Origin of the sequence: Saccharopolyspora halophila (assembly GCF_039531955.1) — a bacterium.
Lineage (GTDB): Bacteria > Actinomycetota > Actinomycetes > Mycobacteriales > Pseudonocardiaceae > Saccharopolyspora > Saccharopolyspora halophila.
In genome coordinates this window covers 57672-115342 of sequence record NZ_BAAARA010000003.1, presented here as the reverse complement: position 1 = coordinate 115342, position 57671 = coordinate 57672, and the positions used below count along the sequence as shown (strand labels likewise).

At 70.2% G+C, this 57671-nt stretch carries 49 protein-coding genes and 1 tRNA gene (1 of these 50 only partly in view); 18 read left to right on the top strand and 32 right to left on the bottom strand.

The genetic code is table 11. From position 1 onward, the window contains the following. The 8 genes from ABD289_RS05800 to ABD289_RS05765 all read right to left on the bottom strand — a co-directional run. Positions 1–479, bottom strand: the 5' portion of a protein-coding gene (locus tag ABD289_RS05800) for a polyamine aminopropyltransferase (protein WP_344127373.1). Its footprint begins 1153 nt before the window's first position; 479 of the gene's 1632 nt are visible here — the first part of the coding sequence; its start codon is at positions 477–479; its stop codon lies off the left edge, out of view. 7 nt (positions 480–486) lie between these two features. After that, entirely contained in the window at positions 487–912 is a 426-nt protein-coding gene (locus ABD289_RS05795; protein WP_344127371.1) for a DUF350 domain-containing protein, read from the bottom strand. A gap of 28 nt (positions 913–940) precedes the next feature. After that, on the bottom strand, positions 941–1879 hold the full coding sequence (locus tag ABD289_RS05790; protein WP_344127368.1) for a hypothetical protein: 939 nt from the start codon (positions 1877–1879) through the stop codon (positions 941–943). Beyond that, on the bottom strand, positions 1876–2313 hold the full coding sequence (locus ABD289_RS05785) for a DUF4247 domain-containing protein (protein WP_344127366.1): 438 nt from the start codon (positions 2311–2313) through the stop codon (positions 1876–1878). Before ABD289_RS05785 ends, ABD289_RS05790 begins: the two co-directional genes overlap by 4 nt. Positions 2314–2316: 3 nt before the next feature. Further along, positions 2317–2931, bottom strand: a complete 615-nt coding sequence (locus ABD289_RS05780; protein ID WP_425564576.1) for a DUF4178 domain-containing protein — start codon at positions 2929–2931, stop codon at positions 2317–2319. Between the two features lie 336 nt (positions 2932–3267). After that, positions 3268–5817 carry a trehalose-phosphatase gene (otsB, locus tag ABD289_RS05775; protein WP_344127360.1) on the bottom strand — a complete coding sequence of 850 codons (2550 nt, stop codon included), beginning with the start codon at positions 5815–5817 and terminating at the stop codon, positions 3268–3270. 136 nt (positions 5818–5953) lie between these two features. Next, positions 5954–7384 carry an alpha,alpha-trehalose-phosphate synthase (UDP-forming) gene (locus ABD289_RS05770; RefSeq protein ID WP_344127357.1) on the bottom strand — a complete coding sequence of 477 codons (1431 nt, stop codon included), beginning with the start codon at positions 7382–7384 and terminating at the stop codon, positions 5954–5956. A gap of 147 nt (positions 7385–7531) precedes the next feature. Further along, positions 7532–8974 carry a threonine/serine exporter family protein gene (locus tag ABD289_RS05765; protein ID WP_344127355.1) on the bottom strand — a complete coding sequence of 481 codons (1443 nt, stop codon included), beginning with the start codon at positions 8972–8974 and terminating at the stop codon, positions 7532–7534. A 295-nt stretch (positions 8975–9269) separates the two neighbouring features. On the opposite strand from ABD289_RS05765, the gene ABD289_RS05760 reads away from it, so the two are divergent. Beyond that, a tRNA-Thr gene (locus ABD289_RS05760) sits at positions 9270–9342 on the top strand. Positions 9343–9747: 405 nt separating this feature from the next. Here ABD289_RS05760 and ABD289_RS05755 read toward each other — a convergent pair. The 3 genes from ABD289_RS05755 to ABD289_RS05745 form a co-directional block, all read right to left on the bottom strand. After that, on the bottom strand, positions 9748–10317 hold the full coding sequence (locus ABD289_RS05755; protein WP_344127353.1) for a DUF421 domain-containing protein: 570 nt from the start codon (positions 10315–10317) through the stop codon (positions 9748–9750). 164 nt (positions 10318–10481) lie between these two features. Then, positions 10482–11492, bottom strand: coding sequence for a baeRF2 domain-containing protein (locus ABD289_RS05750; RefSeq protein ID WP_344127351.1), 1011 nt, complete (start codon positions 11490–11492; stop codon positions 10482–10484). Between the two features lie 356 nt (positions 11493–11848). Further along, positions 11849–14659 carry a PQQ-dependent sugar dehydrogenase gene (locus ABD289_RS05745; RefSeq protein ID WP_344127349.1) on the bottom strand — a complete coding sequence of 937 codons (2811 nt, stop codon included), beginning with the start codon at positions 14657–14659 and terminating at the stop codon, positions 11849–11851. Positions 14660–15061: 402 nt separating this feature from the next. Between ABD289_RS05745 and ABD289_RS05740 the strand changes: the two genes are divergently transcribed. The 7 genes from ABD289_RS05740 (at position 15062) to thpD (ending at position 21170) form a co-directional block, all read left to right on the top strand. Further along, the gene (locus tag ABD289_RS05740; protein ID WP_344127347.1) at positions 15062–15517 is read left to right on the top strand and encodes a GNAT family N-acetyltransferase; all 456 of its coding nucleotides are present in this window, start codon (positions 15062–15064) and stop codon (positions 15515–15517) included. A 125-nt stretch (positions 15518–15642) separates the two neighbouring features. Further along, entirely contained in the window at positions 15643–15942 is a 300-nt protein-coding gene (locus tag ABD289_RS05735; protein ID WP_344127345.1) for a DUF3099 domain-containing protein, read from the top strand. A 189-nt stretch (positions 15943–16131) separates the two neighbouring features. After that, positions 16132–16908, top strand: coding sequence for a S1 family peptidase (locus ABD289_RS05730; protein ID WP_344127343.1), 777 nt, complete (start codon positions 16132–16134; stop codon positions 16906–16908). Positions 16909–17495: 587 nt separating this feature from the next. Further along, positions 17496–18002 carry a diaminobutyrate acetyltransferase gene (gene ectA, locus ABD289_RS05725; protein WP_344128072.1) on the top strand — a complete coding sequence of 169 codons (507 nt, stop codon included), beginning with the start codon at positions 17496–17498 and terminating at the stop codon, positions 18000–18002. A gap of 84 nt (positions 18003–18086) precedes the next feature. Further along, positions 18087–19334: a diaminobutyrate--2-oxoglutarate transaminase gene (gene ectB / locus ABD289_RS05720; protein WP_344127341.1), complete on the top strand. Its 1248-nt coding sequence runs from the start codon at positions 18087–18089 to the stop codon at positions 19332–19334. Between the two features lie 346 nt (positions 19335–19680). Then, the gene (locus ABD289_RS05715; RefSeq protein WP_344127339.1) at positions 19681–20070 is read left to right on the top strand and encodes an ectoine synthase; all 390 of its coding nucleotides are present in this window, start codon (positions 19681–19683) and stop codon (positions 20068–20070) included. Positions 20071–20270: 200 nt separating this feature from the next. Beyond that, positions 20271–21170 carry an ectoine hydroxylase gene (gene thpD, locus ABD289_RS05710; protein WP_344127337.1) on the top strand — a complete coding sequence of 300 codons (900 nt, stop codon included), beginning with the start codon at positions 20271–20273 and terminating at the stop codon, positions 21168–21170. A 60-nt stretch (positions 21171–21230) separates the two neighbouring features. Here the strand turns inward: thpD and ABD289_RS05705 are convergent, their stop codons facing one another. The 10 genes from ABD289_RS05705 to ABD289_RS05660 all read right to left on the bottom strand — a co-directional run bounded on the left by ABD289_RS05705 (position 21231) and on the right by ABD289_RS05660 (position 29872). Further along, a complete protein-coding gene (locus ABD289_RS05705) occupies positions 21231–22502 on the bottom strand; it encodes an alginate O-acetyltransferase AlgX-related protein (RefSeq protein ID WP_344127333.1) in 1272 nt (423 codons plus the stop codon). 67 nt (positions 22503–22569) lie between these two features. Further along, positions 22570–23019, bottom strand: coding sequence for a GtrA family protein (locus ABD289_RS05700; RefSeq protein WP_344127331.1), 450 nt, complete (start codon positions 23017–23019; stop codon positions 22570–22572). 68 nt (positions 23020–23087) lie between these two features. Further along, positions 23088–24521 carry an MBOAT family O-acyltransferase gene (locus ABD289_RS05695; protein ID WP_344128069.1) on the bottom strand — a complete coding sequence of 478 codons (1434 nt, stop codon included), beginning with the start codon at positions 24519–24521 and terminating at the stop codon, positions 23088–23090. A 147-nt stretch (positions 24522–24668) separates the two neighbouring features. Beyond that, on the bottom strand, positions 24669–25625 hold the full coding sequence (gene rlmB / locus ABD289_RS05690) for a 23S rRNA (guanosine(2251)-2'-O)-methyltransferase RlmB (RefSeq protein WP_344127329.1): 957 nt from the start codon (positions 25623–25625) through the stop codon (positions 24669–24671). 3 nt (positions 25626–25628) lie between these two features. Next, entirely contained in the window at positions 25629–27017 is a 1389-nt protein-coding gene (gene cysS, locus ABD289_RS05685) for a cysteine--tRNA ligase (RefSeq protein ID WP_344127327.1), read from the bottom strand. Between the two features lie 60 nt (positions 27018–27077). After that, positions 27078–27758: an HAD family hydrolase gene (locus ABD289_RS05680; RefSeq protein ID WP_344127324.1), complete on the bottom strand. Its 681-nt coding sequence runs from the start codon at positions 27756–27758 to the stop codon at positions 27078–27080. A 111-nt stretch (positions 27759–27869) separates the two neighbouring features. Continuing rightward, on the bottom strand, positions 27870–28097 hold the full coding sequence (locus tag ABD289_RS05675) for a hypothetical protein (RefSeq protein WP_344127321.1): 228 nt from the start codon (positions 28095–28097) through the stop codon (positions 27870–27872). 100 nt (positions 28098–28197) lie between these two features. Beyond that, positions 28198–28674, bottom strand: a complete 477-nt coding sequence (gene ispF / locus ABD289_RS05670; RefSeq protein WP_344127318.1) for a 2-C-methyl-D-erythritol 2,4-cyclodiphosphate synthase — start codon at positions 28672–28674, stop codon at positions 28198–28200. A gap of 16 nt (positions 28675–28690) precedes the next feature. Beyond that, the gene (ispD, locus tag ABD289_RS05665) at positions 28691–29368 is read right to left on the bottom strand and encodes a 2-C-methyl-D-erythritol 4-phosphate cytidylyltransferase (RefSeq protein ID WP_344127316.1); all 678 of its coding nucleotides are present in this window, start codon (positions 29366–29368) and stop codon (positions 28691–28693) included. Between the two features lie 15 nt (positions 29369–29383). Then, positions 29384–29872, bottom strand: a complete 489-nt coding sequence (locus ABD289_RS05660; protein ID WP_344127314.1) for a CarD family transcriptional regulator — start codon at positions 29870–29872, stop codon at positions 29384–29386. 290 nt (positions 29873–30162) lie between these two features. On the opposite strand from ABD289_RS05660, the gene ABD289_RS05655 reads away from it, so the two are divergent. Then, positions 30163–30747, top strand: a complete 585-nt coding sequence (locus ABD289_RS05655) for a copper chaperone PCu(A)C domain-containing protein (protein WP_344127312.1) — start codon at positions 30163–30165, stop codon at positions 30745–30747. 101 nt (positions 30748–30848) lie between these two features. After that, positions 30849–32231, top strand: a complete 1383-nt coding sequence (gene radA, locus ABD289_RS05650) for a DNA repair protein RadA (protein ID WP_344127310.1) — start codon at positions 30849–30851, stop codon at positions 32229–32231. A gap of 21 nt (positions 32232–32252) precedes the next feature. On the opposite strand, the gene ABD289_RS05645 is transcribed toward radA, so the two are convergent. Beyond that, positions 32253–32867, bottom strand: a complete 615-nt coding sequence (locus ABD289_RS05645) for a hypothetical protein (RefSeq protein WP_344127308.1) — start codon at positions 32865–32867, stop codon at positions 32253–32255. A 333-nt stretch (positions 32868–33200) separates the two neighbouring features. Here ABD289_RS05645 and ABD289_RS05640 point away from each other — a divergent pair, with 333 nt between their 5' ends. The 5 genes from ABD289_RS05640 to ABD289_RS05620 all read left to right on the top strand — a co-directional run bounded on the left by ABD289_RS05640 (position 33201) and on the right by ABD289_RS05620 (position 37763). Beyond that, on the top strand, positions 33201–34103 hold the full coding sequence (locus ABD289_RS05640) for an HhH-GPD family protein (protein WP_344127305.1): 903 nt from the start codon (positions 33201–33203) through the stop codon (positions 34101–34103). Further along, entirely contained in the window at positions 34103–34606 is a 504-nt protein-coding gene (locus tag ABD289_RS05635) for a 2'-5' RNA ligase family protein (protein ID WP_344127303.1), read from the top strand. Before ABD289_RS05640 ends, ABD289_RS05635 begins: the two co-directional genes overlap by 1 nt. A gap of 92 nt (positions 34607–34698) precedes the next feature. Then, a complete protein-coding gene (locus ABD289_RS05630) occupies positions 34699–35328 on the top strand; it encodes an ATP-binding cassette domain-containing protein (protein WP_344127300.1) in 630 nt (209 codons plus the stop codon). Further along, complete coding sequence (locus tag ABD289_RS05625) at positions 35325–37268, top strand: YhgE/Pip family protein (RefSeq protein ID WP_344127298.1); 1944 nt, start codon at positions 35325–35327, stop codon at positions 37266–37268. Before ABD289_RS05630 ends, ABD289_RS05625 begins: the two co-directional genes overlap by 4 nt. Before the next feature lie 186 nt (positions 37269–37454). Then, entirely contained in the window at positions 37455–37763 is a 309-nt protein-coding gene (locus tag ABD289_RS05620) for an antibiotic biosynthesis monooxygenase family protein (RefSeq protein ID WP_344127296.1), read from the top strand. 66 nt (positions 37764–37829) lie between these two features. Here ABD289_RS05620 and ABD289_RS05615 read toward each other — a convergent pair whose 3' ends face one another. Together ABD289_RS05615 and ABD289_RS05610 are read right to left on the bottom strand one after the other, a co-directional pair. Continuing rightward, positions 37830–38816 carry an endonuclease/exonuclease/phosphatase family protein gene (locus tag ABD289_RS05615; protein ID WP_344127294.1) on the bottom strand — a complete coding sequence of 329 codons (987 nt, stop codon included), beginning with the start codon at positions 38814–38816 and terminating at the stop codon, positions 37830–37832. A 528-nt stretch (positions 38817–39344) separates the two neighbouring features. Beyond that, positions 39345–39995: a TetR/AcrR family transcriptional regulator gene (locus ABD289_RS05610; RefSeq protein WP_344127292.1), complete on the bottom strand. Its 651-nt coding sequence runs from the start codon at positions 39993–39995 to the stop codon at positions 39345–39347. A 128-nt stretch (positions 39996–40123) separates the two neighbouring features. On the opposite strand from ABD289_RS05610, the gene ABD289_RS05605 reads away from it, so the two are divergent. From ABD289_RS05605 to ABD289_RS05595, 3 genes are all read left to right on the top strand, one after another. Further along, positions 40124–42820 (top strand): MMPL family transporter, encoded by a 2697-nt coding sequence (locus tag ABD289_RS05605; protein ID WP_344127289.1) that lies wholly within the window; start codon positions 40124–40126, stop codon positions 42818–42820. Between the two features lie 5 nt (positions 42821–42825). Beyond that, positions 42826–44841, top strand: coding sequence for an ABC transporter permease (locus ABD289_RS05600; RefSeq protein WP_344127287.1), 2016 nt, complete (start codon positions 42826–42828; stop codon positions 44839–44841). Between the two features lie 207 nt (positions 44842–45048). Next, complete coding sequence (locus ABD289_RS05595; protein WP_344127285.1) at positions 45049–45777, top strand: DedA family protein; 729 nt, start codon at positions 45049–45051, stop codon at positions 45775–45777. 1 nt (position 45778) lies between these two features. On the opposite strand, the gene ABD289_RS05590 is transcribed toward ABD289_RS05595, so the two are convergent. The 8 genes from ABD289_RS05590 to ABD289_RS05555 form a co-directional block, all read right to left on the bottom strand. Then, a complete protein-coding gene (locus ABD289_RS05590) occupies positions 45779–48247 on the bottom strand; it encodes a PEP/pyruvate-binding domain-containing protein (protein WP_344127283.1) in 2469 nt (822 codons plus the stop codon). A gap of 160 nt (positions 48248–48407) precedes the next feature. Then, positions 48408–50963 carry an ATP-dependent Clp protease ATP-binding subunit gene (locus ABD289_RS05585; RefSeq protein ID WP_344127281.1) on the bottom strand — a complete coding sequence of 852 codons (2556 nt, stop codon included), beginning with the start codon at positions 50961–50963 and terminating at the stop codon, positions 48408–48410. 344 nt (positions 50964–51307) lie between these two features. Beyond that, positions 51308–52132 (bottom strand): ABC transporter ATP-binding protein, encoded by an 825-nt coding sequence (locus tag ABD289_RS05580; RefSeq protein ID WP_344127279.1) that lies wholly within the window; start codon positions 52130–52132, stop codon positions 51308–51310. Continuing rightward, positions 52129–53211, bottom strand: coding sequence for a FecCD family ABC transporter permease (locus tag ABD289_RS05575; protein ID WP_344127277.1), 1083 nt, complete (start codon positions 53209–53211; stop codon positions 52129–52131). Before ABD289_RS05575 ends, ABD289_RS05580 begins: the two co-directional genes overlap by 4 nt. Then, positions 53208–54269, bottom strand: coding sequence for a FecCD family ABC transporter permease (locus tag ABD289_RS05570; RefSeq protein WP_344128067.1), 1062 nt, complete (start codon positions 54267–54269; stop codon positions 53208–53210). Before ABD289_RS05570 ends, ABD289_RS05575 begins: the two co-directional genes overlap by 4 nt. A 317-nt stretch (positions 54270–54586) precedes the next feature. Next, positions 54587–54943 (bottom strand): histone-like nucleoid-structuring protein Lsr2, encoded by a 357-nt coding sequence (locus ABD289_RS05565; protein ID WP_344127275.1) that lies wholly within the window; start codon positions 54941–54943, stop codon positions 54587–54589. A 186-nt stretch (positions 54944–55129) separates the two neighbouring features. Further along, positions 55130–56584, bottom strand: a complete 1455-nt coding sequence (gene lysS / locus ABD289_RS05560) for a lysine--tRNA ligase (protein WP_344128065.1) — start codon at positions 56582–56584, stop codon at positions 55130–55132. A gap of 277 nt (positions 56585–56861) precedes the next feature. Then, on the bottom strand, positions 56862–57659 hold the full coding sequence (locus ABD289_RS05555) for a type III pantothenate kinase (protein ID WP_344127273.1): 798 nt from the start codon (positions 57657–57659) through the stop codon (positions 56862–56864). Between the last annotated feature and the right edge of the window lie 12 nt (positions 57660–57671).

Here is a 57671-nt window from a genome sequence, read left to right as displayed (position 1 = left end):
CGGATGCGCTGCAGCAGCACCATCAGCAGCGGGATCTCCGCCCCGATCAGCAGGCCCAGCACCAGCGCCGTCGCGATCAACGCGGGCAGGTACAGGCTCAGCCACGCGAACGCCGCGTACAGCAGCAGCACGCTGAGCCCGCCGATCAGCGCCAGCAGCAGCTCGATCCCCGCGAATCCCGCGGCGGCCCAGGGCTGCAGCGGTTTCGCGACCAGCGCCCCGACGCCCATCGCGAAGACCATCAGGGACAGCACGATCGAGGCCTGGCCGATGGTGTCGCCGACCAGGTAGCTGCCGAGGGCGACCAGCGCCAGCTCGTAGACGAGCCCGCAGGCCGCGCAGACGAACACCGCCACGAGCACGGCGAAGCGGGCGATCCGCGCCCGCCGAGCACCGCCGCCCGATCCCGCGTCCGTCCCGGCGTCCGCCTCCGAGTCCGATGTGGACTCCGGTGCGGCGGTCTCGGAGCTCACCGCCATCGGCCGATCACCAGATCGCAGCGGCGATCACGACCGCGATCACCACGTGCGCGCTCGCCGACACCCAGGTGGCCGGGTGCAGGTTCTGCGCGGCGAGCTCCTCGCCCAGGCGACCCGGCGTGATCGCGTCGATCAGCAGGAACGACAGGCTCATCATCACCAGACCGAGGATGCCGTAGGCGAGCGTGCCGATGAGCCCGGCGACCAGGTCGTCAGCGCTGGCGGCGATCGCCGTGGTCAGGATGATCCCGACGCCCAGCAGGCCGGAGACTAGCAGCAGTGCGGCGTTCGGGTTGCGGTTGACCCAGATCAGGTCGCGCAGCTTGCCGGGGGTGGCCACGTCGACGAGGCCGTATCCCAGCCCCATCATCGCCACGCCGATCACCCCGTAGGCGACCGCGGCGAGCAGCCCGGTGAGCAGTTCCTGGAACAAGGTGTTGCCCTTCTCGTGTCGTGGTCGGTCAGCGGGTGGGACCGGCAGGCGGCGGTCCCTGCGGCGGGTAACCGGGAGGTGGCCCCTGCGGCGGGTAGCCCGGAGGCGGTCCTTGCTGCGGGTGACCGGGCGGTGGTGGTCCCTGCTGCGGGTACCCCGGAGGCGGTGGTCCCTGCGACGGCGGTCCCTGCGACGGCGGTCCCTGCGACGGCGGTCCCTGCGACGGCGGTCCCTGCGGCGGGCCGTCGTTCTTGGCCTTCGCGAGCGACCGGAAGCCCAGCACCGCGGCCAGCACCGTCACGATCCCCAGCAGGACCAGCCAGATCCACACCGCGACGCTCGCGCCCGAGCCGTCGCCGGACGGCAGCGGCTGCGACGGCCTGCCCGCCGGCTCGCCGGCCTGCGCGGGCGGAGCGGGCAGCACACCCGCCTCCACCAGCAGCAGCGGCGTGGCCATCACCGCCTGACCGGTCGCGGTGGCCGGGTCGGCGACCAGCGCGTCCGCGTTGATCCCCAGGGCCGCGTAGTCCCCCGCGCTCGGCAACCGCGAGGAGGACGCCGCCAGGTCCGGGGAAGCCTTCACCTCGATGTCGGCCGCGTCGAGATCCGTGTCGTAGGCCACGAAGGTCTGCGTCTCGACCCAGCGCGCGCAGGTGTCGGCGGGGATGCCGGGGCCGCGGCTGGAGCCGCGCTGCACCTCGCCGTCGCCGCCGTCGGTGAGCTTCCATCCGAAGCACACGCCGTCGTTGCGCTGCTCGGCCTCGGCCAGCCGGTCGGCGAGCTGTTGCGCCTCGTTGGGGGTGAACCCGGGGATCGACGCGCCGATGTAGGTGCCGCTCTCCCGGTAGTAGGTGGTGTCCTCGGTGGTGAATCCGGTCGATCCGGAGTCGCCGAACAGGCTCAGCGGGACGAGCACGAGTACCAGAACGGCGAATATGCCGCCGACGACGATGCCCTTGGTCTTCATTTGCCCGCCCCCGGTCCTCGTCCGCGGAAGCTCTCGCCGTGCGTTCCGATCCAGCCCCAGTAGTGACCCACGTGGCTGTGGTAGTGCCGGTACGCCTCGTCGGCGTCCATCACGTGGATCACCGAGCCGGGCTGCCGGGGCTGCACGATCACGGCGTCGTCCGAGTAGCGCAGGTAGACGCCGGAGGCGTCGGTGGTCTGCGACTGCGGGCGCCACTTCGCGGTGATCTCGCGGACCACCGCGGTCACCGGCTTGGCGCTGGTGTAAGCGCGGTTGTCGTCGTCGCCGCGGATGTCCAGCTCGGCGGCGCGCGTGTAGTGGTTGGCCACGTAGCCGCGCGGTCCGGTCCCGGTCGACAGAATCGTGATCAGCGCGATGATCAGCGCGAGCGCGGCGGCCAGCCCGGCCACCAGGAACCAGTGCTTGGGCTTCATCGATCAGTCCGCCGTCGGGTAGATGAGCACGTCGTAGCGGCCGAGCTCGGTGCCGGTACTGGCCTCCCACCCGGCGTCCCCGTAGGCCTCGAAGCTGAGCATCGAGCCGTCCGGCGCCTCGTAGTCGTGGTACCGCACGGAGCCGGCCTCATCGAGACCGGTGGTGGCCTCGCTGCGGAATTTCGCGGTACCGGACTCGTCGGAGCGGTAGGTGCGGCCCTCGAACTCGAGCGACTTCGGGCCGGGCTCGGGGGCGCCGGTCACAGGTGTCCAGGCCGCCATCTCGAGATCGGGGTCCTCCTCGACGCTGAGCCAGAGCTGATCGCCCTTGGAGTCGTCGAGCAGGTGCTCGTCCCACTTCCAGCCGCCCTCGTCGAGCCGCAGGCTCCCCCGGACCGTGTAGGTGATGCCGCGGATCTCGACGATGTCGCCCGCCTTCAGCTCGCGCGGATCACCGCGCAGCGAGTCCTGATCGCCGGTGTTGAAGGGATCCTTCGGCGCGTCGCCCCGCGACGGGCTCGAGGCCTTGCGGGCCCGCATCCCCATGACCACGGCGACCACCACGGCGATGATCAGCAGGACGACCACGAGGATCAGCAACCCGGTCAATACGTTCACCCCAATTACGCCCGTTGCGTCCGATTCGGCATGGAGCGTATCTGCCGGGGGTCACCCATGTGGCCGAAACGCCGAAAACCGTGATCTGCCGTCCACCGACGATCAACCTGCGGCGTGAAGCGCGAACGGCGGGCCGGAACGTGTCCGGCCCGCCGTTCGCGGTGCTCGCCACCGGAGGTTCCTGCAGGGCGTTTCAGCACGCGGTGGAGCCGTTCTCCGCCTCGCGGGGCGAGGCGAGCCACAGCGCCGCGGAGATCGCTGAGTCAGGGTCCGAGCCCGACCGGGTCCGAGGTTCCGCTCCCCGCACCGCCAACGCGCACCGCGCCTGGAAAGCGGCTACGCCGAGAGCAGCTGGGAGCAGCGGATCAGGCTCAGGTGGGAGTAGGCCTGCGGGTGGTTGCCCAGGGAGCGCTCCGCGATGGGGTCGTACTCCTCGGAGAGCAGGCCCGTCGGCCCCGCGGTGTCCACGATCTGCTGGAAGAGCTCCTCGGCCTCGGTACGGCGGCCGATGAGCAGGTACGCCTCGATCAGCCACGCCGCGCAGAGGTGGAAACCGCCCTCCTCGCCGGGGAGACCGTCGTCGCGGCGGTAGCGGTACACAGTGGACCCGCTGCGCAGCTCGGCCTCAATGGCGGTGACGGTGGCCCGGAACCGCTCGTCGGACGGATCGATCAGCCCGGACAACCCCACGTGCAGCGAGGCGGCGTCCAGATCGGACCCCTCGTAGGCCGTGGTGAACGCCTGCACGTCCGGGTGCCAGCCGTTCTTGATCACGTCCTCGGAGATCTGGTCGCGCAGCGTCACCCAGCCTTCCTCGACGTCGAGACCGTAGGCGTCGGCGATCTTGACCGCGCGGTCCAGCGTCACCCAGCACATCACCTTGGAGTAGACGTGGTGCCGCGGCACGTCGCGCTCCTCCCAGATGCCGTGATCGGGCTCGAACCAGCGCTGCGCGACGGCATCGGCCATCGCCTTGACAAGTTCCCAGTCGTGCTCGCGGACGGTGCCGGTGGCCTGGCCCAGGTGCGCGATCAGCTCCACGACCGGGCCGAACACGTCCAGCTGAACCTGCTGGTCGGCGAGGTTGCCGACGCGCACCGGCCGGGACCCGGCGTAACCGGGCAGGCTGTCGATCACGGCCTCCGGGCCGAGCCCGGTGCCCTGCAGCGAGTACAGCGGGTGCAGCCGCTCCGGGCCGGGGATGGACTCCAGCACCCGGTGCAGCCAGTCCAGGAACGCCTCCGCCTCGGCGGTGGATCCGAGGGTGACCAGCGCCTGCGCGGTCATCGCGCCGTCGCGCAGCCAGCAGTAGCGGTAGTCCCAGTTGCGGACGCCGCCGATCTCCTCGGGCAGCGAGGTGGTGGCTGCGGCCATGATGCCGCCGGTGTCGGAGTGGCACAGCCCGCGCAGCGTCAGCGCGGAGCGCGCCACCAGGTCCCGCTCGACGTCCGGCAGCGCGAGCTGCTCGGCCCAGTCAGACCAGTACGACTCGGCGGCCGCGCGGCGAGCGGGTTCGTCGGAGGCCGTCAGGTCCTCGGTGCCCGCGCGCAGCTCCAGCACGACCGGCTGGCCCTCGATCAGCTCGAGCACGGCGGTGGCCGACTCGTGCATCCCGTCGGAGCTGATCTCCCAGCTCACGCCGGGCGAGTACAGCACCATCGGCTCCGAGGTTCCCTGCACCCGCAGCCCGTCGGCCTCCGGGGTCAACCGCACCGGGACCTGGCCGAACTCCGGCCGCGGCGCGAACTCGATCTCCACGTCGGTGCCGCCGTTGATGGTGCGCACCAGGTCGGTGCGGTGGCTGTCGGTGTCGTGCGCCAGGTAGTCGGTGACCAGCAGCCGCGACCAGCGGGTCTCGACCGTCATCGTGTTGGGCACGTAGCGCTGGCCCAGCGGCAGCGGGGTGCGCTTGGCGCCGTTGGTGCCGCTGTGCGGGCGGATGCTGAAGTGCCCGGCACCGGTGCCACCGAGCAGGTCCGCGAACACGGCGGCCGAGTCCGGTCCCGGGTGGCACATCCAGGTCAGCCGGGCGTCCGGGGTCAGCAGCGCGATGTTGCGCTCGTTGGACAGCATGGTCAGCCGCTCGATGGGCGGGGCCTGCTCGCCGTAGAGCCAGGTGCGCCGCTCCTCCATCAGGAACGCCAGCACGGTGGCGACGTCGGCGGTGCTGGGCAGGCGGTGGTCGGCCAGCGTCTCGCCCTCGCCCACCTTGATGCCCAGGTCGGGGCCCGTCAGCCGGGCGAAGGCCTTCTCGTCGGTGACGTCGTCCCCGACGAAGATCGCGGCGGTGGCGCTGACCTGGTGCCGCAGCGCGTCGAGCGCGTTGCCCTTGTCGGTCTGCACCACGGCCAGCTCGATCACCGACTTACCCTCGGTGACCTGCACGCCATCCCACTGCGCGGGGCCGCTGCGCACCTCCGCGAAGAGCTGCTCGGCGACCTCGGGCTCGGCGCGCCGCACGTGGACGGCGACGCTGGCGGGCTTGTTCTCCAGCGTCACGCCGTCCTTGCCGTGCGCGATGTCCCGCAGCGAGACCTGCAGCTCGGTCCGGAGCTGGGTGGCCTCCGGATCCAGTTCGTGCACGAACCCGACGTCGAACTCGGAGCCGTGACTGCCGATCAGATGCACCTCGGCGGGCAGGCGGGAGAGGGTCGCCAGGTCGCGCAGCGCGCGGCCGGAGATGACCGCGGTGGCGGTGGCGGACAGGTCGGCCAGCGATCGCAGTGCGTGCACCGATTCGGGCAACGGTTTGGCCTGGGTCGGATCAGCCACGATCGGCGCGAGAGTGCCGTCGTAGTCGCAGGCGACCAGAAGTCGAGGTGTCCGCGCGAGCTGCACGATCAGGCGGCGCAGCTCGGCAGGCAGGGCTTCGGCGGTCAACGCCATACTCCTTGGAAGAGCGGGTCGGGTCTCATCAGAATCCGGTCCACCTCCGGCGTTGCGGTGAGTTCAGAAGGCGACCGGTGTTGCTTCAGTATCACCGACGCGGTTGCCGTCCGTGTTGCGGACCGGTTACTGCCGGCTACTGCGCGGGGGGCGTGCCCAATGCCTCGAGGAACGACCGCGCCCAGCGGTCGACATCGTGCGTGAGCACTTGCCTGCGTAGCGCGCGCATCCTACGGCGGCCCTCGGCCTCGTCGATCTCCAGGGCCGACAGGAGCGCGTCCTTCACTCCGTCGAGGTTATGCGGGTTGACCAGGAACGCGCTCGTCAGCTCGGCGGCCGCGCCGGCGAACTCGCTGAGCACGAGAGCCCCGCCCAGGTCGAAGCGGCAGGCGACGTACTCCTTGCAGACCAAATTCATCCCATCGCGTACCGGTGTCACGACCATGACGTCGGCGGCGGCGTAATAGGCGATCAGGTCCTTCTTGTCCACCGACGTGTGCAGGTAGTGCACGGCGGGACGGCCGACCCGGCCGAACTCGCCGTTGATCCGGCCGACCTGGCGCTCGATGCCCTCGCGCATCTGCTTGTAGTGCTCGACGCGTTCCCGGCTCGGCGTGGCGACCTGGATCATCGTCACGTCCTCGGGCTTGATCTGGCCCTCGTCGAAGAGCTCGTGCATGGCCTGCAGCCGGACGTCGATGCCCTTGGTGTAGTCCAGCCGGTCCACCCCGAGCAGGATCTTGCGCGGGTTCCCCAGCTGTTCGCGCACGCGCTTGACCCGCTGCTGGATGTCCTTGGTGCGGGCCATCTTGTCCAGGTCGGCCGAAGCGATCGAGATCGGGAACGCGCCTACCCGCACGGTGCGGTCGCCGACCTGCACCACGCCGGGCCTGGAGCGCACGCCGACCTGGCCGCGGCTGGGCTCGAAACCGGCCAGCCTGCGGGCCAGCCACAGGAAGTTCTGCGCGCCACCGGGCCGGTGGAAGCCGACCAGGTCCGCACCCAGCAGCCCGCGCACGATCTCGGTCCGCCACGGCAGCTGCATGAACAGCTCCACCGGCGGGAACGGGATGTGCAGGAAGAAGCCGATGCGCAGATCGGGTCGCAGCTCGCGCAGCATCGCCGGGACGAGCTGCAGCTGGTAGTCCTGCACCCACACCGTCGCGCCCTCGGCGCTGACCTCGGCGGCTGCCTCGGCGAACCGGCGGTTGACCCGCTGGTAGGCGTTCCACCAGGAGCGGTCGAAGACCGGCGAGACCACCACGTCGTGGTACAGCGGCCACAGCGTCGCGTTGGAGAAGCCCTCGTAGTACTCCGCGAACTCGGCTGCGGACAGCCGCACCGGGTGCAACGTCAGGTCCTCGTCGGCGAACGGATCGACATCGACGTCGGCGACTCCCGGCCAGCCGACCCAGGCGCCGCGCCGGGCGCGCAGGAACGGTTCGAGCGCGGTGACCAGCCCGCCCGGGCTGTGCTTCCAGCGCTCGGTGCCGTCCTCGAGTCGTTCCAGATCCACCGGTAGCCGATTGGCGACCACGACGAAATCCGCTCGGCTGGGCACGCTCACCGGTAATCCTCCCGACGGGTATCCACCTGTGGTTGCGAGACTACTGAAACGAACCGCCGCCCGCGCCCCGCACGGGCGTGCGATTTCGGCGAAGAGCTCAACCCTCCGCCGTCAATCGAACCGGCGCCGCCGAGCGGCGTGGACCGTTCAGTCCAATCGCCGCCTGCTCGGTCTGACCGGCCCGGACATGCGCGGTCCCGACATCCGGCGCTCGAGGCGGCCCAGGCGGGTCCGCACGGGCGAGGCCAAGTACTCGCCGAGGACCACGCCGGCGCCCAGCGCCAGCCCGGTCGCGATCGCGAGCATCATCGTCGCCAGGCCCTTCGGGTCGCCCAGCACCGAGAGCTCGAACAGGCCCTGGTAGGTCGCCAGGCCGGGAAGCAGCGGCGCGACGCCGGAGACCGCGACGACCAGACCCGGGATCCGCAGCCGCCGGGCGATGATGCCGCCCGCGAAACCGACCACCGCAGTGGCCACCGCGCCCGCCAGGACCGTGTGCACGCTCAAGCTCACGCTCAGCACGGAGTGCACGCCCGCGGCCACCGCGCCACCGATGCCCGCGACCATCAGCGGGCGCGGCGGGGCGTAGCTGGCCAGCGCGAAGCAGGCCGAGGTGGACGCACCGGCCAAGCACTGCACGAGCAGCGTCAGACCGGGCGCCACGATCTGCGCGCGGCCGAGGTCCTGCACCTCGAGCCCGCTGACCGTGTCCCCGCCGAGCCGCAGCGAGACGTAGAGCGCCAGCACAACACCGGCGATCAAGCCCGCCGACATCACCGCGAGCTCGGCTATCCGGCCCGCCGCCGTGACGTTGTACCCGGTGATCGCGTCCTGCATGGAACCGACCACGGTCATCCCGGAAAGCAGAACGATGATGCTGGTCGCCACCGCCAGCGACGGGCTGGTCAGCCAGCCGAGGGCGTACACGCCGATGGCCACCGAGGTCGCGATCGCGCCCCCGACGGCCTGCTGGAAGAAGAACGGCAGCGCGCGCTTGTTGAGCAATCGGCCGACCCGGTCGACCACCGCGGTGCTGACCGCGGCGAAAACCGGGAGCTGCCACTCCTCGCCACCGCCGAGCAGCACCGCCAGCGAAGCGGCCATGCCCGCCCAGGCCAGGGTGGCCACCCACCGCGGGAACGGGTGCGCGGCGGTGGTGATCCGGTCCAGCTCGGCGTAGGCCTCGGCGGCGGTGATCTCGCCCCCGGTGATCCGCCGCAGCAGTTCCTCCACGTCCGCGAGCCGGGTGTAGTCCACCGAGCGGTTGCGCACCACGCGCAGCGAGGTGACCGGTGGCAGCTCGGTCCCCCGGTAGCACGACACCGTGATCGACGTGTAGATGACGTCGACCTCGCAGTGCGGCAGACCGTAGGCGTTGACCACGCCGGTGATCGTGGCGGTCACATCGGAGGCGCCGGCACCGCTGGCCATCTGCACCTCGCCGATGCGCAACCCCAGGTCGAGCACGAGGTGCACGGTCGACTCTTCGGGCAGCGCGGGCCCGAAGACGGCGTTGCGCGAGCCGGGGACGATCGTCTCGTCCTGATCACGGCGCCGCAGCACACCGCGAGCGCGCCGGGTGATTCCCACCGCGGTCTTTCCTTCCTGCCGCAACCCGCGAACGGGCCGCCGCCGTGGCTGATCTTCCCCTCGGGCATCGCCTGTCATGAGCCTGCCGTTGCACTCGACGCGTGTGGCTTCCATCACTGGTCAGCGCGCTCTTCGCGAGCGCGCGCACGACCCACCGCCGACGGCGGCCGGTGCGCTGCTCCGACCGCCGCCACGCCGACCCCATCGTCGACCAGATCACTTTGTCCGCGCGGACCATCGGCCGCTTGTCGCCCGCCGCGGGACGCCGCTTACGATGTCCTCGCACGACGTGCAGGCCGCTGTAGCTCAGATGGCAGAGCACCCGCCTTGTAAGCGGACGGTCAGGGGTTCGAGTCCCCTCAGCGGCTCCGAGTCTACCGAGCGTGAACGCGGCACCGGGCGGCGAAGGTGGCCGCCTCGCACGGGCTCGTACCCCGGCTGTCCCGCCAGGAGTCCCGGTCGAGGAGACCTGCTGGCGACGTGCCGCGTCGTCGTCCCGGTGACGTGCACCTGGTGTCGCTTCACAGCCGCGATGGATGCTTCAGCTCCGCGGCGACGTGGTCGGGAACTCCGAGGACGAGCAGTGCGGTGGCCGCGATGTGGCGTGCAATTCGGTCGTGCTCGACAGCTGTGCCGCTGCGGGCAGCCCGCACCTCCCTTTTAGCTCGGTCGGGCGAAAAAAGCACCCCGTTCGTGTCAACCGAGCGCGTTCGCCGGCGCCCCGCGGGGACTCTCCAGGCATGTGCGGCCCGGGGCACCAGCGGACCGATCTCCTACGAACCGGACGAGTTCCCCTCCGCGGATGCCGCCCGAAGGCGGTCGGCCCCGTTGACCGACTGCAGGAGTGCCGGGTCGAGCGACCGGCCCTGCCCGTCGACCGCGATCACCGACACCATTCCCGTGGTCTCCAGCACCACCGCGGCCACTTGCTCGACCCGGGCCACTCCCGCCAGCCGCAGCTTCGAGCGCAAGTCGTCGTCGGTCATGCGGGCGCGCGCCAGATTCTCGGTGAGCACCTCCGGGCCATCCATCAGCAACAGCGGTCGGCTGTCCATCGCCCGCTCGACGCGTTTCCGCCGGCGCAAGTAGGCGATCAAGGCCTGGACGACGAACAGCACCGCGAGCGCCACCACACCTTGCACCAACGACGTCGAGGTGCTCACCGCCGTCGTCGCGGCCATCGACCCGAAGATGACCGTGGCTGCCAGATCGAAGTTCGTCATCTCGGCGAACGAACGCAACCCGGCGATCCGCGAGAACAGGATCAACGCCAGGTACACGCTGACGGTGCTGACCACGACCACTGAGATCGTGTTCCACGAACTTCCCAACTGAGCCCACACGGCTCATCACCTCCTTGCCTTCCACCCGGGTCCGGCTACCGGATGCGGCTCGACGATCGGCGAGGACCCGTGAGGAGATGCTCACCGCACGGACGAGAGCTGCGGCTCGTCTTCGCGGGAAATGCTCCGTCAGCCCCGGTGGCGCGGGACTCGGTCAACCTCGGTCAGCCTTGCACCGGGAAGCGCAAGAGCGCCCCCACGCCGTCGGCCAGCCCCGTCCCATCGGGGACCAGGTCGGCATGCGCGCTGGTCTCGGCGCAGGTCTTGATCAACATCGCTTCGCGGGAACCCGCGGACTCGTGTTCGAACAGCAACGTCTCGACCGCGCCCATCTCCGCGGCCTTCGCGACCGCGTCGGCACCGTGCACGGCCTGCCCATGAGCCAACCCCGCGTTGAGCTGCTCGGCTCGGGACTCGGCGGTGCGGGTGCTCTCCCGCTCCGCGATCTCGCGCAGCTGCTCGGCCAGCGCGGCCTCGCCGCCCTCGTCCTGGGCATCGCCCCGCTCCGCATCGGCGACCATTCCCGCGAAGTTCTCGGGCAGCGCGTCGCGGAGCGCCGTGCGTCCCTGCGCCTCACCGGCCAGCACGAGCAGCCGCGGACGGAACGAGTTCTCGACGCTCTGCACGTGCGCCACGACGTCCTCGGCATTGCGCTGCAGCGTCTGCTCGGCGCGGCGCTGGATCTTCTTGTGGGACAACGCCCCACCGCGCGGCTTGTGCGTCCCGGAGTCGTCGCCGCCGGTGACGCTCTCGGTCTCGACCTCGCGGGCGACGTGCTGCTCGGCCACCACTTCGTGGCGCAGCTGCGCGCCCTGGTGCTCGGCGATCACCACCAGCATCCGCACCGAACGGCATTCCTCGCGCACCAGCGCACCGAGCTCCGGCACGACGCTCCAATGCGCCTCATCGCCCGCGCCGAGCGCCGCGTCCCACGGCTCGTCCAGAGCCATCCCGGACGCCGAGGCGACCAGCACGCGCCCGTCGGCCTGCTCCTCACCTGGCTCCTCGCGCTCGAGCGCGGAATCGATCGCCTCCAGCGCCCCGCTCGTGGCGCCGGCTTTGACCAACCGCTCCCGCAACGCCTTCCACCGCAGCCGCATCTGCGACCCGGCGTCCTCACCGGGCGCACGTCCTTCCAGATAGACCGTGGCGAACGGCCCTTCGTGCTCGTACACGGGTTTCAGCCGAGACAGATCCATTCTCGTTCCCTTCACCGACAAGCGGGGGTCGAACATCGACTCCTCCGCCACGATGCCACGAGCCAGGCCGATGCGACGTGGAGCGAGCCGCAGCGTGGGGCGCATTCCAACCGGATAGGGGTCCTCGCGCCGGCGTTCCCGGAGTCGGTGCGCTGCGCTGAGCCGCAAGGCGAGCAGCGCGATGGGCGGCGCGCGGTCAAGCGTCTTGCGGGCGCGCTCCCGGCGAGTTGCCAGCTCGTCCACTGCGGCCGGGGATCGCCGTCCACCAGCAGGAATGCCAACCGGGCCGGGAATGATCCGCCGCTGCGCGACCTGAGCCGCGCTGTCGAGCGTCAGTACCGGCGGTCGATCACCGTGTTGTTGGCCGCGAACCAGCGGACGTAGCCGTGCTGGAAGTTGCTCTGCCTGCCTCCCGAGACCGCGAACTCCCCGGTCGTCGGGTAGCCCAGGTACGAACGCTCCCAGCCCAGCGCCACCCACCGCTCGCGGATCCGGCCGTGCACCTCGTGCGCTCCGGTGCCCGGCGTCCAGTAGATCGACGCTGCCTTGCTGAAGTGGTTGAACCGGCCGACGCCGTCCGGTGTCCTCGTCTCGTCGGTGGTCGGATAACCCATCGGACCGGTCTCCCAACCAACCCGCCGCCATTCCACGCGGATCGCGCCCGCGACGCCGTGCGCTCCGGTGCCGGGAGTCCAGTAGATCGACGCTGCCTTGCTGAAGTGGTTGAACCGGCCGACCCCGTCGGGCGTCCTCGTCTCGTCGGTGGTCGGATAACCCATCGGACCGCGCTCCCAGCCGAGGTCCGCCCACTTCACCCGGATGTCGCCCCAGACGGCGTGCGATCCGGTGTCCGGCGTCCAGTAGATCGACGCGTCCTCGCTGAAGTGGTTGTAGCGCCCGACGCCGTCGGGCGTCGCCCGCTCGTCGGTGGTCGGCACGCCGAGAGCGGCGTGCCCGCCGAGATCCAGGAACTTGGCGAGGTTTCCGCCGCGCAGCGCGTGCACCCCGGTCTCGGCGGTCCAGTACAGCCTGCCGTTCTCGTAGGACCGGTGGTGCACGGGCCCGTCGACCACCTCAGGACCGGTCGGCGCGCCCAGTGCGTCGCGCAGTCCGGGCTCGGCGTTGTACCGCTGCGCGATCGGCGAGAGGTACTCGGCGTTCAGCGTCCGGTCACCGGAGCCCATCGTGATCACCCTGGACCGCGAGGTCGGGCCGTCGGACCACTTCTGGAAGGTCGAGCCGCCGTCGGTGGCCGTCTGCGCGGCGAGCACGTCCAGCTCGGCGCCCTCGGTGACCATCGCCGAGCTCCCGCCGCCCTCGACCGGGATCTGCAGCACCGCGGGGACGTTGCTGGTCAGCTTCAGCAGGTGCTCCCGCGGCCGGGCCACGTAGGTCCTGGTGACCGCGACGCCCTCGGAGTCGGTCGCCTCGGCGGTGAACTCCATCCTGGAGTCCGGGTGCGCGGTGAACGCGGAGTTCAGTTCACCGCCCTCGCCCCCGGGGCCGGGATGGTTGTGGCAGGTCGTCTCCTCACCGCAGTGCACCACCGAGCTGCTCCACGTCACGGCGAGCGGGCCGTCCTCGGCGTCGGTGGCCGCCGCGGAGAGCGCGATCTCCTCGCCGACCGCGAAGTCCTCCTGGGCCGGCGGGGTCAGCGTCAGCTCCGGCGAGTTGTTCGACGGGACCACGACGATGTCGACGCTGTCCGCGGCACCGAGCGAGTCGCGCACGGTCAGCCGAGCCGTGAAGCGCTCGGTTCCGGGCTCGTAGGTGTGCGTCGCCCGCACGCCGGTCGCGGTGCCGCCGTCGCCGAAGTCCCACTCGTAGCTGAGGGCGTCGCCGTCGAAGTCGATCGAGCCCGACCCGTCGAAGGTGACCGTGCGGGTGGCCGGGTCGGTGCTCGTGGTGGCCTCGGCGGTGGGCGGGTTGTTCGCCGCGGAGTAGCTCAGCCTGCGCAGCGAACCGCTGTTGATGTCCGCGTAGACGATGTCACCGTTCGGTGCCGCCTCGAACTTCACCGGCCCGCCGATGTCGGTGCCCAGCGGCGGGCTCTGCGGTTCCTGGACCAGATTTCCCTCGGCGTCCAGCCGCAGGCTCCAGAGCTTGTTCTGCGTGTAGTCGCCGAAGAAGTACGCACCGCGGTAGGTCTCCGGGTAGCTCTCGCCCTGGTAGACGATACCGCCGGTCACGCTGTTTCCCTGGTCGACCCCGCTGCCGTGCTGGTACTCCCACACCGGCGGCGTGTTGGCGACGTTGTCGCACTCGGGACGATCGGTGTAGCCGGGCGTCCGGTGCTCGCCCTCCCAGCACGGCCACTTGTAGTTCTGGCCGGGCCGCACGACGTCGATCTCCTCCCAGGAGCCGTAGCCGACGTCGCCGACGATCGGCGTCCCGGTGGCCGGATCGAGGGCGAACCGGAACGGGCTGCGGAATCCCCGCGCGTAGACCCGGCTTCGCCACGAGGACGGCGCGGAGGCCTGGTAGTGCGGGTTGCTCGCCACGCCGGTGCCGTCCGGGTTGATGTGCATGATCTTGCCCTGGGGCCTGTCCAGGTCGAAGGTCCGGAACGCGGCGGGGTCCGTCCGCCAGTAGTCGGACATGTCCCCCGTGGACACCCACAGCGTGCCGTCGGGGGCCGCGATGATGCCGGTGAGCCCGTGCACGTCGGAGAAGCTCCGGATCTCGAAGATCACCTGCTCGTCGGTGATCCCGGTGGGCTCCGGGCTCCCCTGCACCGTCCAGCGCGCCAGCCGCAACAGGTGGCCGTCGGCGCCGTCCGGGACGGCGCGCGCCAGGTAGATGTGCCGCGAGGTCTCGTAGTCGTGGGCGGCGGCGATGCCGACCAGCCCGAGGTCCTGCGAGGTGTCCGCGGGCAACGTGGCCAGCGTGTTGACCTTCCCGCCGGGCGAGACCCAGGCGACCTCGCCCTGCTTGCCGGTGCTGATCGTGCTGTCGTCCGGCAGGTAGGTGAAGTCGGTGAGGTCGTAGGCGTCCTGCCCGCTGGGCTGGTCCCGCAGCACGAACCCGGGCGGCAGCGACGGGGCCGCCGTCGCCGCGGGCGCAGCCGCCGTCAGGGCGCCGGCTGCCAGCAGCAGGCACAGCACCGCGCTCACCAGCGGACGGACGCCGTTGACGACCAACATCGCGATTACCCCCAGTCGAACGCCTCCGAGCTCATCCCGGCCGAGCGCTGTGGCGCAGCATGACGCCTACCCGCCGCGAAAGCCAGCGAATTCCCCAATTCGCACCAAACGGGACAAGCGGGCGGTTCGCGAGCCGAGCCCTCGCCACGATGCGCTCGCGAGCGCGAGAACTGCGCGGAGACACCTGACCAGTGCCTTCTCACCGCGGGCGGCGGGCGCATCCGCTGCGCCTCATCGGGACGCACCGGAATTTGGTGCCGAGACCAGCGAAAATACAACGAACATTGCGAAACTCCGCTATTCGGGGAGTCTTCGACCACGCGGCACATCGACGGTGGACCGCCCCCGGACGAACGCTATAGGGTCGAGCGACAAACTGATCGTGAATTTGCTGGGGGGCTCGTGCGAATCTCCGTCGATGATCTGTCCAGCCCGGACATCGTCGCGTTCCTGCACGGGCACATCGCGCAGATGCAGTCGGTGTCCCCACCCGGCAGCACGCACGCCCTCGAGCTCAGCGCCCTGCGCCGAACTGGGGTTACGTTCTGGGTCGCGCGCGAGGACGAGACGGTGCTCGGCTGCGGCGCGATCAAGGAAATCGATCTCGAGCACGCGGAGATCAAATCGATGCGCACCGCCCCGTCCCACCAGAACCGGGGAATCGCCTCCCGGCTGCTGCAGCACATCATGGGCGAATCGAAACTCATGGGTTATTCCAGGCTGAGCTTGGAAACCGGTTCCAGCGATTTCTTCGACGCGGCCCGGCGGCTCTATCTCAAGCACGGCTTCTCGTTCTGCGAACCTTTCGCGGACTACCGGAAAGACCCCAACAGCGTCTTCATGACCCTCCAGCTCTGAACTCGCTCCGGGAGCCCACCGCACCGATTCGAGCGAGACAGCGCTCCCACGAGCCGCGCTGACCCGTTCGCGCTAGTGCTCCCGCGCCCGCGCAGGAGGACCCTGGGGTCGGCGCGGAGGTGGCCATGCGACGCAGGCGGCGCGAGCGGAACCCGGTGGTGATCACCGACGCGGCTCCGTCGTTCGAGGAAGAGCAGCGGCGCCGCAAGCGGACGTACGCGGTGCTGATGGTGGTGCACCTGGTCGGTTTCACCGCCGCCGGCCTGCTCGCGCACCACTGGGTGCTGGCGCTGATGATCATCGCGGTCACCGGCGCGCTGCCGTGGTTCGCGGTGGTGCTGGCCAACGACCGCTCCGGGGAGCGGGAACCGCGCCGTCCGGTCGGGCGCGGGCGACGCGCCCTCGGGCGCAGCGACGACGAGTGATTTCCCGGTCGACCCGCGGAATTCCGCGAACTTCCACAGGGCGGGCGCGCGAACGGCCCCGCCATCGGCGGAAATCCGTGTTCTGGCAATTCCCGGGGGACTGGCGAGTTGTGCCCAGCCGATGGACTCCCGCCCCTCGGCCGGTGAGTCTCGGTCTCGGTTTTCGCTAGCCAACCGAAGGAGAATCACGTGTCGCTCGCACGCAATCTCACCGGCCTGGCCGCCGGCCTCCTCGTGACCGGGGCCGTCGCGGCGACTCCGGCGCTGGCCGACCCGGTGGACACGGCGCAGGCAAGCAGCACCCCGTCCGAGGTGTCCGCGCAGGACGTCTCCCCGACGATCATCGACGGCCGCGAGGTGGACAGCGCACCGTGGGCGGCCCGGTTATTCGTCGACGACCAGCAGACCTGCAGCGCGTCGATCATCGCGCCGGAGTGGATCCTCACCGCGCAGCACTGCGTGGCCGACGCCACCGACGGCAACGGGCTGAGCTTCAACATCGGCGATGTGGACCAGTCGAAGGGCGAGCACGCCGACGCCGTGCCCGGTGAGGTGCACATCCACGACGCCGCCGACGTCGCGGTGGTCAAGATCGACCACGCGGTGCAGACCGACTACGCCCCGCTCGGAGACCCGGGCACGGTCGGCACCGGGGACACCGTGCAGACCTACGGCTGGGGCGCGACCTGCACCGACCGGCCCGAGATCGAATGCCAGTCGCAGATCCTCAAGGTCGCCGACGTCAACGTGACCGCTGTGAACGGCGACTGCACCGACTACCGCGGCGGCAAGGCCATCTGCGCGCAGTACGGCGACGGCATCCCCGCGGGCGGCGACTCCGGCGGTCCGATGTTCGCCGGCGACACGCAGGTGGGCGTGGCCTCCACCAGCGACCGCGCCAGCAACACCGCCTACGTCAACATCACCCAGTACCGCGACTGGATCTCCTCGATCGCGGGCGTGTGAGGCGATGTCCCAGTTCTCGGCGTGCGTGACTGGGCTCCGGGTGTTCCGCGACGCGAGCTCGGCCGGCACGCGCCGCCGCGGCTGCCCTCGCCCGACGCGTGAGGCCCCGCTGCGGTGCCGGCCGAGCCCCGCACCGCAGCACGGACCCGCCGCCGCACGCCGGAACGGCCCGTAGGGCCGCACGCGACACGCGCGGGCGCATTCGGATTCGGGGCGACGTTCCGAACCGGGTGCGCCCGCTCGCTGCGCTCCGCCGCGCAGCGCTGCTGCAACGTGGGTCACACCGGAAATTTTCCTGCCGCCCCCGCCGCTGAGCGGCAAATCTTTGGGGTTTGCGCAGGTCAGAATGTGCCGGAAATTGTCCGGCAATTGCGCACACCTGCTTGGTAACACCGCGCTGGATGGCAAATCAACGCTTCTGTAGTGCTTCTCACGTGTAATATCGAGAATTGCCTGGTAGATGAAGCGTGAAACGCATCAGAACCTGACGCGTTACGGATGTTCTGTTAAGTTGGCAAAGCATGACCGGCGACAAACCGAGCCATAACAGCGAAGATCGAAATGGCAAGAGCGGTTCAGCCGGACGGTTGGAGATCGACGCTCCGGTCGTCGCGGACGGCCCAGAGCTCTACCGAATCACCCGTGATTCGGGAGTGCTCGATGTGAACTCGTCCTACGCATATTTGCTGTGGTGCCGCGACTTCGCGCAGACCTCCGCGGTAGCGCGTGTCGACGGCGCGGTCGTGGGGTTCGTGACCGGGTTCATCCGGCCCGACGCCCCGGACACCCTGGTGGTGTGGCAGATCGCCGTCGATGCCTCCCAGCGCGGTGGTGGCGTGGCAGGCCGCCTGCTCGACCACCTCGTCGACCGGGTGCGGCCTCGCGGTGTTCGCTACCTGGAGACGACCATCACCCCGGACAACTCAGCCTCGATCAAGCTGTTCACCGCACTGGCGCGCGAGCGCGCGGCGAACATCGAGAGCAGCGAGCTGTTCACCGCCGACCTCTTCCCGGACGCGCACGTCGGGGAAGACCTGTACCGCATCGGGCCGTTCGAGCCGGCGGCCGCCGCCGCAGAGGCCGGAGCCCGATAGCCACCGCACGTGCGCACGAACGCACCAAGCTTTCACCACCTGCGCCGGGTCACCCCTGTGTCCGCCGGCCGAACGGAGGATTTCGTGAACGACGTCTTCGCCACCTACGAGTCGGAAGTCCGCAGCTACAGCCGAACTTGGCCCGCGGTCTTCGACCGCGCCCTCGGCAGCTACCTCTACGACGAGGACGGAACGCCCTACCTGGACTTCTTCGCGGGCGCGGGTGCCCTCAACTACGGGCACAACAACCCGCTGCTGAAGAAGAAGCTCATCGAGTACATCGAGCGCGACGGCGTCACGCACGGTCTGGACCAGGCCACCGTCGCCAAGCGCGAGTTCCTGTCCACCTTCAACGAGAAGGTGCTGCAGCCGCGCGGTCTGAACTACAAGGCGCAGTTCCCCGGCCCGACGGGCACCAACACCGTCGAGTCGGCGCTCAAGCTGGCCCGCAAGATCACCGGCCGCGAGTCGATGATCAGCTTCACCAACGCGTTCCACGGCATGACGCTGGGCTCCCTGTCGGTGACCGGTAACTCGATGAAGCGCGGCGGCGCGGGCATCCCGCTGGTGCACGCCACCCCGATGCCCTACGACGACTACTTCGACGGCCAGGTGCCCGACTTCCTGTACTTCGAGCGGATGCTCGAGGACAGCGGCTCCGGCCTGAACGAGCCCGCCGCGGTCATCGTGGAGACGCTGCAGGGCGAGGGCGGCATCAACTCCTCGCGCCCCGAGTGGCTGCGCGGCCTCTACGAGCTGTGCCAGAAGCACGGCATCCTGTTCATCGTCGACGACGTGCAGATGGGCGTGGGCCGCACCGGTCCGTTCTTCTCCTTCGAGGAAGCCGGCATCCAGCCCGACATCGTCTGCCTGTCGAAGTCCATCGGCGGCTACGGCATGCCGCTGGCCACGACGCTGATCAAGCCGGAGCACGACGTCTGGGAGCCGGGCGAGCACAACGGCACCTTCCGCGGCAACAGCCCGGCGTTCATCACCGCCTCCGAGGCCTTCCGCCAGTACTGGAGCGACGACCAGCTCGAGCGCTCCACCATCGCCAAGGGCGAGCGGGTCGGCGAGGTGCTGACCGAGATCGCCGAGGAGCACGGCGGTGCGCTGGCCAAGGGACGCGGCCTGGCCCGCGGCCTGGGCTTCGAGGACAGCGACGTGGCGGGCAAGGTCTCCAAGGCGGCCTTCGACCGCAAGATGCTGCTGGAGACCTCGGGACCGTCCAGCGAGGTCGTCAAGATCATGCCGCCGCTGACCATCTCCGAGGACGAGCTGGAGCAGGGACTGCAGATCATCCGCGACTCCGTCAAGGAAGTGCTGGCCTGACACGGCCGCCGCGCGCGGGTCGGGAGCGAAGAGGGCTTTTCAGAATGCGGTGGAACCGCATGCGGTGCGGGACTCAGCCCGCACCGCTGCGGGTTCTCGGACGTCGTCGGGCGAGGACAGCCGCGACGCCGCGTAGGTGGCTACTCAAGGAGCGGATCCCGGAGCCCGTCGGCGTCCGAGGTTCCGCTACCCGCGCCGTCACGCAAACCGCAAGCCGAAACCCCTCCTAAAACCACGCAACACCGTGGCCGGTGCTCCCGGCCCGTGCTGCTTTTGCGGCAAGCTGTAGCCGGGACGTCGTCCCGGGTTGCAGTGCACAACGAGAAAGACTCTCTGGAGGAACAACGTGATCGTCCGGCACCTCTCGGAAATCGAGGACACCGAAGCCGACATCAAGCAGGAGAACTGGCGCAGCAAGCGCATCATCCTGGCCAAGGACAAGCTGGGCTTCTCGGTGCACGAGACCACGCTCTACGCCGGCACGGTGAACGACTTCTGGTACGCCAACCACGTCGAAGCCGTGTTCATCACCCACGGCGAGGGCGAGGTCGAGAACAAGGCCACTGGTGAGGTGCACCAACTGGCGCCGGGTTCGATCTACGTCCTCAACGACGCCGACAAGCACCAGGTGCGGCCGAGGACCGAGATGAAGACCGTCTGCGTGTTCAACCCGCCGGTCACCGGCCGCGAGGTGCACGACGAGAACGGCGTCTACCCGCTGATCGTCGAGGACTGAGCGCCTCGGCGCACGATGCATAGCCGACGACGGCGGCGGGTACTCAAGCTGGGTGCCCGCCGTCGTCGGGTATCGCCTCCGCTCCCGCGCGGAGGCGGGGCACAGCAGTGCCGCTTCTGAACCGAGGAACCGAGAACTGGCGGCGGTGCCACCCAGGCATCGATCGCTCCGGCGGGAATTCGCTAAGGAGGCACACCCCTATGACCATCGCTGATCTGCGGACCAAGGACCGCTACCCGTCCCGGGGCGCGAGCTCGGAGCTGATCGAGCGAACCGATCCGACCGTGTGGCCCGGCGTCTCCACCGGACCGGCCGGCGACGAGGAGCTGGCCGCCCACGACGCCAAGGGCTTCCACGTCATCGAGGGCCTGCTCTCCCCTGCCGAGGTGCAGACCTACTGGCAGGAGCTGGAGCGGCTGACGCGGGACCCGGCGGTGCGGGACGACGAGCGCACCATCGTCGAGAGCGCGTCCGACGAGGTCCGATCCATCTTCGAGGTGCACCGGATCAGCGACCTGATCGCCGAACTTGCCCGCGACCCGCGGATTCTGGACCGCGCGCGGCAGATCCTGGGCTCGGACGTGTACGTGCACCAGAGCCGGATCAACTACATGCCGGGTTACCGCGGCACCGGCTTCTACTGGCACTCGGACTTCGAAACCTGGCACACCGAGGACGGAATGCCCGCGCCGCGAGCCGTGAGCGTTTCGATCGCCCTGACGGACAACTACCCGTTCAACGGCGGCCTGATGCTCATGCCCGGCGCGCACCGCACCTTCGTGACCTGCGCGGGCGAAACTCCGGAGGACAACTACAAGTCCTCGCTGAAGGCCCAGAAGGTCGGCGTCCCGCCCGAGGACAAGATCACCGAGCTCGCCTACGAGCACGGGATCGAGCAGTTCACCGGGCCCGCGGGCTCGGCCCTGTGGTTCGACTCCAACTCGATGCACGGCTCGGGCAACAACATCACGCCGTACCCGCGGTCGAACATCTTCCTGGTGTTCAACAGCGTGGCGAACGCGCTCGCCGAGCCGTACGCGGCCAAGTCCCGCAGGCCCTCCTACATCGCCTCGCGGGACTTCACCCCGCTGGAGCGCTGACGAATTCCGGGTGCTGGGCCGTCCCGCCCGGCACCCGCGCTCGTCGGCAGGCGAGCCGTGTCAGCCCACCGGGTGCCGCGCCAGGATCGCGCCGACCCGGTCGGCGACCTCGGCGTCCAGCATCGGGTACCGGCCGCCCGCCACGAAGCGCTCCGAGAGCTCGAAGGTCACCACCTCGCCCTCGGCGAGCAACCGCCCCGCGGCCTCCGGGTCGAGGGCGACGTTGTCCGGGTGCGTGATGGTGAGATCGGTGTTGACCGCCGCCAGGTACGGACTGGCGAACTGCGTGAAGGAATCGCCCACCATCCGGACCGGGCGGGTGTTCATCCCGGGCTTGGCGGCGGACTCCAGGTGCAGCGGCTCGTGGAAGTCGCTCGCGCGGAACCGGGTGTTGTCCGCGCCGCCGTCGGGAGCCAGCGAGTAGGCCTGGATCGGGACCGCGCGCTGCCTGCCGAGCAGACCGGGGATGTCCGCGCTGTGCGAGTAGGTCCGCGAGGGCGCCAGCCGCCAGCTCGAGGACAGGCCCGGCTGGAGGCGTTCGGCCAGCACGCGGGTCATCGCGATGCCGCCCTCGTGCGTCCAGTGGGTGTCGATGTCGTGGTAGATCGGCCTGCCGTTGCGCTGCGCGGCGCGCCGAAGCGGGGCCCGCATGTCGATCGCCCCGGTGGCCTGCGGAACGCGCCGCCAGAACTCCGCGCGCTGCTCGGTCGAGCACTCCTCACCCGCGTACTCCTCCGGCAGGTGCTCCGGGTGCTGAGTGGACTTGTCCGGCGCGATGAGCAGCTGGAACTCCCGCCCGGACGCCTCGACGACCTCCCGCCAGCGACGCAGCCCGGAGATCACCTCGCCCAGGCTCCGCTTCGGCACGCACCGGTAGGACACGTCGTGCCCGAGGTAGAGCCAGCCGTCCTCGCCCTCGATGACCGGCGGGAACACGTTCTCCTCGATCGGCGGCTTCGCATCCGGCTGCCCGGCACCGACCGGCGATCCGTGCGCGGACCCGTGCAACTGCGCGGGCTCGCCGAACACCCCGCCGCTGATCGCGCCGACCACCTGCACCGCCTCCTGCCGGAACGGCAGGTGATCGGTGGCCCAGGCGTTCAACCCGGTGAAGAAGCCGAAACCCTCGGTGATGCTGGGAAACTCCGCGAGCGGTCGGTTCTCCACCTTCTCCGCCCTGGCCCCGAACAACCAGCTCGACAGCGGCGCGCTGAAGAACGCCAGCAGGCAGATCAACGCCACCAGCTGCCGCCGCCCGTGCCGCGGCCGGTGCAACGGGTGCTCCCGCGGCAACCACGCCTCGTGCGCGGGAGGCAGCTCGGACGACTTCACCGGGCCACGATATCCACCCGAGGCCCACGCCCACCCGCGCTTCGGCGAACCCGCGGCGCAGCGGCGCTCAGCGTTCCGAGGACTGCCCGGGTGCGTGCCGGAAGACGAAGGAGCGTTGGGCGAGGAAGTTGAAGGTGGTCGCCACGGCCTGGGAAATCGCCCAGGCGAGCGTGATCGGCCACGCCGACTCGGGCAGCGCGCGCCGGGCCACCGCGTTCACGCCCACCACCAGGCCGAACGTGATCGCGAGAACGACCGAGAGGGAAACCACCTCGCGAGCGTTGCGGCGCGAGGTGAACGTCCAGCGGCGATTGACCAGGTAGACGGTGGTGCTGCCGATGATGAAGCTGAAAACGCGGGCCAGATCCGGCCACACGCCGAGCACGAGGAGCAGCCGGAGGCTGCTGTAGTCGACGACCGCCCCACCGATGCCGACGATCCCGAACCGGAGGGCCTGCGAGAAGAACCCGAGGCGATTCGACCGCTGTGCCGCGGCACCCGCCGAACTCGAAGTCAACCGTCCCCCATCACGAGAAATCCCCAGCCCGAGCGCGACCGTACCAACCGGACGCTCCGAGCCCCCGGTCAGAACTGGTAGTAGAGGAACGGGCTGAAGGAGCCGGTGGCGACCAGCAGGCCCGCGTAGGCCAGGCCGACCGTGAGGACTCCGGCGCGCAGCGCGTAGGCCTCCCGGGTGCGGACCGATTCGAGGAACGGGCCGGTGCCGCCGCCCGCCGGGAGCAGCACGACCACGAGCGCCACCAGCAGGAAGAACAGGCGCTGGTTGGTGACCGAGGCCGCGACCACCTCGGTGAGCCCGCCGAGGTCCGGGACGAGCATGTGCCCGAGGACGTCCAGCGCGGTGCCGACGTCCGGGGCGCGGAAGAACACCCATCCCGCCACGACCAGCAGGAAGGTCGCCGCTCGGCGAGCCGTTCGGGCGACCGGGTCGGCCGGTGCCGCCGCTCGGCCGAAGCGGCGTTCCAGCACCAGCAGGGTCCCGTGGAACAAACCCCAGATCAGGAACGTCCAGGCCGCGCCGTGCCAGAAACCGGTGAGCACGAAGATGATCAGCAGGTTCCGGTAGGTCTTCGCGGTGCCGTGGCGGTTGCCGCCCAGCGGGACGTAGACGTAGTCCCGGAACCAGCGCGACAGCGACATGTGCCAGCGGCGCCAGAACTCCGTGATGGTCACCGACGAGTACGGCCGGGCGAAGTTCTCCGGCAGCCGGAAGCCCAGCATCCTGCCCAGACCGATGGCCATGTCCGAGTAGCCCGAGAAGTCGAAGTACAGCTGCATCGTGTAGCCGATCGCACCCAGCCAGGCGATCGCGAAGGTCATGTCCTCGCTCGGCGTCGCGAAGCAGGCGTCGACCATCGGGGCCAGCGTGTCGGCGATGACGACCTTCTTGGTCAGCCCCCACGCGAATCTCGGGAATCCCGCGGCGAAGTCGTCCAGCCGGTGCGTGCGCCGCTGCGGCAGCTGGTCGGCGATCTCCCGGTAGCGCACGATCGGTCCGGCGACCAGCTGCGGGAACATCGAGATGTAGGTCGCGAACGCGACCGGGCTGCGCAACGCCGGGCGCTCGCCGCGGTAGATGTCCACCACGTAGGAGATGTGGTGGAAGGTGTAGAACGAGATCCCGATCGGCAGCGCCAGTTGCAGCGCGGGGAAATCACCGCCGAACCAGCCCGCCAGCACCTTCAGCTGCTCGGCCGCGAAACCCGCGTACTTCCACACCAGCAGGATCGCCAGGTTGAAACCGACCACCCCGGTCAGCAGCCACCGCTGGCGCCGCCGCTCGGCGGGCCACCGGCTCGGCTCCAGCCGCGGCCCCGCGAGGAAGTTGACCACGATGCAGGACAGCAGCAGCACCGTCGCCCCGCCCGCACCGCTGGCGTAGAACAGCAGGCTCGCCACCGCGACGACCGCGTTGCGCCCGCTTCGCGGCACGACCAGCACCGCGATCAGCAGCAGCGGCAGGAAGTACCAGAGGAACAGCGGTGAAGCGAAGGACATCTGGGCCTCGGGGTGCGGGAGGCCCACGCCTCCCCCTTCGGGTTACCGCAGGAGCCTATCCGAGCGACGTCCGGAAGGGGTTCGGAATGCGCGAACGCCCCCGGCCGGAACCGAGGGCGTTCGCGAGGAGAAGTCGGCGACGGGTCGTCAGCGGAGTCGCCTGCGGCGCGCCACCTCGGACAGCACCACGCCGGAGGCCACCGAGGCGTTGAGCGACTCGACGCCGGTCGCCATCGGGATCGACACCGTCTGGTCGCAGGTCTCCCGGACCAGCCGGGACAGGCCGCGCCCCTCCGAGCCGACCACGACCACCAGCGGCCCGGTGGCCAGGTCCAGCTGGTCGGAGGTGATGTCGGCGTCGGCGTCCAGGCCGACGACCATCAGGCCTTCCTTCTTGAAGTCCTTGAGCGTGCGGGTGAGGTTGACCGCCTTGGCCACCGGCAGCTGCGCCGCCGTGCCCGCGCTCGTGCGCCACGCCACCGCGGTGATCCCGGCGCTGCGGCGCTGCGGAACGATCACGCCGTGCGCGCCGAACGCGGCGGCCGAGCGGATGACCGCGCCCAGGTTGCGCGGATCGGTGACGCCGTCCAGCACGACGATCAGCGGCGGCAGGCCGGTGTCGACCGCGGTCCGCAGCACCTCTTCCGGGTGCGCGTACTCGAACGGCGGGACCTGCAGGGCGACGCCCTGGTGCACGGCGTTGCTGGTCATCCGGTCCAGCTCGGTGCGCGGAACGTCGAGCACCGGGATGCCGCGGAGCTTGGCCTCGCGGACCGCCTCGTCGACCCGGTCGTCGATGTCGATGCCCTGCGCGACGTAGAGACCCGTTGCCGGGACGCCCGCGCGGACGCACTCCACCACCGGGTTCCGCCCGGCCACCAGCTCCGGCGTGTTCTCCGCCGCCTGCTGGCGCTTGTTGCGCTGGTGCTCGGCCTTCGCGCGGGCGTCGGCCTTCTGCTTCGCGGGGTGCGAGACCCGGTTCTCCGCCTTCGGAGTCGGGCCCTTGCCCCGCAGGCCGCGTCGCCGCTGACCGCCGGAGCCGACGACCATGCCCTTCTTGCTGGTCTTGCGCACGCCACCGCGGCGCTTGTCGTTGCCGGCCACGTCTTACCCGTCTTTCAGTGTCCACGTCGGGCCGTCGGGGGTGTCCTCGACGGCGATCCCGCCGGCCTGCAACCGATCGCGCAGTAGGTCGGCGGTGGCGAAATCGCGCTCGGCGCGCGCCTTTTGGCGCTGCTCGAGCACCAATTGCACGACCTCGCCCAGAGCGTCGTGCGCGGCGTTGCCCGAACCCTCGGCCCACTGCTCGGACAGCGGGTCCAGACCCAGCACATCGGTCATCGTCCGCACCGACGACGCCGCGGCGCGCGCCGCCTCGTCGTCACCGCGGTCCAGCGCCGCGTTGCCCTCGCGGACCGCGGCGTGCACCGCCGCGATCGCCTGCGGAGTGCCCAGGTCGTCGTTCAGGGCGGCGGCGAACTCCGCGGACACCTCGCCCATGGGCACGCCGCCGGTGCGGTCGGCGACCTTGCCCACGAAGTTCTCGATCCGGCCGTAGGCCGCGGCCGCCTCGCCCATGCCCTCGTCGGAGAACTCGATGGTGGAGCGGTAGTGCGGCGTGACCAGGTAGTAGCGCACCTCGACAGCCCGCGCGCGCTCCAGCACCGCCGGGATCGCCAGCACGTTGCCCAGCGACTTCGACATCTTCTCGCCGCTCATGGTCACCCAGGCGTTGTGCATCCAGTAGCGGGCGAAGCCATCGCCCGCGGCGTTGGACTGGGCGAGCTCGTTCTCGTGGTGCGGGAAGACCAGGTCCAGACCGCCGCCGTGGATGTCGAACTCGCCGCCCAGGTAGTAGGTGGCCATCGCCGAGCACTCCAGGTGCCAGCCCGGCCTGCCGTGCCCCCACGGCGTCGGCCAGCTCGGCTCGCCCGGCTTGGCGGCCTTCCACAGCGTGAAATCGCGCGGATCGCGCTTGCCGCCTTCGGCCGCCTCGCCCTGCTGCACCTCGTCGAGGCGCTGCCCGGAGAGACGTCCGTACTGGTCGGCGTAGGAGTTCACGTCGAAGTAGACGTCCCCACCGGCCGGGTAGGCGTGCCCCTTGTCGATCAGCCGCTGGATCAGGTCGATCATCTGCGTGATGTGCCCGGTTGCGCGCGGCAGCGCCGACGGCGGCAGGCAGCCCAGCCGGTCGTAGGCCGACTCGAAGGCCCGCTCGTGCGTGGCCGCCCACTCCCACCAGGGCCGGTTCGCCTCGTCGGCCTTGGTGAGGATCTTGTCGTCGATGTCGGTGACGTTGCGCACCAGGCGCACGTCGTAGCCCTCGTGCTGCATCCAGCGGCGCAGCACGTCGAAGTTCAGCCCGCTGCGGACGTGGCCGACGTGCGGCACGCCCTGCACCGTCGCACCGCAGACGTAGATCGAGGCCACTCCGTCGGTGCGCGGGTGGAACTCGCGAGTCGTCCGGGTCGCGGTGTCATGTAGCTGCAGGCTCACGTCCCCGATGGTACGGGCAACCGTTCCGTACCAAGCACGACAGGGTTGTCGTGTTCCGGGTCAGTTGAGCAGGTCGCTCACCGAGTCGAGCAAACCGGCAGGGCGCTGGGCCGTGGGCAGCGGATCGACGATCGCGACCTGGCAACCCACCGCTTCCGCGCCCCCGTCAGCCTCGCGGCTGTCGCCGATCATCCGGGCCTCCTCCGGGGCGACACCGAGGCGTTCGCAGGTCCGCAAGAAGATCTTCGGGTCCGGCTTGATCACGCCTTCGAGGTAGGACAGCGTGAATTCTTCGACGTATCGAGTGATCCCGGCGCGGTCGAAGGCCGGACGGATGTCGAACGCGATGTTGCTGATCACGCCGATCCGGTAGCCCGCCTCGTGCAACCGGCGCAGCACCTCGGCGGTGTCCGGGTAGGCGGTCCAGTGGCCGGGATCGATCAGCCGCCCGTAGAGGGATTCCGCCTGGGCGTCCGGCACGCCGGAGGCGCGCAGCACCTCGAGGTAGACCTTGCGGTGCTCGGCCGGGTCGAGGTCGCGGTTCTCCCAGGCGTCGACGTACTCCGCGCCGAGCTCGACGACCTGCCCGGAGGGCGCCGTCATCCGCCGCATCACCTCGGCCTGCTCGGCGAGGTCGAAGCGCCGCCCACCTGGATCGGTGAGATCGGCGAACCAGGAGTCGTCCTCTTCCAGCCGGAACAGGGTCCCGGAGAAGTCGAAGATCACCGAACGCACAGTCACTCCTCCACAGTAAGCGCCCGAACCCGCCCCGAGAGCGCAGCGCGAGCCACGTCACGTCCCGGATCGCACGAACGCACGAGCGGGACGTGCCGCGGCTCGGGCGCGGTTCGATCAGGTGCAGGGGGTTCGCCGGTCGTTGAGCGAACGGGAGTCGGATTCCGAGTACATCGGGCGCACTATCGCCGCGATGGTGGTCGCGGCGCTGAGCCACAGCAGCAGGACGGCGGCGGCGAGGTTCAGGTCGTCGCCGGTGGACCACAGGACGAAGGACAGGGGCCAGAGCAGGGCCGGTTGCGCTACGAGCAACCGACGTACCCACCGGTTCCGCTCGATCACCATGCTCCGAGCATGGCGCGCGACGCCCCTGGCTCAGAAGGGTGCGAGCCCTGAGTTTTCCCGGACTCCGCTCAGTCGTCACGCACCGGTAGCGCGTCGTCACTCAGCGGAAAACAAGAGCGGTCGCGATCGCCGCGATGCCCTCGCCGCGGCCGGTCAGCCCCAGGCCGTCCGAGGTGGTGCCGGAAACCGACACCGGAGCCCCGACGGCCTCGGTCAGCACCCGCCGAGCCTCCTCGCGGCGCTTTCCGATGCGCGGGGCGTTGCCGATGACCTGCACGGTCGCGTTGCCGATGGCGAGGCCCTCGGCGGTGATCCGGGAGCGGACCTCGGCCAGGAAATCGACGCCGTGCGCGCCCGCCCAGCGATCGTCGTCGGTGCCGAAGACCGAGCCCAGATCGCCCAGGTCCGCAGCCGACAGCAGCGCATCGCAGAGCGCATGCGCTGCGACGTCACCATCGGAGTGCCCGGCGCAGCCGTCCACGCCCGGCCAGTGCAACCCGGCCATCCAGCAGTCCCGCCCCGCGGCCACCGGATGCACGTCCACGCCCTGACCGACGCAGGGCAATCGTTCGGACAAGTCGGTCTCCAGTTGTTCAGGAGCGGGTGAGCACGGATTCCGCGACGGCCAGGTCGAAGGCGGTGGTGATCTTCAGGGCGTCCGGGTGGCCGTCGACGGTGTGCACCTTGCCACCGATCCGCTCGACCAGGCCCGCGTCATCGGTCGCGATGTCGCCGGCCTCGGCGTAGGCCTGGCGCAGCATGTCGATGGCGAAGCCCTGCGGGGTCTGGACCGCGCGCAGGCGCGAGCGGTCGACGGTCGAGACGACGTCGCCGGCGTCGTCGACCTCCTTGATGGTGTCGGCCACCGGCAGCACCGGGATCACCGCGGGCGCACCGGATTCCACCGCGCCGACGACGTCGCGGATCACCGAGGCGGGCGTGAAGGCACGCGCCGCGTCGTGCACGAGCACCACGCGGGCGTCCGGAGCCACCTCGGGCACCGCGTCCAGGGCCAGGCGCACCGAATCGGTCCGCTCGGCACCGCCGGGCACCACGTGCGCAGCGGCGAGCTCGACCAGCTCGCTCGCGACGAGATCGACCTGATCGGGTGGTGCAGCCACTACGACGTGCTGGACGGGGCCCGAGGCGAGCAAGCCTCGGACCGCGCGCAGCAGTAACGACTCACCGTTGACGGGGACCAACGCCTTGGGCCGTCCCGCACCCAGGCGCACCCCTCGGCCGGCCGCGGGGACCAGCGCGACAACGCTCACACTTGTTTCCCGATATCAGACCGCGGTCGCCAGGACTTCGTCCAGCAGCGTTTCCGCTTTGCCCTCGTCAGTGCCCTCCGCCAGGGCCAACTCGCTGACCAGGATCTGGCGGGCTTTCGCCAGCATTCGCTTCTCGCCTGCGGACAGGCCACGATCCTTCTCGCGTCGCCAGAGGTCGCGCACCACTTCAGCAACCTTGTTCACATCGCCGGAGGCGAGCTTCTCCAGGTTGGCCTTGTACCGCCGAGACCAGTTCGTGGGCTCTTCGGTGTGCGGCGTCCGCAGCACGTCGAAAACATGATCCAGACCCTCTTGCCCGACGACGTCCCGAACACCGACGATCTCGGCGTTGTCCGCGGGAACGCGCACCGTCAGGTCGCCCTGCGCGACCCTGAGGACGAGGTACTGCTTCTCCTCGCCCTTGATCACACGAGTCTCGATTGCTTCGATGAGCGCGGCACCGTGATGCGGGTAGACGACGGTCTCTCCGACCTTGAAAACCATGTGTCCTCTGCCCCTTTCGCTAGCCCCACTTTAGCACGGCAGAGCAACCGGGCACCGCCGACCTCTGAAAACATATTCGCAGGTCAGGCCATGGACAGGACTTGACAAAGAACCCCCGGACGTGCAAGACGACACCCTTCGTCCCTGTGAAACCGTCCATAATGGACCATCCAGCTGGGCGGCTTCGCGACCCGCGCGATGAGTAGTTGGGCTAGCCCCTGGAGCGAGCCGCCAGGGGTGGGGATTAAGCTCCACGTGGTTGTCCGGCAATCAGGAAGGACGCTGCAACCGTGAGCCGCCCTCAGCACCTCAAGGCCGTCCGCCTGCGGTTGATCCCGGCCGCACTCGGACTCGGCGCCGTTGTCGCCCTCGCAGGGTGCAGTGCCGGTCAGGTAACCGAGACCGACACCCAGGTCGCCGCCGTCAACGGCGGCAGTGGCGACGTCAAGGACGTCGCCGTGCGCGACGCCACCCTCGCCTTCCCGTCCGAGGCCACCTTCTACCGGGCGGGTTCGTCGGCCCCGATGGAGTTGGTCCTGTCCAACCAGGGTCCGGACGACGAGCTCGTCTCGGTCTCCAGCCCGTACGCGGCCTCGGCCGCGGTCAGCGGCGAGACCAGCCTGCCCACCAACACCGCGCTGCACGCCGTCGGGGAGAACGAGGATCTCGCCCCCGGCGAGGACGCCCGCATCGTGGACATCACGCTGCAAGGCCTCAAGCAGCAGATCAGCCCGGGCGTGACCGTTCCGGTGACCTTCAGCTTCGCCAAGGCGGGGCAGGTCACCGTGCAGGTCCCGATCGGCCAGGACGACAGCCCGCGCCCGGAGCACGGCAACCCGCCTGCCGAGGGCCACGAGGGCCAGTCCGAGCACTGACCTGACCGCGAAGCCCCGGATCGCCACAGGTGATCCGGGGCTTCGGTGTGTCGGGAGGGCCGGAACCCGTGATCGTCGGGGTCGGCGGCTAGCCTCCCCGCGTGGCCTCCAAGACCCGCACTCCCCGCCCCGCGTTTCGCTGCGCCGACTGCGGCCACGAGGTCGCCAAGTGGGTCGGTCGCTGCCCCTCCTGCCAGGCCTGGGGCACGATCGACGAGGCGGCCCCGGCCCGTCCGGCGCTGGCGAAGGTCTCCGCGGGCGCCCCAGCCACCCCCGCTCGCCCGATCGCCGAGGTCGACCTGGACTCGGCCCGATCGGTGTCCACCGGGATCGACGAGCTCGATCGCGTGCTCGGCGGCGGCATCGTGCCCGGCGCGGTCGCCCTGCTGGCGGGCGAGCCGGGTGTGGGCAAGTCCACACTTCTGCTCGAGGTCGCGCACCGGTGGGCCTCCGGGAAGTCGCCGGGCCCTTCGCTGTACGTCACCGGTGAGGAATCGGCCGGACAGGTGCGGCTGCGCGCCGAGCGCACCGACTCGGTGCACCCGGAGCTCTTCCTGGGCGCCGAGAGCGATCTGTCGGCCGTGTTCGGGCACGTCGACGCGGTCAAGCCCGGCCTGCTGATCGTGGACTCCGTGCAGACGGTGCAGTCGGCCGAGGCCGAGGGCACGCCGGGCGGCGTGACCCAGGTCCGCGCGGTGACGACCGCGCTGGTGGCGCTGGCCAAGGAACGCGGGCTGCCGGTCGTGCTGGTCGGCCACGTCACCAAGGACGGCGCGGTCGCCGGTCCGCGGGTGCTCGAGCACCTGGTGGACGTGGTGCTGCAGTTCGAGGGCGACCGGCACTCCTCGCTGCGGATGCTGCGCGGCGTGAAGAACCGGTTCGGCCCCGCCGACGAGGTGGGCTGCTTCGAGCAGCGCGACGACGGCATCGCCGAGGTGCCGGATCCTTCCGGGTTGTTCATCAACCGGCAGGAGACCGCGGTGGACGGCACCGCCGTGACGGTCATGGTCGAGGGCAAGCGACCGCTGCTGGTGGAGGTCCAGGCGCTGAGCATGAAGACCGAGCTGGCGATGCCGCGGCGCTCGGTGAGCGGCCTGGACTCCGCTCGCGTGTCGATGATGCTCGCGGTGTTGGGCAAGCACGGGGGCATCCCGACCGGATCGCACGACGTGTTCGCCGCGACGGTCGGCGGTACGCGGATCGTCGAGCCCGCCGCCGACCTGGCGATCGCGATGGCGGTCGCCTCCTCGCAGACGGGACGTCCGCTGCCGCCGAACCTGGTGGCCGTCGGCGAGGTCGGCCTGGCCGGCGAGATCCGCCGGGTCAACGGCGTCAGCAGGCGGCTAGCCGAGGCCGCGCGGCTCGGCTTCGACCGCGCGCTGGTCCCGCCGGATCCGGGTCCGGTGCCCAAGGGCATCAAGGTCACCGAGGTCGCGACGCTCAAGGACGCGTTGAAGCTGGTGCGCGGCAAGCGTTCCGACTGAGTCCCCGTCCGGGACCAGCGGTCACCGGCCGGGGACGACCTTGAACGGGACGGGTTCGCTGGTGATCTCGGCGAGCTTGGCGACGGCCTTGTACTCACCGGGCTGAACGCGCTTGCGGTCGGGGCCGCAGTCCGGGGTGGAGGTCAGGCCGGACCACACGATGTCGTTGCGCGCGGACTGCCCCGGCTCGAGCACGGGCTTCTCGTTGGTCGATTCGACGAAGCAGTCGCTGCTGGACCACACGTGCCGGTCATCGGCTCCGAGCACCTCGATCTCGCGGTGCACGCGGTTGAGGTCACGCACGCACGGCGCGGGTCCGGTGTTGGTGACGACCATGCTGAGGCTGATCTTCTCGCCCGCCTTGAACTCGGGCCGGCCCGCCTCGGCCACGACGCGCAGCGCGCTGTCCGGGCACGCCTCCGGCTGGGCGGTGGGCTTGTCGGCGGCCGGCTGCTTCTCGGCGGCGGGAGCTGCCTGCGCGGGTAAGCGCTCGGAGGCTTCCGGATCGCTCTTCCCGCCGAACAGCAGGGTCAGGCTCCAGCCGATCAGGAGCGCAACCGTCAGAGCCACCGCGAGCGCCATCGCCCGACGGCGCCAGTACACCGTCGGCGGGAGCGGACCGTTCGGATCAAGCACGGACCGACCGTAACCCGCCGACTACTCTGAATGGCTCTTTCGATGATCGCCCGATCGGGCGCATCATTGATCTCCTCTCCCGAGCCTCCCCACGCTCGCCCCTCGGCCCGCGAGCGCAGCGTGAACCCCGCCGGAGTTCGCTCCCCGGCCGGGCGACAACGAATTCCCTGGAACTCGGGGACGTTCGAGGCGAAGAGCCGGATTCGCGCAGGTTGGCAGGGGTTTTGGAGTTCGATCCAGGCGGAGATCGGCGGGCGATTCAAGATCACTGAACGTGTTCGGGGCGGGCTTGCTGCGAGAGCCCCCCGGGCACCTGGCAGGATCGGAAGTGCCATGAACAGTCCTGCCACCGCCGCCGACACCCGGCTGGATCTCCTCGAGCTCGTCGACTGGTTCGCCCGCACCGCCCGCCGGCTGCCCTGGCGTTCGCCGGGCGTGACCGGCTGGGGCGTGCTGGTCAGCGAAACGATGCTGCAGCAGACGCCGGTCAACCGCGTCCAGCCGATCTGGGAGGAGTGGATGCGCCGCTGGCCGCGCCCCTCCGACCTGGCCGCCGAGCCGCAGGGCGAGGTGCTGCGCGCGTGGGGCAAGCTCGGCTACCCGCGCAGGGCGCTGCGGCTGCACGACGCCGCCGCCGAGATCGCCGCCGAGCACGACGACGTGGTCCCCGGCGACGTGGACACCCTGCTCGCGCTGCCGGGCATCGGCACCTACACGGCCCGCGCCGTCGCCGCCTTCGCCTACGGCAAGCGCGCACCGGTGGTCGACACCAACGTCCGCCGGGTGGTCGCCCGCGCGGTGCACGGCGCCGGTGACGCCGGACCGCCCTCGCCCAAGCGCGACCTCGCCGACGTCGACGCGCTGCTGCCCTCCGACGACGCCACAGCCGCGAAGCTCTCGGCAGCGCTGATGGAGCTCGGGCAGGTGCTGTGCACGGTCCGCTCGCCGCGCTGCGAGGAATGTCCCCTCGCCGCCGACTGCGCCTGGCAGCACGCGGGCAGGCCCGCCTACGCGGGACCGCCGAAGAAGGTGCAGAAGTTCGCCGGCACCGACCGGCAGGTGCGCGGCAAGCTCCTCGACGTGCTGCGCGGAGCCGACGGCCCGGTCTCCCGCGAACGGCTCGACCGGGCGTGGTCCGAAGCGGGCCAGCGCGACCGCTGCCTGGACTCCCTGCTGGTCGACGGCCTCGTCGAGCAAACCGCCGACGGCCGCTTCGCGCTCCCCGGGGAGCACTGATGGCCGAGGCCCTGGCGTTCTTCTTCGACGACGACACCGAGAAGCGGCTGCTCCAGCTGCGGCGGCGGTTGTCCGGCGCCGGGGTCCCGGTCGGGGCAGGACGGCCGAACGTGGTTCTCGCGGCGGCGGGCAGCATCCCGGCGGCGGCGCGCACCGCGCTGCGCTCCGAGCTGCGCCTGCTGTCCATCCCGGACCTGTGGCTGCACACCTTGGGCACGCTGCCCGGTGAAGACCGGGCGCTGCTGCTGGGCGCCGTGGCCGACGCCGAACTGCTCGCCGTGCACTCGGCCGTCCACGACGTGCTGGCCGGCAAGGTCCGCAACCCGTCGGCCTACCACTTCCCCGGCGCCTGGATCCCCCGCTGCTCGCTCGCGGAAGGGCTGTCCGAGGCCCAGCTGACGGCCGGTTTCGGCGCGCTGCTGCCGCCGGAACCGGTGCGCGCGGCCGTGGCCGAGGTCGGCGTGCTCGACACGCGCGGTGGCGCGACCGAAATGCTGCGCTGAACTCCCCGATCCCCCGGCCACGGCTCTGCGGTTGCCGATCTTCCCGATAGCGGCCACTTTGGACTCACCGCGGCCGCCGAGGGGAGGTTTCGATGTACGTCCACGGCGTGAGCGTCCTGGGGCAGGGGCTCGCCGCCGACGGCCCCGAAGGGCTCGTGTTCTCCGACCTCGACCTGCGCGTCGAACCCGGTTCGCTGGCCGCCGTGACCGGGCCCGGCGGGTCCGGGCGCACCGCGCTGCTGCTCGTGCTCTCCGGCCGGATGCGCGCGCTCTCGGGATGGCTGGAGGTCGACGGGCTCCGGTTGCCGCGCCAGGCCCGCAAGGTGCGCAAGCTCGTCCAGCCCGCCCGGATCCGGCCGGGCTGCGAGCTCGAGGAGTGGCACACCGTCGGCGAGGCGATCAAGGAGCGGCGGCTGATCGGTGACGCCACCAGGAGCACGATCGAGTCCGGTTTCGCGCTCGTCGGGCTCGATCCCGATCCGCACGAGCTCATCGGCGAGCTGCCCGACGACGAGCAACTGCTGCTGGCGCTCGCGCTGGCAGCGGCCAACGCACCCGGCGCGATCGTGGTGGACGACGTCGAGAAGGGCCTGCCCGCCGAGCAGCGCGCGCGGGTGTGGGCGGTGTTGCGCGACCTCACCCGGATCGGGATGACGGTGATCGCCGGTTCCACCGATCCGCCGTCGGGCGAGGTCGATGTGATCAGGCTGGCCGACTCGTGAAGGCGATCCGGCTCGCCTGGCTGGAGCTGCGGCGCTTCCGGGGACGGCTGCGCCGGGTGATCCCGGTCGTGCTGATCCTCATCCCGCTGCTCTACGGCGCGCTGTACCTCTGGTCGAACTGGGACCCGTACGGCCGGCTGGACCGAGTTCCGGTCGCGGTGGTCAACAACGACCGGCCGGTCGACGCGCGGGGCGAGCACATCGACGCGGGCGCGATGTTCGTGGAGCGGCTCAAGGCGAACGACGTGTTCGCCTGGCACTTCGTGCGTCCGGCGACCGCGCGGCGCGGGCTCGAGGAAGGTCGCTTCTACTTCAGCATCGAGGTGCCGCGGGACTTCAGCGCCAAGCTGGCCGCCGCGGCCAACGGCAACCCGGAGCACGCCAAGGTCCGGCTGGTCAAGAACGACGCGAACGGCTACATCGTCGGGATCATGGCCGACACCGTGCAGACCCGGCTGCAGGAGCAGATCAACGCGGCCGCGCACGCCGGCTACGCCCGCGCGCTCTACGGCGAGATGGGCCGGATCAGGGAGCGGCTGACCACCGCTTCCGAGGCCAGCGAGCAGCTGGTCAACGGCACCGAGCTCGCCGAGCAGGGCACCGACGGGCTCCGTCGCGGGCTCGGCGGGGTGCGGGACGGAACGGGCATGGTTTCGCGCGGTGCGCAGGACGTCTCGAGCGCGGTCGAGCAGCTGGACGCGCGGCTGACCGGCATGGCCGATTTCGCCGCCGGGCAACTCCCGGAAGCGGTGAACTCCCTGGTGCACGCCAGCGAGGTCGCGGTCAACGCGCTCACTCGGATCACCGCGGCCGCCGACGCCGTCCAGCGCGACGCCACCGAAGGGCTTTCGGCGGTGCAGCGGCTCGGCGAACGACATCCGCAGCTGCGCGGGGATCCCACCTATCAGCAGGCGCTGCGCGCGGCGAGCCGGGTTTCGGACAGCGCGAACGCGGCCGACGCCGAAGCCCGGCGGGCGCTGTCCGACGCGACCGATGCCAACCGGCGCGCGCTCGCGCTGCAGTCGAGCGTGGGTCCGCTGCAGCAGCGGGTGTGGTCGATGACCGCACCGCTGGACACGCTGCGCACCGGCACCGGGGAACTGGCCGCCGGAGCGAGCGCGATCAACGGCGGGATGGACACCCTCACCTCCAGCAGCGACACCCTGCGCACCGGGGCGGGCCAGCTCAACGACGGCGCGACGCAGCTGCAGAAGCTCGTCGACGACGCGCTTCGCAGGCTGCCGCCGACCAACCCGACCGAAGTCGCCCGCGCCACCGACGTGCTCGGCTCACCCGCGCAGATCAGCACCAGCAACCTCAACCCGGCGCACGTCTACGGCCGGGGGCTGGCGCCGTTCTTCTTCGCCATCGCGCTGTGGGTGTTCGGGCTGTTCGCCTACCTGCTGCTGCGGCCGGTGAACCTGCGCGCGCTGGCCGACCGGGTGAACGCGTGGACGATCATGCTGGCCGGTCTGCTGCCCGCGGCGGCCTTGGGCGTGCTCGGCGGGCTGGTGCTGTTCGTGGTGGTCGATTACGGCCTCGGCCTGAACCCCGTGCACCTGTGGTGGACCGTGGGGCTGATCTCGCTGGCCGCCGTGACGTTCACGGCCATCGACCACTTCCTGCGCACCGCCTTCGGCACCATCGGCGACCTGGCCTCGCTGGTGCTGCTGGTCCTGCAGCTCACCGCGGCCGGCGGCCTGTACCCGATGGAGACGAGTCCGGCCTTCTTCCAGGCGATTCACCCGTTCCTGCCGATGACCTACCTCATCGACGGCCTCCGGGTGACGATCTCGGGCGGCCTGACCACCCATCTGCTCCGAGACACCGCGGTCTTGGCCGGAGTCCTCGTGGTCTTCCTGCTCGCGACCACCATCACCGTCCAACGCAGACGCACCTGGACCATCGCCCGCCTGCACCCCCAGCTCGAACTCGCCTAGACCCGCCGCGAAGCAGGCGCGCTCGTCGAGCTGACAGTTTTGCCTAAAACTGTCCGGACATTTCGGGCGCCGACGGCCTTGCAGTTTTAGGCAAAACTGTCGCGACCCGCACAAGCCACCGGATGACCGGAGAGTTCTGGCGGCGTGCCGTGGGCGTTGGGAGCCGGGCGCTCGTAGGCTGGCCGCATGGCTGTTGTGAAGATCAATGCGATTGAGGTCCCCGAAGGTTCCGGGCCGGAGCTGGAGAAGCGATTCGCCGCCCGGCACGGTTCGGTGGACAGCGCGCCCGGATTCCTCGGGTTCGAGTTGCTGCGCCCGGTCAAGGGCGACGACCGCTACTTCGTCTACACCCGCTGGGAGTCCGAGGAGGCGTTCCAGGCATGGGCCAGCGGCCCCGCCAAGGAAGCCCACGCCGGTGAGGCCAAGAACCCGGTCGCCTCCGGCTCGAGCCTGCTCGAGTTCGAGCTCGTCCAGGAGTCCAAACCCGAGCAGTGACCGGTGCGAGGGGTGCCCCGGGCACCCCTCCCCGGTGCGGGCACGACCGGCGCCGGACACGCGCGGTCAGGGCATGACCCGCAGGGTGGCCAGCACCGCGCGGTGATCGCTGCCCGGGATGTCGAGAACCCGGTAGTCCTCCGGCCGCACGTTGCCGGAGGTGAGCACGTGGTCGATGGTCACCGGCGGCGGGAACCACCCGGACGGCCAGGTCGGCAGCAGGCCCTGGCCGGTGGCCGCCGCGGCATCGGTGTAGCCCCGGCCGAGGAACTCCTGCATGCGGGTCAGGTCGAGCGTCGCGTTGAAATCGCCCGCCAGGACCCGCGCCCGGTCGTCGTGCGACGGCCCCGGCAGCGCGCGGAGATCGCGCTCCCAAGTGGGCACCGTGTTCTCGCCCATCGGCCAGAAGGCGTGCACGGCGACCAGCTCGACGTCGCGCCCCGGCAGGTCCACCAGCGCGGACGGCTGGGCCAGCACGGTCTCCGACACCGCGTTCAGCTCGCGCAGCGGGTGGCGGGACGCGATCCCGGTGCCCTCTCCCCTCGGCCCGGGACGCAGCATCCGGTGCGGCAGTTCGGCGAACAGCCCGGCGGCGTCCAGCCGCGCGACAAGGTCCGGCGTGAGCTCCTGGATGCTGAGCACGTCGACCCGGTTCCGCCGCACCGCGGCCACGATGCGCTCCGCGTCGGCCTCGCCCAGGTAGGCGTTGAAGGAGAGCACCTTCATCGGTTCCCCGGCCGCGGGCGGCATCTCGTCGGGCAGCGCGCGCGGCACCACGTAGTAGCTCAGCGCCAGCGTCACCAGAACCACGATCAGCACGTTCAACCAGCGCCGCAGGAACAGCCCGATCAGCACCAGCACCGCGCCGGCGGGCACCGCGTACTGGGTCAGCGCCGTGAGCGCCACCGCGTAACGGTTCCCGTCGAGCGCTGCCAGCGACAACGCCGCCCAGCCGCAGAATCCCAGCGACACCAGGGTCAGCAGCGCGGTCGTCCATCCGCCGCCGGGCTTGCGCGGCAACTCCACGTCTTCGGCATCCACCACGCGAACCATCCTGCCTCCCCGACCCGCTCCCCCGACCGGACGCCCGCCGCAGAAGAAGAGCGACGACCGCGAGATGACCGGCCCGAGGCCCCACGAGTCACGACGACGCGCGAACCGGGGCGCACCCTGCCCCGGCCTCAGGGGTCCTTTCAGAATGCGGCAGAGCCGCATGCGGTGTGGGACTCAGCCCGCACCGCCGCGGGTTCTCAGACGTCGTCGGGCGAGGACAGCCGCAGCGCCGCGTAGGTGGCTACTCAAGTCGCGGATCCCGGAGCCCGACGGCGTCTGAGGTTCCGCTCCCGGCACCGCCACGCAAACCTCAAACTGAAATATCTCCTTAGGGACCTCGCGGCACGCGGCGGCAGCCGCCGTTCCAAGTGCGGGACTCAGCCCGCACCGCCGGGGGTTCTGACGCGATCGTGTGGCGAGGACAGCCGCGACGCCGCGTAGGTGGCTACTCAAGGAACGGACCCCGCAGCCACACGACGCGTCAGGTTCCCCCACCCGCACCGGCCAGCAAACCGACCGCGGAAACCCCTACCCCCGAGGTTCGATGAAGCTGCGGACCATGCTGGGGAAGACCTCGGTGAACAGGGGGCTCTGCGTGGTCGTCTGGACACCGGTGAAGGCGGTCCGCTCCAGTTCCGCCTCGTAGAGCGAGGTCAGGGCGCGGACCGCGTCCCTGGCGTCGACCACCAACCGGAGATCGAGCCGCTCCAGCGCGTCCAGCATCAGCCCGGCGACCGCGTCGGTGAGCTTCTCCAGATGCCCGCCCGCGCGCTCGCGCAGCTGCGGATCGCGCAGCGCGTGCGCGCGGAACTCGGTGACCAGCAGGTACCAGTTCTGGTCGGCGATCAGCGATTCGGCGCAGGCAGTACCGACCTTGACCATCGCCTCGTGCAGATCGCGCTCGTTCTCGATGCCCAGCGCGATGACGTCCTCGACGATCGCCCTGGTGCGCTCGATGCGCAGCGCCATCTCCTCCTCGTAGACCGCGAGGAAGAGGTCCTCCTTGGTGTCGAAGTTCGAGTAGAACGCGCCGCGGCTGTACCCGGCCGTCTCGCAGATCAGCTCGACCGGGGTGTCCCGGATGCTGTGCTCGGCGAACACCTCGCGCGCGGCGTCGATGAGTCGTCGCCGCGTTTCCGCGCGTCGCCGTGTTTCCCGCTGGCGCGGTTGACCGGTCATGGTCGGTGATTCTCCCGCTTGGTGTTTCGACTCACAGTTGTCCACACGTCCGAGCTACGTGGATCTCGGAAACTATACAGTCTGTATCGCATACATCGTGTATCGAACTCGTTCGGGAGTGTTCCGGCTTGTCTTCGTTGCTTTACCGGTTAGCGCGGGCCGTGGTTCGCGGCCGAGGCTGGGTGCTGGTCGGGTGGCTGGCGCTGCTCGCCGTGCTGGGCACCGGCGCTGCGTTCTTCCAGCAAGGGATGGAGACCAAGTTCGAGATCCCCGGCGCCGAGTCGCAGGACACCCTCGACCACCTCAACAACGTCTTCCCGCAGATGAGCGGGTCGCGGGCGCAGCTGGTGGTCACCGCGCCGGACGGACAGCCGATCGACTCGCCGCAGCGGCGCGCGGCCGTCGAAGAAACCGTCCGCGAGATCGAGGGCTGGGACGGCGTCTCGGCGGTGATGAACCCGTTCAGCGACATGGTCGAGAACCAGGTCTCGCCGGACCGCAGCACCGTGCTGATCAACGCCCAGTTCAAGGCCCAGGCCACCGAGATCCCGCAGTCGACCAAGGACGACCTGGTCCGCGAGACCGCCGAGCTGGAGAACCAGCTCGGCGCGGGCAGCGAGGCGCACGTCGGCGGCGAGGTCTTCTCGGTGAACATGCCCGCGGTCGGCATGACCGAGGGCGTCGGCGTGGTGGTCGCGCTGCTGGTGCTGCTGCTGATGCTGCGCTCGCTGGTCGCCGCGGTGATGCCGCTGATCACCGCGCTCGTGGGCGTCGGCGTTTCGATGACGATCGTGCTGCTGTGCACCGCGTTCACCACGGTTTCCTCGGCCGCGCCGATGCTCGGCATGATGCTCGGCCTCGCGGTCGGGATCGACTACTCGCTGTTCATCGTCTCCCGGCACCGAGAGCTGCTGGCCGAAGGCGTCGAGGTCCGCGAATCGATCGCGCGGTCGGTGGCCACCGCCGGTTCGGCGGTGATCTTCGCGGGCATGACCGTGATCATCGCGCTGCTCGCGCTCGCCGTTCCGGGGATTCCGTTCCTGACCACGATGGGCGTGCTCGCAGGCGTGGCGATCGCGGTCGGCGTCGGGGTGGCGCTGACCATGATCCCGGCGCTGCTGGCCTTCGCGGGCAACCGCCTGCGGCCAAAGCGCAGGCGCAGCACCAAACCGCGCAGGAAGTTCGGGCTCGCGTGGGTGCGCGCGGTGACCAAGTCTCCGGTGCTGACCATCGTGATCATCGTCGCCGGGCTCGGGGTGTGCTCGATCCCGGCCGCCGACCTGCGGCTGTCCGTGCCGGACGCCGGTGCGCAGCCGCTGCACACCCCGGCGCGGGAGACCTACGACGCGATCGCCGAGCACTTCGGCCCCGGCTACAACAGCCCGCTGATCGTCACCACCGACGTCATCGGCACCGATGACCCGATGGGTCAGATCAACGGCATGGCCGACGAGATCCGCGCGCTGCCCGGGGTCGCCGCGGTGCCGATGGCCACCCCGAACGAGACGATCGACACCGGAATCATCCAGGTGGTGCCGACCACCGGCGGCGAGTCGCCGCAGACCGAGGACCTGGTGCACCGGCTGCGCGCGATGAGCCCGCACTTCGAGCAGGAGTACGGCTCCGGTGTGGCCGTGACCGGCATGACCGCGGTGGGCATCGACCTGTCGGAGAAGCTCACCGACGCGCTGCTGCCCTTCGGGATCATCGTGGTCGGGCTGACGCTGGTGCTGCTGGCCATGGTGTTCCGCTCGGTGTGGGTGCCGATCAAGGCCGCGCTCGGCTACATGCTGTCGGTGGGCGCGACGTTCGGCGCGACGGCTTTCGTGTTCAACCAGGGTCACCTGGCGGGCCCGCTGAACCTCTCGCACGTCGGCGGCGTGATCAGCTTCCTGCCGCTGCTGCTGATGGCGATCCTGTTCGGCCTCGCGATGGACTACGAGGTGTTCCTGGTCTCGCGGATGCGCGAGGACTACGCGCGGCACCGCGACGCCAAGCGGGCCATCGAGTCCGGGTTCACCAACGTCGCGCCGGTCGTGCTGGCCGCCGCGGTGATCATGATCGCGGTGTTCGCGGCGTTCGTCCCGCACGGCGACAGCAACATCAAGCCGATCGCGTTCGGCCTGGCCGTCGGCGTGTTCGTAGACGCCTTCCTGGTGCGCATGACGCTGGTGCCCGCGGTGATGGCGCTGCTCGGCGACAAGGCCTGGTGGCTGCCGCGGTTCCTGTCCCGCAGGCTGCCCGAGCTGGACGTCGAGGGCGAGGCGCTGCAGCACGAGCTGCGGCTGACCGACTGGCCGGGCAACGACGAGGTGGTCAGCGCCCGCGACCTGACGGTGCACGACGACCGGGGCGAGACGGTGGTCGGCGACGTCCACATCGGCCTGCGGCCCGGCGAGGTGCTGGCCGTGCAGGGCTCCGACGTGGAGTCCTCGGCGCTGCTGCACGCGCTGGGCGGACGGGCCCGCGCGGTCCGCGGTGACCTGCGAGTGCTCGGCTACCTGCTGCCGCAGCGCGCCCGCGCGGTCCGCTCGCTGACGGCGCTGGTGCCCTGCCGGGAGAGCGCCGCGCCCGCCACCGAGATCGCGCAGGCGATCAACGAGGGCGTGCGGCTGGTGCTCGTCGACGAGCTGGACGCGGTCGCCGACAACGCGCAGCGCACCGACATCTCCCGCCTGCTGGCGTCCACACCGGACGTGACCTTCGTGGTCACCCACCAGAACCCCGCTCTCACCGACGGTCTGCTGCCCGCGGACCGGTCGAGCTCGTTGCGACTTTCCGCGCGCCCGGACGCTCCCGCGGCCGGTCGTCTCCTGGAGGTTTGAGGCAAGTGCTGAACCCGTTCACTCACGCGACCCGCCGCGCCGGTGGCTCGGTGGGCAGGCGCACCTGGTTAGGGCTGGTCCTGGTGCCGGTGCTGATCGTCGGCGTGCTCGGTTTCGCGTTCTGGGCCCCGATGTCCGACCACGGCTCGGCCAAGGTCGCGGTGGTCAACAACGACGAACCCACCGAGATCGACGGCCAGCTGGCACCGCTCGGCCGGGAGATGGCCGCGAAGCTGGTGAACAGCACCGACACCGGCTACGACTGGCAGATCACCGACTCCTCGGACGCCGCGGACGGCCTCGCCTCGGGCCGCTACGCCGCTGCGGTGACCATCCCGCCGGAGTTCTCCGGCAACACCGCCTCGGCGATGTCCGGCGAGCCGATGGACGCCACCCGCGCGGGCATCCGGGTGGAGGCCTCCCCCGCCGCCGCGCCCGCCGACGCCGCGGCGGTCGACGCCACCGCGCGGCAGAGCGTGGCGAAGTTCAACCGGCAGATCATCGAGCAGCTGCTGGACGGCTTCTACGGCGGCTTCGCGCAGATGCACGACCAGATGGGCACCGCCGTGGACGGCGCGCAGAAGCTGGCCGACGGCAGCGAGCAGCTCGCCGACGGCGCGGGAGAGCTGGCGCAGGGCACCGGTGAGCTGTCCAACGGTTCGGCCCAGCTCTCCGATGGCGCCGGCCAGCTGGCGGGCGGCTCGGAGCAGCTGGCCGGCGGGCTCCAGCAGCTGTACTCGCAGGTCGAGCAGATGCCTGCGCAGACCGACGAGCTGGCCGACGGCGCCGAGCAGGTCGCCGAGGGCAACCAGCGGATGGCCGATCAGTTCGTGCCGATGGCCGACAGGATCCTGACCGCCACCGACAAGATGCCCACCGAGTCCAGCACGGCCGAGGCGCTGTCCAAGCTGGCCGATCAGTGCCCGCTGTCCGAGACCTCGGTGGACCTGTGCAAGCAGCTGCGCGAGCAGGCCGAGGCGCTGCAGCAGCGCGAGGGAGCGCTGGACTCGCTCAAGCAGCAGATCCAGCAGCCCGCGAGGCAGATGAAGCAGGGCATGCAGGGCCTGGCCGCTGGCTCCGCGCAGGTCGCCGAGGGCAACCGGATGCTGGCGGAGAACTCCGAGCAGCTGGTGCAGGGCATCGGGCAGCTCAACGGCGGCGCGCAGCAGCTCGCCGGCGGCGCCCGCGAGCTGTCCAACGGGATCGAGGAGTTCCACGGCGGCGTGCAGCAGCTCGACGGCGGCGCGCAGCAACTGGCCAGCGGCAGCGAGCAGGTCGCCACCGGCAACCGGCAGTTCGCCGAGGAGATGGGCTCGGGAATCGACGACATCCCGAACTACACCGACGCCGAACGGGAACACCTCAAGACGGTGGCGGCGAGCCCGGCCTCGTTGAACTCGAACCTGCCCGGCTTCGGCAAGACGCTGATCGCGCTGCTGGTGGCCATCGCGTTCTGGACCGCCGCGCTGGGCATCTACGCGGTCACCCGCGCGATTCCCGGCGACGCCGCCACCTCGCGCAAGTCCACCTGGCGCCTGGTACTGAGCTCGCTGGCACCAGGCGCGGCGGTCGCCACCGTCGCCGCGATCGTGGTCAGCACCGCGCTGGCCCCGTTCCTCGGGCTGAGCTTCGGTTCCTGGGCCGCCTTCGCCGGCGTCACGCTGCTGGCGTCGCTGTCCTTCGTCGCGGTCAACCAGGCGCTGGTGGCGGTCTTCGGCGCGATCGGGCGGATCGTGTCCATCGCGGTCCTCGTGCTGACCACCGCCACCGGGGTGATCTCGACGGTGCCGGGTTCGCTGGAGGCGGTCGCCTCGGTGCTGCCGACCCAGGGCGCGGTTCAGGCGCTGGCGGCGATCGTCACCGGCAGCGCGGGCGTGACCGGCGGAATCGCCCAGCTGCTCGTCTGGCTGGCAGCGGGCGTGCTCGTCTTCGCCCTGGCGGTGGACCGGGCCCGCACGCTCCCGGCCAAGAGCCTCCGCCGCCAGCTACCAACCCCCACGGTCCGCCGACCCGCCTGGTAACCCACCCGCCCAGCACCCGCACGACCCCGAATTCCAGGGAATTCCGCACCCCGATTTCCCTGGAATTCGGGGTCGTGCTCTTGGTGGTCCTCGGGGTGGTTCGACGTGCTTGGTGATGGAAATCACTTGAGTTCGGCCGGTTTTGGGGTTGTTCGATGGAACGATGGATGAGGACGGACTTCCCCGAGCCCGCCCGGAGACCCCCGCATGCATTCGATGATCTCGGCAACCGCCTCCCCAGAACCAACCGGATTCGCCGGCTGGGTGGTGGGGGTCATGGAATCCCTCGGCAGCCCGGGCGCCGGATTGATCATCGCGCTGGAGAACCTGTTCCCGCCCGTGCCGTCCGAGCTGGTCCTGCCGCTGGCCGGGTTCACCGCCAGCCAGGGCAGCATGTCCGTGCTAGGCGCGATCCTGTGGACCACGCTCGGTTCGCTGGTCGGCGCGCTGGCGCTGTACTGGGTCGGCGCGAAGCTCGGCCGCACGCGAACCAGGAACCTGCTGGCCCGCGCCCCGCTGATCAAGCTCTCGGACGTGGACAAGACCGAGGCGTGGTTCGCCAAGCACGGCACCAAGGCCGTCTTCTTCGGCCGGATGCTGCCGCTGTTCCGCAGCTTCATCTCGGTTCCCGCCGGTGTGGAGCGCATGGGCCTCGGCGTCTTCTCCGCGCTGACCGCGCTGGGCAGCCTGGTGTGGAACACCGCCTTCGTGCTCGCCGGTTACGCGCTCGGCGAGAACTGGCACCTCGTGGAGCACTACGCGGGACTGCTCTCCCGCACGGTCCTGCTCACCACGATCCTGACGATCGCGGTGTTCGTGGCCGTGCGCGTGCGCAACGGCCGGCGCGAACGCGCCGCCGCCGAAGCCCCCACGGTCCAGTTCGCCCGCGTGCCCACCTCGGAAGCCGCCACCGAGGAGTTCCGGCGCATCGACTGATTCAGTCCTCGAACCGGACCGTTCCCGCCACCCCGTCGATGGTGATCAGCTGCCCGGTCCGGATCTGCGTGGTCGCGTCCCGCACGCAGATCACCGCGGGCAGGCCGTACTCCCTGGCCACCGTGGGCCCGTGCGCGACCGGAGAACCGGTCTCGGTGACCAACCCACCGGCGGTCATGAACAGCGGTGTCCAGCCCGGGTCCGTGGTCGGGGCGACCAGGATCTCGCCCGGCTCCAGACGCGCACCTGCCGGATCGCGGACCACCCTGGCCCGGCCGGTCACCTCACCCGGCGCGGCGCCCATGCCCGCCAGCGTGCCCGGCTCCGCCTCCGGCGCCGGAGCGACGGCCTCGAGATCGGTCCCGTCGGACAGGACCGCCATCGGCACCCGGGTGCGGCGCAGCTCGCGGTCGTGGACGCGCTTGCGCTCGACCACCAGCTCGCGCTGATCCCGGCCTGCCACCGCCGCCCTGGCCTCGCGAAGATCCAGGTACATGACGTCCTCGGACCGCTCCAGCAGACCGCGGCCCGCCAGGTCCGCGCCGACCAGCAGCAGCTGCTCGCGCATCTGGCGCAACGAGTAGAGCCAGCCGAACTTGCCCAGCTCGCGCAGGCCGGTGAGCTCGCGGCTGCGCCGCATCAGGAACTCGGCCAGCCGACCGCGCACCGGCCTGCTCCGGCGAGCGCGCCGGACGATCTCCTCGAGCTTGTCCTCGGCGTCGGCCTTGGCCCGCTCGAACCGGCGGTCCGGGGCCTGCTCCGGGTCCTCGATGCGCAGGTAGTTGGCGATGGTGGCGAACACCGGCGCCGGATCCTCGCTCCAGCGCGGGACCCCGATGTCCACCTCGGCGGACGTGCGGTGGCCGTACTCGGCGAGGAACTCGTCGAGACCGATGTCCGGCAGCTCGCCGCGGCGGTGCATCGCGGCCAGCTCCTCCGCAGCGGTGTCGCGGAACAGCTCGCGGTGCCGCTCGCCCGCTCGCGCGGCCAGCCGCCACAGCGCCAGGTCCATCTGCGTGGTGACGTTGTGCGGCAGGCCGCCGAGCACCGTGTTCAGCTCCGCATCGGTGGCCATTCCCTTGAGCAGCGTCGCCGGCAGCGTGCCCGCCATGATCCCGGCGGTCAACGGCCACAGCAGCCCGCTCATCTCCCGGCCCAGCATGAAGTCGCGCTGCGCCCGCTCGGCGAGGCGCAAGCGCTCGGCCGCGGTGCTCGGCGCGCCGGATGCGCTCCGGGAGCGCAGGTACTCGACGGCCGCGAAGGCGCGCTCGCGCGCGGCGGCCGGGCGGGCGAACGCGCGGGCGATCCCGATCGCGGCGGGCAGGACCACCTTCGTCTGCAGCTTCACCGCAGCCGACAGGCTCGGGCGGAACGGCAGGTGGGACTGCTCGGAGAAGCGCGGATCGGCCATCACCAGCCTGGTCATCTCGGCCATCCGAGGGCCGTAGATCGACATCGACTCCGGCAGCCGCTTCCGGGTGTACTTGCTGCGCACCATCGCCGTCATGTCGCCGTAGAGCCTGCCGCCGATGTCGACGAAACCGGGCGTGCCGTCCACCGGGTCCCCGCTTCCGCGGCCGAACTCGCCGAACCACATCCCGCAGGCCAGCTTGATCGCGGACATGCCCATCGGCGTGCACGGCCGCAGCATGCCCTGCATGTTGCCGAACTCGAAGTACACCCGCGGCTTCGGCCTGCCGTTGTCCGGTGGCAGCGGGAACAGCGTGGTGATCGCGCGCGACTGCAGCAGCCACAGCACCCCGTCGGCATCGATCGCCCACTCCACGTCCTGCGGGGTCCCGAAGTGCTGCTGAACCCGCGAACCCGCCGCCAGCAGCGCGGACAGCTGCTCCCCGGTCAGGCAGCCGCCGGGCTGCTCGGGCACCGCTCCGTTCAGCACGTAGTGATCCGGGGTCACCGACCCGTCGACCACGGCGGTGCCCAGCCCGGCCACCGCGTCGACGACCATCTCGGTGCGGCAACCGGTCAGCGGGTTGGCGGTGAACAGCACGCCCGCAACGCGCGGCGCGACCATGCGCTGCACGACCACCGCGATCCGCACGTCCTCGCCCGCGATGCCGTTCGCCTCGCGATAGGCCACCGCGCGGTCGGTGAACAGCGAGTCGCGGCAGTCCCGAACCGCCTCCACCAGGGCCCGGGTGCCGTTCACGTCGAGGTAGGTGTCCTGCTGACCCGCGAAGCTCGCCTCCGCCAGGTCCTCGGCGGTGGCGCTGGAACGCACCGCCACCGGTCCGCCGCCCAGCGCCTCGTAAGCCGCGGCCAGCTCAGCGGCGGGCAGCTCACCGTTGCTCAACGCATCCGTGGTCAGGCAGAAGCCGTCGGGGACCCGCTCGCCCGAGGCGATCAGCTCGGCGAGACCCGCCGCCTTGCCGCCCACCTGGCCGTGCATTCCGCCGCGGATGTCCGACAGCGCGATCACGTTCGCGCGCGTCGTTGCGCCCTGGTCCATCGAAGCCCTTCTCTCCCGAGTTCCGCACGACTCCGCCGACCAGACTTCCCGGCACACCAGAAGCCAGGCTACGCCTGAAGACCCCGATCGCGGCAGATCCGGCGAACGCGAAACGGCCCCCGCACCCGGAGAGCGGGTGCGGGGGCCGTTCTCAGCCTGATCAGGACTCGGAGTCGCCGCCGTTCTGGGACTCGTCCTCGCCCTGGGCGGAGGAAACGCTGACCGGCGGGGCGTCCGGCACCGCCGACGGCCGGTTCTCACCGCGGAAGGTGAAGTGGGCCTTGTCGTCGGCGCCTTCCTCGTCCCAGCCCTCGACATCGACGATGACGATCTGGCCGGCTTCGACCTCGCCGAACAGGATCTTCTCGGAGAGCCTGTCCTCGACCTCGCGCTGGATCGTCCGGCGCAGCGGCCGCGCACCCAGCACCGGGTCGAACCCGCGCTTGGCCAGCAGCCTCTTCGCCTTGTCGGTCAGCTCCAGGGACATGTCCTTGCCCTTGAGCGCCTTCTCCACACGGCCCGCGAGCAGGTCGACCATCTGGACGATCTCGTTCTCGGTGAGCTGGTGGAAGACGATGACGTCGTCGATCCGGTTGAGGAACTCGGGCCGGAAGTGCTTCTTCATCTCCTCGTTGACCTTGGACTTCATCCGCTCGTAGTTCGAGTCGGCGTCCTGGCCGCTGGAGAAGCCGAGACCAACGGCCTTGGAGATGTCCCCGGTACCGAGGTTGGAGGTGAAGATCAGCACCGTGTTCTTGAAGTCCACCATGCGGCCCTGACCGTCGGTCAGGCGACCGTCCTCCAGCACCTGCAGCAAGGTGTTGTAGATCTCGGTGTGCGCCTTCTCGATCTCGTCGAAGAGCACCACCGAGAACGGCTTGCGGCGGACCTTCTCGGTGAGCTGGCCGCCCTCCTCGTAGCCGACGTACCCGGGCGGGGCACCGAACAGCCGCGAGGCGGTGTAGCGGTCGTGGAACTCACCCATGTCGATCTGCACGAGCGAGTCGTCGTCGCCGAAGAGGAACTCGGCCAGCGCCTTGGACAGCTCGGTCTTACCCACACCGGACGGGCCGGCGAAGATGAACGAGCCGGACGGGCGCTTCGGGTCCTTCAGGCCGGCACGGGTGCGCCGGATGGCCTGGGCCACCGCCTTGACCGCGTCGTCCTGACCGATGATCCGCTTGTGCAGCTCGGTCTCCATGCGGAGCAGCCGGCTGGTCTCCTCCTCGGTGAGCTTGAAGACCGGGATGCCGGTCCAGTTGGCCAGCACCTCCGCGATCTGCTCGTCGTCGACCTCGGCGACGACGTCCAGGTCACCGGCCTTCCACTGCTTCTCCCGCTCCTCCTTCTGGCCGAGGAGCTGCTTCTCCTCGTCCCGCAGGCGAGCGGCCCGCTCGAAGTCCTGCGCGTCGATCGCGGACTCCTTCTCGCGGCGCACGTCGGCGATCTTCTCGTCGAACTCGCGCAGGTCCGGCGGAGCGGTCATCCGGCGGATGCGCATCCGGGCACCGGCCTCGTCGATCAGGTCGATCGCCTTGTCCGGCAGGTACCGGTCGTTGATGTAGCGGTCGGCCAGGCTCGCCGCCGAGGCCAGCGCGCCATCGGTGATCGACACGCGGTGGTGCGCCTCGTAGCGGTCCCGCAGACCCTTGAGGATCTCGACCGTGTGCTCCAGCGAGGGCTCGCCGACCTGGATCGGCTGGAACCGGCGCTCGAGGGCCGGGTCCTTCTCGACGTACTTGCGGTACTCCTCGAGCGTGGTGGCGCCGATGGTCTGCAGCTCACCACGCGCCAGCATCGGCTTGAGGATGCTGGCCGCGTCGATCGCGCCCTCGGCGGCACCGGCACCGACCAGCGTGTGGATCTCGTCGATGAACAGGATGATGTCGCCGCGGGTCTTGATCTCCTTGAGCACCTTCTTCAGGCGCTCCTCGAAGTCACCGCGGTAGCGGGAACCGGCGACCAGCGAACCCAGGTCGAGGGTGTAGAGCTGCTTCTCCTTGAGGGTCTCGGGCACCTCGCCCTTGACGACCTGCGAGGCCAGCCCCTCGACGACCGCGGTCTTGCCGACACCGGCTTCACCGATGAGCACCGGGTTGTTCTTGGTGCGGCGGGACAGGACCTGCATGATCCGCTCGATTTCCTTGTCCCGTCCTATAACCGGATCGAGCTTGCCCTCGCGCGCAGCCTGGGTGAGGTTGCGTCCGAACTGGTCCAGCACGAGCGACGAGGACGGCGTGCCCTCGCTGCGGCCGCCGGCCTCGGCCGGCTCCTTGCCCTGGTAGCCGGAGAGCAGCTGCAGCACCTGCTGGCGCACCCGGTTGAGGTCCGCGCCGAGCTTGACGAGCACCTGGGCGGCGACGCCTTCGCCCTCGCGGATCAGCCCGAGCAGGATGTGCTCGGTGCCGATGTAGTTGTGGCCGAGCTGCAGCGCCTCCCGCAGCGACAGCTCCAGCACCTTCTTGGCCCGTGGGGTGAACGGGATGTGTCCGCTGGGGGCCTGCTGCCCCTGGCCGATGATCTCCTCGACCTGCTGGCGCACGCCCTCCAGCGCGATCCCCAGCGACTCCAGCGCCTTGGCGGCGACACCCTCACCCTCGTGGATCAAGCCCAGGAGAATGTGCTCGGTGCCGATGTAGTTGTGGTTGAGCATCCGGGCCTCTTCCTGGGCCAGGACAACCACCCGCCTCGCGCGGTCGGTGAACCTCTCGAACATTCGCACTCCCTGACTGCTGCGCCGGCGGTCTAGTTCCGGGGACACGGCTTTAGCGCTACGCCGATATCCACGACGGGTTCAGCACTCTTGGGGACCACTGTAGTAGCCGACCCCGGTCGCGGTCCGTGCCCGCTGCACCACATTCTTGCCCGCCACCCCGACCAACGGCCCGTTGGCCTGCGAGATTCCTGATCTCGGAACATGTCCGCTGAGCGCGAACACCGGAGCCCCGCCCCGTGATCACCGTGCGTGATCGCGCTGCGAGTTCCGGCGGACCAGTGGCGCTGTTGATGTTGCTCTCGACTTCCGAGGGGCGGCCGTTCCTGGTGAGCCGCCCCGACCGTTCATCCGGCCTTCCGCCCCCCGATCGGAACCACCATCGGGGTACCCGCGACCGGGTCCTCGATCACGCGCGCGCTGAGATCGAAGACCTCGGCGAGGAGCTGCTCGGTGAGCACCTCGCCCGGTTCGCCCGCAGCCACGACCGCGCCGTCCTTCATCGCCACCAGGCGATCGGCGTAGCGGGCGGCGAGGTTGAGGTCGTGCAGGACCATCACGACCGTACGTCCGCTCGCGTCGTGCAGCTGCCCGATCAGCTCCAGCACGTCGACCTGGTGCGAGAGGTCCAGGTAGGTGGTGGGCTCGTCGAGCAGCAGCAGATCGGTGCCCTGCGCCAGCGCCATCGACAGCCAGGCGCGCTGCCGCTGACCGCCGGAGAGCTCGTCGATGGTGCGGTCGGCCAGGTCCGCGATGCCGGTCATGCCCAGCGCCTCGGCCACCGCCGACTCGTCATCGCTGGACCACTGCCGGTACCAGGACTGGTGCGGGTGCCTGCCGCGAGCGACCAGATCGGCCACCGTGAGGCCCTCCGGGGCCTGCGGGGACTGCGGCAGGACGCCCAGCACCCGGGCGACCTCCTTGGTCGACATCTTGTGGATGCGCTTGCCGTCGAGCAGCACCTCGCCGCGCTTGGGCTCGAGCAGTCTGCCCAGGGCGCGCAGCAGGGTGGACTTGCCGCAGCCGTTCGGGCCGATGACCGCGGTGATGGTGCCGCCGACGACCTCGAAGTCCAGGTCGTCGGCGACGACGCGCTCACCGTACGCCAGCCGCAGGTGCTCGGCCTGCAGCCGCCGTGCCGTCACCTGCGTGGTCTGGGTGGACGCGGTCATGTTCGGACCTCCCGGTACCGACGGATGAGCAGGTAGATCAGGTACGGAGCACCCAGGATCGCGGTGACGATGCCGACCGGCAGTTCCAGCGTGCCGAAGGCGACGCGGGAGATGAGGTCGGCGCCGACGACCAGCGCCCCGCCGAGCACGGCCGAGGTCAGCAGCGGCGGTCGCGGGGTCTGCGCCAGCCGCAACGCGATCTGCGGAGTCGCCAGGGCGACGAACTGGATCGGCCCGGCCGCGGCGGTAGCGATCGAGGCCAGCACGACCGAGGCGAGCAGCAGAAGTCCGCGCGCCAGATCCATCCGCACACCGAGCGCGCGCACCGTGTCGTCGTCGAACTGCAGGGCACCCAGCACGTGCGCGCCGACGAGCGCGAGCGGGACGAGCACGCCCAGCGCGATCGCCGTGGGGATCACGTGCTCCCAGCCCCGGGCGTTGAGGCTGCCGGTCAGCCACACCATCGCGCGACCCGCGTCGGTGACGTCACCGACGGTGAGCAGCCAGTAGGTGGCGTTGCCCGCCAGCGCGCTGATCCCGACGCCCACGAGCACCAGGCGGTAGGAGTCCACGCCGCGGTTGTAGGCCAGCAGGTAGACGGCGAGGCCGGTGAAGAGACCGCCCGCCAGGGCCACCATCGGCAGCCCGTAGTCCGCCAGCGCGCCGACCACGCTCCCGGAGGTCCCGCCGAAGACGATGGCTGCGGTGGCCATGGTGCCCGCGCCCCAGGTGATGCCCAGCATGTCCGGGCTCGCGAGCGGGTTGCGGGCCAGCGCCTGCATGATCGCGCCGGACAAGCCCAGGGCGGCGCCCACGAACAACCCGGTCAGCGACCGGGGCATCCGCAGCTCCCAGATGATGATCTGCTGCGCGTGGTCGCCCGCTCCGAACAACGTCGCGAGCACCTCGATCGGGCTGATCGGGTACTCGCCGAGCCCGATGTTGATCACGAACAGCACCAGCAGCGCGATCAGCCCGCCGAGCAGCGCGGCGACCGGCCGGGGGCGCAGCACACCGGAGAACGGGCCGACGCGCAGCGACCTGCGCTCCGCGCTCGGGCGTTGTTGGGTGGTCGTCACAAGCGCACCAACTTCCGGCGTCGGACCAGCGCGATGAAGAACGGCGCGCCGACCAGCGCCAGCATCACCCCGACCTGCACCTCACCCGGTCGGGCGACGAGACGGCCGGCCACGTCCGCCAGCAGCACCAGCGAGGAACCGAGCAGCGCGGCGAAGGGCAACAGCCAGCGGTAGTCGGCGCCGGTGAAGAACCGGGCCACGTGCGGCACCACCAGCCCGACGAAGCCGATCGGCCCGCAGATGGCCACGGTGCCGCCGACCAGCACCGCGATCGCTCCGATGCCCGCCCGGCGCGCCAGCACCACCCGGTGACCGAGGGAGCGGGCGACGTCCTCGCCCAGCGCCAGCGCGTTGAGGCTGGCGGCGTTGGCCAGCGCGATCACGATGCCGACCACCAGGAAGGGCAGGACCTGCGGGATCACCGACGGATCGGTGACCGCGATCGACCCGACCTTCCAGAACCGGTAGGTGTCCATCGTCTGCTGGTCGGTGAGCACCAGCGCCGAGGTGATGGCCTGCAGCAGGTAGCTGATCGCCATGCCCGCCAGGGCCAGGGTCACCGGGGTCGGCCCGCCGCGGCCGATCGAGCCGATGCTGAACACGGCCAGCGCGCCGAGCAGGGCACCGGCGAAGCCGAACCAGATGAAGCCGAACAGGGTGGAGATGCCGAAGGTGTAGACGGCCAGCACCACGCCCAGACCCGCGCCGTGGGTGATGCCGAGGATGCCGGGATCGGCGATCGGGTTGCGGGTGTGCCCCTGCATCAGCGCGCCCGCCAGGCCGAGGGCGATGCCCGCCAGCACGCCGACGATGGTCCGCGGGACCCGCAGCTCTTGGATGATCAGATCGTTCTCGGTGCCGGTGGGGGCCACGAGACCGCTCCACACGTCGGCGAGCGAGATCGTCTTGGCGCCGACCGCGACGCTCAGCGCGGTGCTGACGAGCACCAGCGCGAGCAGCACGAGAAGACCGGTGACGCGGCGGCTGCGGCGTTGCCGGAGGCGCTGGGACCCGGTTTCGAACGCCCGCGATTCGGCCGGGCCGTCCACGGCCACCATGCGCGCCACGTCCCACTCCACTCTGCCGCTCACCCGGACGTAAACAAGGTTAGGACAACCTAAGCCTTACCGACAGAGCGGGGCGGAATGTCTGCGGTCACAGTCGCGCGCGGCGACCCGGACGAACCGGAAGAACGAGTACCGGTGCTCCTCGCCCGGGCCTCTCGCGCGCCCGGAGAACTTCGCACTGCGCCAATTGCGTGGACCGACCAACGTTTCCCGCGCAACGGGTAAACGGTGAAATCGGTTGTCCGAACGCAATGAGAGGCGTTCGCCCCGGCCGATGACCGCGCAAACGCCTCTCTTGCGAAGGCTCTTCAGTTCGCCTGGTGGTACTGCTCGACGATGTCGGCCGGGATGCGACCCCGATCCGACACCTTCAGGCCGCGCTTGCGAGCCCATTCCCGAATGGCCTGGTTCTGCTCTCGATCGGCACTCGTGGAACCGCTCGAAGAACGCCCGGAACCCGAACCCGGCCGCGGACCCGGCTTCTTGCGGCCGCCCGCGCGACGCGCGCTGGACACGTAGTTGGCCATCGCTTCGCGCAACTCGCCAGCATTGTCCGCGGAAAGGTCGATCTGGTAGGACACGCCGTCCAAACCGAACTCAACGGTTTCGTCGGCCTGGCCCCCATCTAGGTCGTCGACAAGGGTGACAGTGACCTTCTGCGCCATCTTCGAAGTCCTCCCCGGAGCAAAATTGTGCATTAGCGGGACAGCGACCACCTCGCCGGGAGCAACGAGAACTCCCTCGCTAGTACGCCAATTGCCGTCACCGACACATTCTGCCGTCAGGTTAGCGCAGCACCTTGGATAATGCACTCATCCAGTCGGGAAAATTCAGCCGCGCCCCTGATCGGGTCATTCCGGACGGACCAAGGGGAACAGGATCGTCTCCCGGATACCGAGACCGGTCAACGCCATCAACAACCGGTCGATACCCATTCCCACACCACCGGAGGGCGGCATTCCGTACTCGAGCGCGCGGAGAAAGTCCTCGTCAACCGGCATTGCCTCGGCGTCGCCCTCGGCCGCGAGACGTGCCTGCTCCTCGAGGCGCTGCCGTTCCACCACCGGGTCGACCAGTTCGGAGTAACCGGTCGCGAGCTCGAAGCCGCGAACGTAGAGATCCCACTTTTCCGCGAGCCCGGGCTTGTCCCGGTGCTGCCGCGTCAGCGGCGAAGTCTCCACCGGGAAGTCGCGCACGAAGGTGGGGGCGGTCAAATGGTCACCGACCAGGTGCTCCCACAGCTCTTCGACGAGCTTTCCGTGCCCCGCGGCCTGGTCGACCTGCAATCCGACCGCATCGGCGTGCTTGCGCAGGGCCTCGACGGAAGTTTCCGGCGTGATTTCGGATTCGAGGGCGTCGGACAACGACTCGTACATCGTCAACGTCGCCCACTCGCCGGAAAGGTCGTACTCGGTTCCGTCGGCCCAGGTGACGACCTGGGAACCGGTGAGCCGCTCCGCCGCTTCCTGGATCAGCGAGCGGGTCAGCGCGGCCATGTCGTTGTAATCGGCGTACGCCTGGTAGAACTCCAGCATCGCGAACTCGGGCGAGTGAGAGGAATCACTTCCCTCGTTGCGGAAGTTCCTGTTGATCTCGAAAACCTTCTCGATCCCGCCGACCACACAACGCTTCAGATACAACTCCGGAGCGATCCGCAGGAACAGCTCCATGTCGAAGGCGTTGGAATGCGTGGTGAACGGACGCGCGGCGGCACCGCCCTGCAGGGTCTGCAGCATCGGGGTTTCCACCTCGATGAATCCGCGGTCCTCGAAGGAATCGCGCAGCGAGCGCTGCACCTTGGCCCGAGTGCGCACCGTCTCGGCGGCCTGCTTGCGCACGATCAGATCGACGTAGCGCTGCCGCACGCGCATTTCCTCGGCGAGGTCCTTGTGCATCACCGGCAGCGGGCGCAGCGACTTGGCGGCCATCCGCCACTCGTCGGCCATCACCGACAGCTCGCCGCGGCGGGAGGTGATCACCTCGCCGTGCACGAACACGTGGTCGCCCAGGTCGACCTCGGCCTTCCAGGAGGTCAGCGATTCCTCGCCGACCTGCTTGAGGCTGAGCATCGCCTGCAGCTCGGTGCCATCGCCCGCGCGCAGCGTGGCGAAGCACAGCTTGCCGGTGTTGCGCAGGAACATCACTCGGCCCGCGATGCCGACCTGCTCGCCGGTGGCGGTGTCGGCCTCGAGGCCCTCGTGGGTGGCGCGGATCTCGGCGAGCTCGTGCGTGATCGGCAGGGTCACCGGGTAGGGATCGACACCGGCGTCGAGCAGGCGCTCCCGCTTCTCCCGCCGGATCCGCATCTGTTCCGGCAGGTCTTCGACGCCGTCAGCGCTGGTTGCCGGGGGATTGGAACGGTCCTGGTCAGTCACGGGACCAAGGGTACGGATCCCCCGAGATCCCCCCACGACCAGGCCGCCCGACCGGGCCCTCCCCCGCCGGCCAACGATTTCCCTCGGATTCGTTGCCCGGAATTACCTGGAAATCGGGGGTGCGTTTTCGAGTGTTTTGCGCGGTTCGCACCGTTCGGGTCAACGAGCACGGGTTGCCGCTCGGCGAGTTGGTGCGAATTCGGACCGGTCAGCGGAAGTTGCGGTCGTAGACCAGCCGCAGACCCAGCAGGGTCAGGTCCGGGACGTGGTCGGTGATGGTCGACGACTCCTGCACCACCAGCGGGGCGAGACCGCCGGTGGCCAGCACGGTCGTGGGACCGCCGTGGGTGGACTCGAGCTCCTCGACGATGTGCCCCACCAGGCCGTCGACCTGGCCCGCGAACCCGTACAGGATGCCCGACTGCAGGCACTCGACCGTGTTCTTGCCGATCACCGAGCGCGGGCGGACCAGCTCGACCTTGCGCAGCTGCGCGGCGCGCGAGGCCAGCGCGTCCAGCGAGATCTCCACGCCGGGAGCGAAGGCCCCGCCCAGGAACTCGCCCTTGGACGAGATGGCGTCGATGTTGGTCGAGGTCCCGAAGTCGACCACGACGCAGTTGGTCGCGTGCAGGTGGTGCGCCGCCAGCGTGTTGATCACCCGGTCGGCGCCGACCTCCTTCGGGTTGTCGACCAGCAGCGGGACACCCGTGCGCACGCCCGGCTCGACGACCACCTGCGGGATGTCGGTCCAGTAGCGACCGAGCATCACGCGCAGCTCCCGCAGCAGCGCGGGCACCGTGGACAGCGCGGCGATGCCGGTGACCTGGTCGACGTACTCGCCGAGCAGGCCGCGCATGGTCAGCGCCATCTCGTCGGCGGTCATGCGCGGCTCGGTGCGCATCCGCCAGTCCCGGACCAGCGTCGCGGCGACGTCCGGCGGATCCGCGACGTCGGCGTAGAGACCGAGCACGATGTTGGTGTTTCCGACGTCGATGGCCAGCAGCACCGCGTGGTGTCC

What these genes read in the sequence shown, in the direction of transcription:
- ABD289_RS05695 (WP_344128069.1), bottom strand. Translation starts at nt 24,521, where the DNA reads ATGTCCTTCGCTTCACCGCTGTTCCTCTGGTACTTCCTGCCGCTGCTG.
- ABD289_RS05610 (WP_344127292.1), bottom strand. Translation starts at nt 39,995, where the DNA reads ATGACCGGTCAACCGCGCCAGCGGGAAACACGGCGACGCGCGGAAACG.
- ABD289_RS05745 (WP_344127349.1), bottom strand. Translation starts at nt 14,659, where the DNA reads ATGTTGGTCGTCAACGGCGTCCGTCCGCTGGTGAGCGCGGTGCTGTGC.
- ABD289_RS05785 (WP_344127366.1), bottom strand. Translation starts at nt 2,313, where the DNA reads ATGAAGCCCAAGCACTGGTTCCTGGTGGCCGGGCTGGCCGCCGCGCTC.
- ABD289_RS05570 (WP_344128067.1), bottom strand. Translation starts at nt 54,269, where the DNA reads ATGGTGGCCGTGGACGGCCCGGCCGAATCGCGGGCGTTCGAAACCGGG.
- lysS (WP_344128065.1), bottom strand. Translation starts at nt 56,584, where the DNA reads ATGCGGATCCGGCGGGAGAAGCGGGAGCGCCTGCTCGACGCCGGTGTC.
- thpD (WP_344127337.1), top strand. Translation starts at nt 20,271, where the DNA reads ATGACCATCGCTGATCTGCGGACCAAGGACCGCTACCCGTCCCGGGGC.
- ABD289_RS05675 (WP_344127321.1), bottom strand. Translation starts at nt 28,097, where the DNA reads ATGGTGATCGAGCGGAACCGGTGGGTACGTCGGTTGCTCGTAGCGCAA.
- ABD289_RS05630 (WP_344127300.1), top strand. Translation starts at nt 34,699, where the DNA reads ATGTACGTCCACGGCGTGAGCGTCCTGGGGCAGGGGCTCGCCGCCGAC.
- ABD289_RS05565 (WP_344127275.1), bottom strand. Translation starts at nt 54,943, where the DNA reads ATGGCGCAGAAGGTCACTGTCACCCTTGTCGACGACCTAGATGGGGGC.
- ABD289_RS05620 (WP_344127296.1), top strand. Translation starts at nt 37,455, where the DNA reads ATGGCTGTTGTGAAGATCAATGCGATTGAGGTCCCCGAAGGTTCCGGG.
- ABD289_RS05660 (WP_344127314.1), bottom strand. Translation starts at nt 29,872, where the DNA reads ATGGTTTTCAAGGTCGGAGAGACCGTCGTCTACCCGCATCACGGTGCC.
- ABD289_RS05595 (WP_344127285.1), top strand. Translation starts at nt 45,049, where the DNA reads ATGCATTCGATGATCTCGGCAACCGCCTCCCCAGAACCAACCGGATTC.
- ABD289_RS05790 (WP_344127368.1), bottom strand. Translation starts at nt 1,879, where the DNA reads ATGAAGACCAAGGGCATCGTCGTCGGCGGCATATTCGCCGTTCTGGTA.
- ABD289_RS05735 (WP_344127345.1), top strand. Translation starts at nt 15,643, where the DNA reads ATGCGACGCAGGCGGCGCGAGCGGAACCCGGTGGTGATCACCGACGCG.
- otsB (WP_344127360.1), bottom strand. Translation starts at nt 5,817, where the DNA reads ATGGCGTTGACCGCCGAAGCCCTGCCTGCCGAGCTGCGCCGCCTGATC.
- ABD289_RS05580 (WP_344127279.1), bottom strand. Translation starts at nt 52,132, where the DNA reads ATGACCGCGTCCACCCAGACCACGCAGGTGACGGCACGGCGGCTGCAG.
- ABD289_RS05585 (WP_344127281.1), bottom strand. Translation starts at nt 50,963, where the DNA reads ATGTTCGAGAGGTTCACCGACCGCGCGAGGCGGGTGGTTGTCCTGGCC.
- ABD289_RS05635 (WP_344127303.1), top strand. Translation starts at nt 34,103, where the DNA reads ATGGCCGAGGCCCTGGCGTTCTTCTTCGACGACGACACCGAGAAGCGG.
- ABD289_RS05590 (WP_344127283.1), bottom strand. Translation starts at nt 48,247, where the DNA reads ATGGACCAGGGCGCAACGACGCGCGCGAACGTGATCGCGCTGTCGGAC.
- ABD289_RS05615 (WP_344127294.1), bottom strand. Translation starts at nt 38,816, where the DNA reads ATGGTTCGCGTGGTGGATGCCGAAGACGTGGAGTTGCCGCGCAAGCCC.
- ABD289_RS05640 (WP_344127305.1), top strand. Translation starts at nt 33,201, where the DNA reads ATGAACAGTCCTGCCACCGCCGCCGACACCCGGCTGGATCTCCTCGAG.